Annotated in this window: 54 protein-coding genes, 1 tRNA gene and 1 riboswitch (2 of these 56 cut by a window edge); of the genes, 30 read left to right on the top strand and 25 right to left on the bottom strand. The window is 68.2% G+C overall.

Annotated features, from left to right (window positions below; translation table 11 throughout):
* Together DMP23_RS36140 and DMP23_RS36135 are read right to left on the bottom strand one after the other, a co-directional pair.
* Window positions 1-714: the 5' portion of an SAM-dependent methyltransferase gene (locus tag DMP23_RS36140; RefSeq protein ID WP_337823718.1), read on the bottom strand. It extends 81 nt beyond the left edge of the window; the window shows 714 of its 795 coding nt (coding positions 1-714); it begins with the start codon at window positions 712-714; its stop codon lies beyond the left edge, outside the window.
* A gap of 9 nt (window positions 715-723) precedes the next feature.
* Window positions 724-1,047: a hypothetical protein gene (locus tag DMP23_RS36135; protein ID WP_337823717.1), complete on the bottom strand. Its 324-nt coding sequence runs from the start codon at window positions 1,045-1,047 to the stop codon at window positions 724-726.
* A gap of 862 nt (window positions 1,048-1,909) precedes the next feature.
* On the opposite strand from DMP23_RS36135, the gene DMP23_RS36130 reads away from it, so the two are divergent.
* Both DMP23_RS36130 and DMP23_RS36125 read left to right on the top strand, forming a co-directional pair.
* On the top strand, window positions 1,910-2,212 hold the full coding sequence (locus DMP23_RS36130; RefSeq protein ID WP_337823716.1) for a type II toxin-antitoxin system TacA family antitoxin: 303 nt from the start codon (window positions 1,910-1,912) through the stop codon (window positions 2,210-2,212).
* The gene (locus DMP23_RS36125; RefSeq protein WP_337823715.1) at window positions 2,205-2,768 is read left to right on the top strand and encodes a GNAT family N-acetyltransferase; all 564 of its coding nucleotides are present in this window, start codon (window positions 2,205-2,207) and stop codon (window positions 2,766-2,768) included. Before DMP23_RS36130 ends, DMP23_RS36125 begins: the two co-directional genes overlap by 8 nt.
* Here the strand turns inward: DMP23_RS36125 and DMP23_RS36120 are convergent.
* From DMP23_RS36120 to DMP23_RS36105, 4 genes are all read right to left on the bottom strand, one after another.
* A complete protein-coding gene (locus tag DMP23_RS36120) occupies window positions 2,737-4,149 on the bottom strand; it encodes a hypothetical protein (RefSeq protein ID WP_337823714.1) in 1,413 nt (470 codons plus the stop codon). The genes DMP23_RS36125 and DMP23_RS36120 overlap by 32 nt on opposite strands.
* A 347-nt stretch (window positions 4,150-4,496) precedes the next feature.
* Window positions 4,497-4,583: transfer RNA gene (locus DMP23_RS36115), tRNA-Ser, on the bottom strand.
* Window positions 4,584-4,626: 43 nt separating this feature from the next.
* On the bottom strand, window positions 4,627-5,067 hold the full coding sequence (locus tag DMP23_RS36110) for a nucleoside deaminase (protein WP_337823713.1): 441 nt from the start codon (window positions 5,065-5,067) through the stop codon (window positions 4,627-4,629).
* A gap of 23 nt (window positions 5,068-5,090) precedes the next feature.
* On the bottom strand, window positions 5,091-5,573 hold the full coding sequence (locus tag DMP23_RS36105; protein WP_037354362.1) for a tRNA adenosine deaminase-associated protein: 483 nt from the start codon (window positions 5,571-5,573) through the stop codon (window positions 5,091-5,093).
* Window positions 5,574-5,649: 76 nt separating this feature from the next.
* On the opposite strand from DMP23_RS36105, the gene DMP23_RS36100 reads away from it, so the two are divergent.
* Both DMP23_RS36100 and DMP23_RS36095 read left to right on the top strand, forming a co-directional pair.
* On the top strand, window positions 5,650-6,879 hold the full coding sequence (locus DMP23_RS36100) for a M20 metallopeptidase family protein (protein ID WP_337823712.1): 1,230 nt from the start codon (window positions 5,650-5,652) through the stop codon (window positions 6,877-6,879).
* Window positions 6,880-7,155: 276 nt separating this feature from the next.
* Window positions 7,156-8,058, top strand: a complete 903-nt coding sequence (locus DMP23_RS36095; RefSeq protein ID WP_037808572.1) for a dihydrodipicolinate synthase family protein — start codon at window positions 7,156-7,158, stop codon at window positions 8,056-8,058.
* A gap of 4 nt (window positions 8,059-8,062) precedes the next feature.
* On the opposite strand, the gene DMP23_RS36090 is transcribed toward DMP23_RS36095, so the two are convergent.
* A complete protein-coding gene (locus tag DMP23_RS36090) occupies window positions 8,063-9,028 on the bottom strand; it encodes an RNA polymerase subunit sigma-70 (RefSeq protein WP_337823711.1) in 966 nt (321 codons plus the stop codon).
* A 210-nt stretch (window positions 9,029-9,238) separates the two neighbouring features.
* Here DMP23_RS36090 and lysA point away from each other — a divergent pair, with 210 nt between their 5' ends.
* A complete protein-coding gene (gene lysA / locus DMP23_RS36085) occupies window positions 9,239-10,573 on the top strand; it encodes a diaminopimelate decarboxylase (RefSeq protein WP_337823710.1) in 1,335 nt (444 codons plus the stop codon).
* Here the strand turns inward: lysA and DMP23_RS36080 are convergent.
* Window positions 10,570-12,096, bottom strand: a complete 1,527-nt coding sequence (locus DMP23_RS36080; protein ID WP_337823709.1) for an APC family permease — start codon at window positions 12,094-12,096, stop codon at window positions 10,570-10,572. The genes lysA and DMP23_RS36080 overlap by 4 nt on opposite strands.
* 180 nt (window positions 12,097-12,276) lie before the next feature.
* Between DMP23_RS36080 and DMP23_RS36075 the strand changes: the two genes are divergently transcribed.
* Window positions 12,277-12,774, top strand: a complete 498-nt coding sequence (locus DMP23_RS36075; protein WP_009084674.1) for an Lrp/AsnC family transcriptional regulator — start codon at window positions 12,277-12,279, stop codon at window positions 12,772-12,774.
* A 1,512-nt stretch (window positions 12,775-14,286) separates the two neighbouring features.
* Here the strand turns inward: DMP23_RS36075 and DMP23_RS36070 are convergent.
* Both DMP23_RS36070 and DMP23_RS36065 read right to left on the bottom strand, forming a co-directional pair.
* Window positions 14,287-16,116, bottom strand: coding sequence for a LamG-like jellyroll fold domain-containing protein (locus tag DMP23_RS36070; RefSeq protein WP_337823708.1), 1,830 nt, complete (start codon window positions 16,114-16,116; stop codon window positions 14,287-14,289).
* A gap of 124 nt (window positions 16,117-16,240) precedes the next feature.
* Window positions 16,241-16,771: a DUF6328 family protein gene (locus DMP23_RS36065; RefSeq protein ID WP_337824478.1), complete on the bottom strand. Its 531-nt coding sequence runs from the start codon at window positions 16,769-16,771 to the stop codon at window positions 16,241-16,243.
* A gap of 794 nt (window positions 16,772-17,565) precedes the next feature.
* Between DMP23_RS36065 and DMP23_RS36060 the strand changes: the two genes are divergently transcribed.
* Window positions 17,566-18,153 carry a superoxide dismutase gene (locus tag DMP23_RS36060; RefSeq protein WP_337823707.1) on the top strand — a complete coding sequence of 196 codons (588 nt, stop codon included), beginning with the start codon at window positions 17,566-17,568 and terminating at the stop codon, window positions 18,151-18,153.
* Between the two features lie 14 nt (window positions 18,154-18,167).
* On the opposite strand, the gene DMP23_RS36055 is transcribed toward DMP23_RS36060, so the two are convergent.
* A complete protein-coding gene (locus DMP23_RS36055) occupies window positions 18,168-18,569 on the bottom strand; it encodes a TIGR03667 family PPOX class F420-dependent oxidoreductase (RefSeq protein ID WP_337823706.1) in 402 nt (133 codons plus the stop codon).
* 180 nt (window positions 18,570-18,749) lie between these two features.
* Complete coding sequence (locus DMP23_RS36050; protein WP_337823705.1) at window positions 18,750-21,173, bottom strand: DUF2339 domain-containing protein; 2,424 nt, start codon at window positions 21,171-21,173, stop codon at window positions 18,750-18,752.
* A 95-nt stretch (window positions 21,174-21,268) separates the two neighbouring features.
* Between DMP23_RS36050 and dusB the strand changes: the two genes are divergently transcribed.
* Window positions 21,269-22,441, top strand: a complete 1,173-nt coding sequence (gene dusB / locus DMP23_RS36045) for a tRNA dihydrouridine synthase DusB (RefSeq protein WP_134662107.1) — start codon at window positions 21,269-21,271, stop codon at window positions 22,439-22,441.
* Between the two features lie 220 nt (window positions 22,442-22,661).
* Here dusB and DMP23_RS36040 read toward each other — a convergent pair whose 3' ends face one another.
* Entirely contained in the window at window positions 22,662-23,081 is a 420-nt protein-coding gene (locus DMP23_RS36040; RefSeq protein ID WP_134727607.1) for an Hsp20/alpha crystallin family protein, read from the bottom strand.
* Window positions 23,082-23,246: 165 nt separating this feature from the next.
* Between DMP23_RS36040 and DMP23_RS36035 the strand changes: the two genes are divergently transcribed.
* From DMP23_RS36035 to phoU, 5 genes are all read left to right on the top strand, one after another.
* Window positions 23,247-24,080 (top strand): alpha/beta fold hydrolase, encoded by an 834-nt coding sequence (locus DMP23_RS36035; protein WP_134662108.1) that lies wholly within the window; start codon window positions 23,247-23,249, stop codon window positions 24,078-24,080.
* A 148-nt stretch (window positions 24,081-24,228) separates the two neighbouring features.
* Complete coding sequence (idi, locus tag DMP23_RS36030) at window positions 24,229-24,792, top strand: isopentenyl-diphosphate Delta-isomerase (protein ID WP_337823704.1); 564 nt, start codon at window positions 24,229-24,231, stop codon at window positions 24,790-24,792.
* 115 nt (window positions 24,793-24,907) lie between these two features.
* Window positions 24,908-25,567, top strand: a complete 660-nt coding sequence (locus DMP23_RS36025; RefSeq protein WP_051172550.1) for a GGDEF domain-containing protein — start codon at window positions 24,908-24,910, stop codon at window positions 25,565-25,567.
* Window positions 25,568-29,122: 3,555 nt separating this feature from the next.
* Window positions 29,123-30,493, top strand: a complete 1,371-nt coding sequence (locus DMP23_RS36020) for an LCP family protein (protein WP_240691208.1) — start codon at window positions 29,123-29,125, stop codon at window positions 30,491-30,493.
* A gap of 84 nt (window positions 30,494-30,577) precedes the next feature.
* A complete protein-coding gene (phoU, locus tag DMP23_RS36015) occupies window positions 30,578-31,252 on the top strand; it encodes a phosphate signaling complex protein PhoU (RefSeq protein WP_337823703.1) in 675 nt (224 codons plus the stop codon).
* A 115-nt stretch (window positions 31,253-31,367) separates the two neighbouring features.
* Here phoU and pstB read toward each other — a convergent pair whose 3' ends face one another.
* The 6 genes from pstB to DMP23_RS35985 form a co-directional block, all read right to left on the bottom strand.
* On the bottom strand, window positions 31,368-32,144 hold the full coding sequence (gene pstB, locus DMP23_RS36010; protein WP_009084706.1) for a phosphate ABC transporter ATP-binding protein PstB: 777 nt from the start codon (window positions 32,142-32,144) through the stop codon (window positions 31,368-31,370).
* Window positions 32,145-32,147: 3 nt separating this feature from the next.
* On the bottom strand, window positions 32,148-33,062 hold the full coding sequence (gene pstA / locus DMP23_RS36005; protein WP_037808607.1) for a phosphate ABC transporter permease PstA: 915 nt from the start codon (window positions 33,060-33,062) through the stop codon (window positions 32,148-32,150).
* Between the two features lie 2 nt (window positions 33,063-33,064).
* Window positions 33,065-33,985, bottom strand: a complete 921-nt coding sequence (gene pstC / locus DMP23_RS36000) for a phosphate ABC transporter permease subunit PstC (protein WP_037808608.1) — start codon at window positions 33,983-33,985, stop codon at window positions 33,065-33,067.
* Between the two features lie 188 nt (window positions 33,986-34,173).
* A complete protein-coding gene (gene pstS / locus DMP23_RS35995; RefSeq protein ID WP_037808611.1) occupies window positions 34,174-35,304 on the bottom strand; it encodes a phosphate ABC transporter substrate-binding protein PstS in 1,131 nt (376 codons plus the stop codon).
* A gap of 239 nt (window positions 35,305-35,543) precedes the next feature.
* Entirely contained in the window at window positions 35,544-36,443 is a 900-nt protein-coding gene (gene mshD, locus DMP23_RS35990; RefSeq protein WP_337823702.1) for a mycothiol synthase, read from the bottom strand.
* 22 nt (window positions 36,444-36,465) lie between these two features.
* Window positions 36,466-37,197 (bottom strand): winged helix-turn-helix transcriptional regulator, encoded by a 732-nt coding sequence (locus DMP23_RS35985; RefSeq protein ID WP_037809366.1) that lies wholly within the window; start codon window positions 37,195-37,197, stop codon window positions 36,466-36,468.
* A gap of 174 nt (window positions 37,198-37,371) precedes the next feature.
* Between DMP23_RS35985 and DMP23_RS35980 the strand changes: the two genes are divergently transcribed.
* From DMP23_RS35980 to DMP23_RS35935, 10 genes are all read left to right on the top strand, one after another.
* Window positions 37,372-38,274 (top strand): LmeA family phospholipid-binding protein, encoded by a 903-nt coding sequence (locus DMP23_RS35980; protein WP_158691452.1) that lies wholly within the window; start codon window positions 37,372-37,374, stop codon window positions 38,272-38,274.
* Window positions 38,275-38,279: 5 nt separating this feature from the next.
* Window positions 38,280-38,714, top strand: coding sequence for a TlpA family protein disulfide reductase (locus DMP23_RS35975; RefSeq protein ID WP_337823701.1), 435 nt, complete (start codon window positions 38,280-38,282; stop codon window positions 38,712-38,714).
* A gap of 415 nt (window positions 38,715-39,129) precedes the next feature.
* Window positions 39,130-39,564, top strand: a complete 435-nt coding sequence (locus tag DMP23_RS35970; protein WP_037808616.1) for a DUF4395 domain-containing protein — start codon at window positions 39,130-39,132, stop codon at window positions 39,562-39,564.
* Between the two features lie 28 nt (window positions 39,565-39,592).
* Complete coding sequence (locus tag DMP23_RS35965; RefSeq protein ID WP_037808618.1) at window positions 39,593-40,429, top strand: sulfurtransferase; 837 nt, start codon at window positions 39,593-39,595, stop codon at window positions 40,427-40,429.
* Window positions 40,429-40,734 carry a DUF1416 domain-containing protein gene (locus tag DMP23_RS35960; protein WP_037808620.1) on the top strand — a complete coding sequence of 102 codons (306 nt, stop codon included), beginning with the start codon at window positions 40,429-40,431 and terminating at the stop codon, window positions 40,732-40,734. Before DMP23_RS35965 ends, DMP23_RS35960 begins: the two co-directional genes overlap by 1 nt.
* Before the next feature lie 100 nt (window positions 40,735-40,834).
* The gene (locus DMP23_RS35955) at window positions 40,835-42,169 is read left to right on the top strand and encodes an MFS transporter (RefSeq protein ID WP_337823700.1); all 1,335 of its coding nucleotides are present in this window, start codon (window positions 40,835-40,837) and stop codon (window positions 42,167-42,169) included.
* A 129-nt stretch (window positions 42,170-42,298) separates the two neighbouring features.
* Window positions 42,299-42,910 carry an FABP family protein gene (locus DMP23_RS35950; RefSeq protein WP_037808622.1) on the top strand — a complete coding sequence of 204 codons (612 nt, stop codon included), beginning with the start codon at window positions 42,299-42,301 and terminating at the stop codon, window positions 42,908-42,910.
* Between the two features lie 16 nt (window positions 42,911-42,926).
* A complete protein-coding gene (locus DMP23_RS35945; protein ID WP_337823699.1) occupies window positions 42,927-43,529 on the top strand; it encodes a 5-oxoprolinase subunit B family protein in 603 nt (200 codons plus the stop codon).
* A complete protein-coding gene (locus DMP23_RS35940) occupies window positions 43,529-44,380 on the top strand; it encodes a biotin-dependent carboxyltransferase family protein (RefSeq protein ID WP_337823698.1) in 852 nt (283 codons plus the stop codon). The genes DMP23_RS35945 and DMP23_RS35940 overlap by 1 nt, the downstream gene beginning before the upstream one ends.
* A 2-nt stretch (window positions 44,381-44,382) precedes the next feature.
* Complete coding sequence (locus DMP23_RS35935; protein WP_337823697.1) at window positions 44,383-44,784, top strand: hypothetical protein; 402 nt, start codon at window positions 44,383-44,385, stop codon at window positions 44,782-44,784.
* Window positions 44,785-44,827: 43 nt separating this feature from the next.
* Here the strand turns inward: DMP23_RS35935 and DMP23_RS35930 are convergent, their stop codons facing one another.
* Window positions 44,828-45,673: an aminodeoxychorismate lyase gene (locus DMP23_RS35930; protein WP_134727618.1), complete on the bottom strand. Its 846-nt coding sequence runs from the start codon at window positions 45,671-45,673 to the stop codon at window positions 44,828-44,830.
* A 31-nt stretch (window positions 45,674-45,704) separates the two neighbouring features.
* Between DMP23_RS35930 and ygfZ the strand changes: the two genes are divergently transcribed.
* Genes ygfZ through DMP23_RS35915 form a run of 3 tightly spaced genes read left to right on the top strand, consistent with a single transcriptional unit; the run spans window position 45,705 to window position 48,380 of the window.
* A complete protein-coding gene (ygfZ, locus tag DMP23_RS35925) occupies window positions 45,705-46,826 on the top strand; it encodes a CAF17-like 4Fe-4S cluster assembly/insertion protein YgfZ (protein WP_134727619.1) in 1,122 nt (373 codons plus the stop codon).
* 49 nt (window positions 46,827-46,875) lie between these two features.
* A complete protein-coding gene (locus DMP23_RS35920) occupies window positions 46,876-47,439 on the top strand; it encodes an RsiG family protein (RefSeq protein WP_337823696.1) in 564 nt (187 codons plus the stop codon).
* Window positions 47,436-48,380, top strand: coding sequence for an asparaginase (locus tag DMP23_RS35915; RefSeq protein ID WP_337823695.1), 945 nt, complete (start codon window positions 47,436-47,438; stop codon window positions 48,378-48,380). The genes DMP23_RS35920 and DMP23_RS35915 overlap by 4 nt, the downstream gene beginning before the upstream one ends.
* Here the strand turns inward: DMP23_RS35915 and DMP23_RS35910 are convergent.
* The gene (locus tag DMP23_RS35910) at window positions 48,361-49,257 is read right to left on the bottom strand and encodes a hypothetical protein (RefSeq protein WP_238603863.1); all 897 of its coding nucleotides are present in this window, start codon (window positions 49,255-49,257) and stop codon (window positions 48,361-48,363) included. The genes DMP23_RS35915 and DMP23_RS35910 overlap by 20 nt on opposite strands.
* A gap of 207 nt (window positions 49,258-49,464) precedes the next feature.
* Here DMP23_RS35910 and DMP23_RS35905 point away from each other — a divergent pair, with 207 nt between their 5' ends.
* The 3 genes from DMP23_RS35905 to DMP23_RS35895 all read left to right on the top strand — a co-directional run bounded on the left by DMP23_RS35905 (window position 49,465) and on the right by DMP23_RS35895 (window position 51,520).
* Window positions 49,465-49,647, top strand: a complete 183-nt coding sequence (locus DMP23_RS35905) for a DUF3073 domain-containing protein (protein ID WP_037716129.1) — start codon at window positions 49,465-49,467, stop codon at window positions 49,645-49,647.
* Between the two features lie 110 nt (window positions 49,648-49,757).
* On the top strand, window positions 49,758-50,618 hold the full coding sequence (locus DMP23_RS35900) for a 3-hydroxybutyryl-CoA dehydrogenase (protein ID WP_078870267.1): 861 nt from the start codon (window positions 49,758-49,760) through the stop codon (window positions 50,616-50,618).
* Window positions 50,619-50,686: 68 nt separating this feature from the next.
* Window positions 50,687-51,520, top strand: a complete 834-nt coding sequence (locus tag DMP23_RS35895) for an alpha/beta hydrolase (RefSeq protein ID WP_337823694.1) — start codon at window positions 50,687-50,689, stop codon at window positions 51,518-51,520.
* On the opposite strand, the gene DMP23_RS35890 is transcribed toward DMP23_RS35895, so the two are convergent.
* From DMP23_RS35890 to DMP23_RS35875, 4 genes are read right to left on the bottom strand one after another with little or no spacing between them, the layout of a single operon-like run.
* Window positions 51,513-52,298 carry an ECF transporter S component gene (locus DMP23_RS35890; protein ID WP_337823693.1) on the bottom strand — a complete coding sequence of 262 codons (786 nt, stop codon included), beginning with the start codon at window positions 52,296-52,298 and terminating at the stop codon, window positions 51,513-51,515. The two genes, DMP23_RS35895 and DMP23_RS35890, sit on opposite strands and share 8 nt — an antisense overlap.
* A complete protein-coding gene (locus tag DMP23_RS35885) occupies window positions 52,295-53,893 on the bottom strand; it encodes an ABC transporter ATP-binding protein (protein ID WP_337823692.1) in 1,599 nt (532 codons plus the stop codon). Before DMP23_RS35885 ends, DMP23_RS35890 begins: the two co-directional genes overlap by 4 nt.
* Window positions 53,890-54,969, bottom strand: a complete 1,080-nt coding sequence (locus DMP23_RS35880; RefSeq protein WP_106961381.1) for a CbiQ family ECF transporter T component — start codon at window positions 54,967-54,969, stop codon at window positions 53,890-53,892. The genes DMP23_RS35885 and DMP23_RS35880 overlap by 4 nt, the downstream gene beginning before the upstream one ends.
* Complete coding sequence (locus DMP23_RS35875; protein WP_337823691.1) at window positions 54,956-55,606, bottom strand: hypothetical protein; 651 nt, start codon at window positions 55,604-55,606, stop codon at window positions 54,956-54,958. Before DMP23_RS35875 ends, DMP23_RS35880 begins: the two co-directional genes overlap by 14 nt.
* Window positions 55,607-55,619: 13 nt before the next feature.
* A riboswitch (cobalamin riboswitch) is annotated at window positions 55,620-55,767 on the bottom strand.
* A gap of 28 nt (window positions 55,768-55,795) precedes the next feature.
* Here DMP23_RS35875 and DMP23_RS35870 point away from each other — a divergent pair.
* Window positions 55,796-56,376 carry the 5' portion of a Gfo/Idh/MocA family protein gene (locus DMP23_RS35870; protein ID WP_337823690.1) on the top strand. It continues 316 nt past the right edge of the window, so 581 of the gene's 897 nt are visible here — the first part of the coding sequence; it begins with the start codon at window positions 55,796-55,798; the stop codon falls past the right edge of the window.

Below are 56,376 nucleotides of genomic sequence, written 5' to 3'. Positions count from 1 at the left end.
AACGGTTTCCGGCCGCCAGCCGTGCTCGGCGAGCCAGTTCGGAGCGTCCCCCGCGAGACCGCCGCGCCAAAGCGCCGTCACCTCGCTGCCGAATTGACGCGCCCGTTCCAGCAGCCCGTCCTGATCACCGTCCGGCCGGTGTTCGAACGAAACCCGGCTGCCCGGCGCGGACAACTCGGTGACCGCCGTGAGCATCCGCTCCGCCTCGTCCCGGCTGAGGTAGACGAGGAGCCCCTCAGCGAGCCAAACGGTCGGCTGATCCGGGTCGAATCCGTTGTTTTTCAAGGCAGCGACCCAGTCGTCGCGCAGATCCACCGGAACCGTCGTGCGCTGGCACCGAGGCCGCGCGCCTTTTCCGGACAGCACGGTTTCCTTGAACGCGAGCACGTCCGGCAGATCGACCTCGAACACGCGCGCCCCGTCGGGCCAGTCGAGCCGGAACGCGCGAGCGTCGAGACCGGCCGCGAGAAGCACCGTCTGGGTCCCGCCGGAAACGAAGTCGTCAAAGAACCTGGTGCGGATCGCGACCTGGTGCGCGAACACCATCCCCAGCTCGTGGTGACGTTCCCGGCCCTCGAAGATCGCGCGGCCGGCGTGGAAGAACGCGCCCGCGTACGGATCGTCGAACAGCCGGTCCGGCCGCCCGCTCTCCAGCGCCCGAAGCCCAGCAACCCCAACCGCGGTCTTGCCGACCGGCGGAAGCTCCTCGCTCATGAGTCCACGCTACTTCGATATTGCCGCTTTGACGGCCGCGACCAGCTCCCGCACCTTCTTCCGGTCTGAGGAGCTGTAGTAGAACGTGCACAGATCGGCCTTGTCGCCGCCGGAAGCCGGGTTCTCGATCACCGCCGTCGACCCGCCGGTCACCTTGAACTTGAGACACCCCGGGCTGAACGCGCCGGGTTCGGTGTTGCTGACCCCGCTGATCCGGCTGACGGTGAAGCTGTGCCTCTTGTCCGCGCCGAACAGGCCGTCTTTGATCGCGGCCTTGATCGTCACCTGCTTGCCGCTGAACGTGAGCGAACGACGCCGGGCATAGATGTACAAAGCGCCACCTCCGGTGCGGGGACCAGCTACCGGAGGGTCAAACGAACGAACCCCGGCCGGAGTGCCCATAAAGGAAAGGCGACCGCCACGTCGGGGTCGGGGCGAAGCCCCTCCGGGGCGCAATGCCAGGAACTTGAGAGTCCTGGCAGGTGCGTTTCGAGTGTTTGCCAAGGTCGGCGGTGCGGCCGAGGCGGGATATGCGGGTCAGCGGTCAAGTATCGGTCAGATGGCCATCAATCAGGTATTTCGGTGTCGATGGCGTCGCTTGTGGACGGTCATCGGGCGAAATCAGCGCGACTTAAGTCTCAGGCATTGCCCTCCGGGCAGGGTCTAGGGGTTGTGCCCCAGAAACGAGGCGAGCGGTGGCGGTGGGATTTGAACCCACGGACGGGATTAACCGTCACACGATTTCGAGTTCCATTCCCGGTTGTTCAGGACAGTCCAGTCCGCTCGTTTGGCCTGTTCAGTGAGTTTCGCCGACCGGACGCGAACTGGCACGGACCCGCCTGGACTGAGACGAGGCGTCTTCTGCCGCAGTCGACGATCCACACCTGGTGCCGCCTGTGGGGGTGGTTGTGGAGGCGTCAGCAGTGGTTGAGCTCGACGCCTGGGAACACGACGCGCGGCCACGGATATGCCCAGGGGTTTCACCCGAACGGATGTTCGCAAAATGCAGCCAATCGAGCGAACAGGCGCGCAACCAAGCCTTAATGAACCACCGCTGAGCTGGTACGATAACCCACCGTAATTTCTCGATTACAGTCAGCGCACTGCATCAACATGTTACCTCAGCTGGGCGATGTAACTATCGACCGCCCACGCCGATGTATGTACTGTGTACTCACAACCACAGGAGGGCAGCATGACTCAGAGACCTGCCGCCGAACGTCCAACTCGCGATGAGCGGATCAACCTCCGCGCTACCACTCGCCAGGAGCAGCTGCTGCGCAGTGCCGCCGCGGCAACTGACAGGACCATGACGGAATTCATCTTGGACTCTGCTGTTACACAGGCGGAGCGAGTGATGTCCGATCGCCGCTGGTTCGTGCTCGACGAGGCCAGTTGGCAACGGTTCGAAGAGCTACTCGACATGCCCGTTCGCGATCTTCCGCGGTTGAGGAAGCTGTTTGCCGAGCCCTCGCCATTTGCCGACGAAGATGAGTAACGCAACCGGAAGAGCTGACGCTGCTCTTGCGAAGCCACAGCTCCCGCGCAAGCTCCAACGGACTGACGATGTTGCGGGCTTCCAGAGCGGTGCCGATGAGCTGGATACATGGTTGACAAAGTTTGCGTACACGAATCAAAAGTCCGACAGCGCGGTCACCTACGTGACCACAACGCAGGACGGCCGCGTTGTCGGCTACTACGCCATAACCGTTTCTGGGGTAAGCAAGCAGCATGTCCCAAATGTTGTTGCCGGCAACTCTCCACCAAAGGATATCCCTTGCATACTACTTGCCAGGCTGGCAGTCGACTGGGAGTACCAAGGCAAGGGAATCGGACGTCACCTTTTAAAGGACGCTATGGAGCGAGCTGTCGGACTTTCTGAGTCAGTAGGCATCAGGGCACTGCTCATTCACGCCCGGGACGAGGATGCTCGAAACTTCTACATGGCACAGGCCGAGTTCGTCGAGTCACCTTCCGATCCAATGCACCTGATGCTTTCAATGAAGGACATTTCTGCAAATCTCACTGCGCGACGTCACCTTTCAGGATCTTGAGCGCTTGAGCTATCCACTCTTGCGCATTAAACGATCCGGGCTCAAAGTCCTCGGATTCGCTAGCACTTTCGAGATCTTCTGGCTTCCATAACCAGAGGTCATCGTCAAAACCGGTCACATGAAGGCCTTCGACAACAACTAGGGCTTCTGCGCTCCTGCGCAGCCGCCAGAGCGCGGAAGCCTTATTTATTCTGAGCAGCTCAACGTTGACATTTTCAGGGTCAGCGAGGCATCGGCCAATAACATCAAGAGCCTCATCAGGAAGTACGGGAATAAGGGCAAATCCGAACATGCTGCGGGCTTCCGCAAGGGTCGGATACTTCCGAGTAATCTCCCGTAGCAGTTCGGAAGTTTGCTGCGCCCGACCGTTCTTTAGACTCTCCAGCACATGGGAAGACAATTGGTCAAAAGTCAGGTTCCCGAGCAGGTTCTCATGATCAAGCGGCGAAGATCCACGCGTTACAACAGCATCCACAACCGTTCCAACATGCGCCGGACGCTGGCGGAGAACCGATAATGGCACACCCGCTTCAATGGCAGTTGATTCTGGATTATTAGCATATCGGAGTTCCCAGTATAGGGACGTCCGCTGCCAATCGCTGTAGTGGGTGAGGGAAAACCTGTCGAGCAGCCATGCTACAGCCTCCTGGCCGCCGGGAAAGTTAAGGTCGTCTTCGCTAATCTTCGAGCGATCAGCTAGATCAGTATAGCGCCAAGAAACGATGTCTATGATCGGTGCTCGCTCAAGCCAGCCCGCGACTTTGTCGGCAAATAGTCCGATTCTCGCTTTTCGTATGCGTTCGAAAAGCGCGTCGCCCAACGATTCCGTTTCTGCAACATTGTCGACGACGTCGCCGGGATCGCTCTCAGCGATACACCGATCGAGCAAATCGGCCCAGGCGAGGGTCCTATCTGGAATAGAGTTCCTGCTCCCCGTAAGCGAAATTCCTGGCAACATTGCAGAGGCCAGTATCGCAGCGGAACGCTTGAACCTGTGTCGCAGACCAATTCTGACGATCGCATCAATTGATACCCCCGACTCTGCTATACGCGCGAGTGCCGAGGTGAGGAAAACGATCCTCTTGAATGGTCGGTCAAATCCCTGAAATGGGTCTGGCAATTCGTCAACTACAAGGCGGACGAGTGCGGAGAAGGTCCAACTGGCGTCTGGCTGCTCTTCGGCGTTGACAGCGGCCTGCACCCTGCTTCGCTGTACATCGAAAATTTGAGCCTTGATCCGCAGGTCTCTGTCTTCTTCCAGGCGAGCCGCGACGGTGCCACAGCGACATTGAGTGTCAACCGAGCCGCTCAGCGCATGCCCTGAGGCTGTACAAGCTTCGGCGTAGTGTCGCATAGCTCGGGCTACGAGGTCCTCGTCCAACTGTGTCCCCCCTGCGACGAGCACGGCCGGCTCCGCGCCGCGTCGTCCAAGTGCTGGTGCTGCTTGAAAAATCTGGACTAGGCGATCATCTCGCGCACAGCTCAGAACGTTACTTGCGTTATGCAAAATGTTGTACACACTGCGCCGACAAGGTGAGTCGTAGCGTCCGTGCAAGCGAAGTCGTCGATGCCGCGTGGTACGCCGACGACACAGAGGACGACGCGGAGGAGGGACCAGCCGGCACGCCAGTACCCGCCTAACAGGTACATATGAGACCAGAACTGAGACCACACAGCAGAACGCCGGGTGAACCCTCGCGGGCTACCCGGCGTTCTGCCTGGCTAGAGCGGTGGCGGTGGGATTTGAACCCACGGACGGGATTAACCGTCACACGATTTCGAGTCGTGCTCCTTCGGCCGCTCGGACACGCCACCGCCGAGAACAATACCGGACCCTCTTCGCGGCTTGCGGCGGGGTCTACTCGGCCCCCAGCCGGCGGTCCGCGAAGTACGCCTCGAGCAGGGCAGCGCAGTCGCTTTCGAGCACCCCGCCGTGGACTTCCGGCCGGTGGTTGAGGCGGCGGTCGCGCACGACGTCCCACAGCGACGACACCGCGCCCGTCTTGGGCTCCCAAGCCCCGAACACCAACCGCTCGACGCGGGCGAGCACGAGCGCGCCGGCGCACATCGTGCAGGGCTCCAGCGTGACCGCGAGCGTGCAGCCCTCCAGCCGCCAGCCGTCGCCGAACTCGCGGGCCGCCGCGCGCAGCGCGAGGATCTCCGCGTGCGCGGTGGGGTCAGCCAGCTCGACCCGCGCGTTGCGAGCCGCGGCCAGGGGGTGCCCGTCGGGGTCGAAGACGACCGCGCCGATGGGCACGTCGGCACCGGGGGCGCGGGCCGCGTCCAGCGCGGCCCGCACGGCCTCGGTGTCGTCCGGCCGTCTCAGAGCTGGTCCAGCAGTTTCGAGAACTCGGCCTCGAACCCGCACCGCTGGGCGATCATCTGGAGCTGTTCGTCCGGGTAGAGGTCGACCTCCCCGACGATCACCTCCAGTTCGCCGCCGGGCAGGCCGAGGTCGGCCAGGATCTCAAGGTCGCCCTCGGGCCAGACGGCGTCGTCGTCCTCGTCGGGCGGGTCGACGCGCAGGACGTCGAGGACGTCCGCCGCGATGTCGTAGTCGAGCGCCGCGGCGGCGTCCGACAGCAGCAGCGACGGACCCCTCGGGCTCGGCCGGACGATCACGAAGAACTCGTCGTCGACGGCCAGCAGGCCGAACGCCGCCCCGGTCGACCGGAGCTTGCCCAGCTCGGTGATCGCCGCATCCAGTTCTGTGAGCGCCGAGGAATCGAGCGCACTGCACCGCCACCGACCGTCTTCACGGACCACAGCTATCGCGAAGCCCGTGACCGGCTCTTGCACCGCCATGCGCACACCGTATTCCGCCTCGCTGGCGAACGCACGCACGGTGCGCCCGAAGCGTGCGAGGTGCCACTATCGAGCCATGACCGGACCCACCGACCTCCCCACCCTGCCCGGCAACCGGCACGCCGGGCTGCTCGACGCCGCGCGGCAGCTCCAGGACCGCACTGTCGAGCTTCGCCGCGCTGTGCACCGGCAGCCCGAACAGGGCTTGCAGCTGCCGCGCACCCAGGCGGCGATCCGCGCCGCGCTGGCCGACCTGCCGATCGAACTCACCGACGGCCGCTCCACGACGTCGCTCACCGGCGTCCTGCGCGGCGCCCGTCCCGGCCCGGCCGTGCTCCTGCGGGCGGACATGGACGCGCTGCCGCTCACCGAGGACACCGGCCTGGAGTTCTCGTCCGAGATCGACGGTTCGATGCACGCCTGCGGCCACGACACGCACGTCGCGATGCTCGCCTCCGCGGCACGGCTGCTGTCCGAGCGGGTCGACGACCTGGCCGGCTCGGTCGTGTTCATGTTCCAGCCCGGAGAGGAGGGCATGCACGGCGCGCGGCACATGATCCACGAGGGAGTGCTGGACGCGGCGGGCACGCGCGTCACGCGAGCCTTCGGCCTGCACACGATCGCCAACAGCCCGAGCGGCGTCCTGCAGGTGCGCGGCGGGCCGATGATGGCGTCGGCCGACACGTTCAGCGTCGAGGTCACCGGCCGCGGCGGCCACGGTTCCGCCCCGCACGACGCGATCGACCCCGTCCCCGCCGCGGCGGCGATGGTCAGCGCGATCCAGACGATGGTCACGCGCCGGATCAGCGTCTTCGACCCGGCGGTGGTCTCGGTGACCCGCATCCAGGCCGGGACGACGACGAACATCATCCCCGAGACGGCGGTGCTCGAGGGGACCATTCGCACCCTGTCGGAGTCGACGCGGTCCTTCATCCGCGAGGAACTGCCGAAGGTGTGCGAGGCGGTCGGAGCGGCCCACGGCTGCCGCGTGTCGGCCGGTGTGGACCCGGGCTACCCGACGACGGTCAACGACCCGGCAGTGGCAGCCGAGGTGTTGTCGCTGGGTGCGGAGGTGCTGGGCGAGGACAACGTCGAGGAGCTGACCACGCCGATCATGGGCGCGGAAGACTTCTCGTATGTCCTGCAACGGATTCCGGGCGCGTTCGCGTTCATCGGCGCCCGCGAGCCGGGAGCGGACCCGGCGACCACCGAGGACAACCACTCGAACCGGGTGAAGTTCCACGAACCGGCGATGGCCGCCGGGGTGGCCATGTACACGGCGTTCGCCTTGGACGCCCTGCGCTGAGGGTTTCGGCACGCCCCTATCGCTGGGGCGTGCCGACTCAGGCTGCTTGCGCGAGGAAGACGAACTCGCGTTCTGTTGAGGGCTTGCCGGAACGTGTACGTGATGCGAGATGAGGCGAGCGGCAGCCGCACGTCGGTGACCTCGACTCGCTTTGCCAGGCCAGGCCGCCCTTCAGCGCCGATCTAGGACGCATATCCCAAAGATCAGGACGATCGTCCTGGCTACTCGTGCTACCCTCCGACTGTCGAGACATCATATATCAGATCGGATCTGCTCGTGGCGTTCGAGAAACAGCGACAGCGGCTCGCCGGCGTGGTGGCGATCCCGGTGACTCCCTTCACCGCGGCCGGGGACGTGGACGCCGAGACGTACGAGCGGCTAGTCGAACGGCTCGTGCTGAGCGGCATCGAGGTCGTCACGCCGAACGGCAACACCGGCGAGTTCTACGCGCTCGAAGAGCAAGAAACGCGACAGTGTCTCGAAGTCACCACGAAGGCCGCGCGCGAGGCGAGCGTCCTCGCAGGCGTCGGCCATGACGTGCGTACAGCCGTGAAGGCCGCGAAGCACGCGCGCGCATCCGGAGCGGACATGGTGATGATCCACCAGCCCGTGCACCCGTACGTATCGCGCGCGGGCTGGATCGACTACCACCGCGCTATCGCGAACGAAGTGCCCGAACTCGGGGTTGTCCTGTACGTGCGCAACCCCGCCATCGAGGGTGCGGACCTGGCACAGCTCGCCGACGTCGCGCCGAACGTAATCGGCGTGAAGTACGCGGTGCCGGATCCGGTGCGCTTCCGCACTGTCGCGCGCGACGCGGGGTACGAGCGCTTCGTGTGGATCGCCGGTCTCGCCGAACTGTCCGCCCCCGGGTACTTCGCAGTCGGCGCGACCGGCTTCACCTCCGGCTTGGTGAACGTCGCGCCGCAGATCTCGCTCGACCTGTTCCGCCGTCTCCGCAACCACGACTTCGACGGCGCGATGGAAATCTGGGACCGCATCCGCCCATTCGAGGAGATGCGCGCCGCACACGGGAACGCCAACAACGTCAGCGTGGTCAAGGACGCCCTCTCGCAGCTCAGCCTGTGCCGCCCCGACGTACGGCCGCCGAGCAGGCTGCTGACCGCGGGCGAACGGGACCAGCTGTTCGGAATCCTGTCCGCGTGGGGGCTTTCGTAACGTCTCAGGCGAGCGCAGGCGGGAGGTCGAAAGCCGGGAAGACTTCCGAGCCGAAGGTGGTCACCTCCGCGACACGGCCGCCGTCGAGCCGCAGCGTCACCAGGCCGAAGGCCCGGAACTCGCCGACTGTGCGCGCGTACGTGGCGAGCGCGGGCAGACCGTTCGCGCGGGTCTCGACAACACGGAACTCGGCAGCGTCGCCACCACGCAATGCCGGTGCCCAGCCCGCGAGCACGGTGTCCCGCCCCGCGTACCAAGTCGGTTCCGACCCCATGTGCCCGCCAGCGCCGGGAGCGTGACTGCAACGCACGTCTTCGCGCAGCAGTTCAGCGAAGGCCGCTTCGTCGTGCTCTACGAGCGCCTTCACGTACTTCGCGACAACAGCGCGTTCCTCATCGCTCCCGGACGCAGACGCCCACTCCGTACGTCGTGTAGGCAGGTGCTCCTGCAACTCGGCCCGCGCGCGCAACACATTGCTGTTCACCGACGCAGGCGTTGTACCGAGCGCTGAAGCCGTCTCACGCGCGGACCAGCCGAGTACGTCGCGAAGCACCAACGCAGCACGCTGTCGCGGCGAAAGATGCTGAATGGCGGCGAGGAACGCCAACTCCACCGTCTCAAGCGCGACGACGACAGTGTCCGGCTGAAGCGCACTGTCGGGCGCAGGCTGCAGCCAGGGAACCGCGACGTCGGGACGCGGCGCGAGGTCGGAGTCGTGCGCAACCGGCAGATCGAGCATCGGCAGCTCGCGCGGGTGTGCTTCGAGGTGATCGAGGCACGCGTTGGTCGCGATCCGGTACAGCCACGCCCGCAGGCTCGCGCGGCCCGCGTACGTCGAACGGCCGCGCCACGCGCGCAGCAGAGTCTCCTGGACCAGGTCTTCCGCCTCGTCGAACGAGCCCAGCATCCGGTAGCAGTGCACCCGCAGCTCGTGCCGGTACGACTCGGTCTCGCTCGCGAAGTCCGTCATCTGTTCAACCATGTCCGATAAGACGGCGGATCCCCCGAAAACTCAGCAAAGCCCAGCTCAACCGGGGCGTGGCGGAAGTTACTCGCGCGTTAAGAACGCGTCAGCACGACCGCCCGGACCGTCAGGGGCCCGTTTCCGGGACGTTCCGGTCCGGGGTCGGCGCAGTGTGCTGGCGATGTTCGCCGCGATCGACATCGACCGGAGGTAACCGTGACGCTCAGCGAGCTGCTCCCGAGTCTCGGCTGCGAGGCCGCCGACCATCTGGAACCGGGACTCTGGCCGCAAGGCACGAAGCTCGGCGAAGGCGGTGAACTGCTCTTCGCCGGCGCGCCGGTCAGCCACCTGGCCGCGCGCTTCGGTACGCCCGCGTACCTCCTCGACGAGGAACAGGTGCGCGAAACAGCCCGCGCATACCGCCGTGCGCTGCCGGAGGCCGACGTCGCCTTCGCGAGCAAGGCGCTCTGTACGCGAGCAGTGTTGCGTTGGGTCGCTGAAGAAGGACTGTCGCTCGACACGTGCTCCGCTGGAGAGATCGCCGTCGCACGGGCTGTCGGTTTTCCCGCGGAGCGCATTCTGTTGCACGGCAACGCGAAGACACCGGAGGACCTGAAAGCCGCGCTGCAGTACGGCGTCGGTCGCATCGTCCTCGACTCTCTCGACGAAGTCGAACAGCTCGGCACGCTCGCGCATGGCGCACAACGCGTCCTTATCCGCGTCACGCCCGGCGTCAGCGGCGACACGCACGCCGCGATCACGACCGGCACCGAAGGACAGAAGTTCGGCTTCTCGCTACGCCCCGACGTACGCGACAACGTCGACCGCGCTGTCGCAGCAGTGCTTTCACAGCCAAGCCTGCAACTAACCGGACTGCACTGCCACATCGGCTCGCAAGTGTCCCGTGTGGACCGTTACGAGGAAGCCGCGCGGCGGATGGTCGAAGTGCTCGCCCGCATCCGCGACGTGTACGGAATCACGTTGCGCGACTTGGATCTCGGCGGCGGCCACGCCGTGCCGTACGCCGACCGCGAAGCGTCCTTCGACCTCGACGGGTACGCACGCCGCCTCCGCGTCGCGCTGAGCTACGAATGCTCGTCACACGACTTTCCCTTGCCACGCCTGACAATCGAGCCCGGCCGCGCGATCGTCGGACCGGCCGGAATCACCGTCTACCGCGTGTGCGCCGTGAAGCGCGGCGCGCGCACCTTCGTCGCTGTCGACGGCGGCATGAGCGACAACCCGCGCCCCGCGCTTTACGGCGCGCGCTACACCGCACGTCTCGTCGGCCGTCGCACGAAGGCCGCGCGTACGCCGATGACGGTGGTCGGACGACACTGCGAGTCCGGCGACGTACTGGCGGACATCTGTCTGCCCGACGACATCCACGTCGGCGATCTGTTGGCCGTGCCGTGCACCGGCGCGTACCACCACTCGCTGGCGTCGAACTACAACCTCGTCGGCCGCCCACCGCTCGTCGGCGTCCGCGACGGGCACGCGACGCTCCTCGTACGCCGCGAAACCGAAGAAGACCTGCTTCGCCGCTGCTAGCTTTCGATGGTCTGACCGCCGCGGGCAACGGCGCCGCGCGTCAGACGTCGACCGGCGAAGAAGTCACGGCAGGCGCGTTGCACGGCGAACATCAACGGAAAGCCCACAAGGATCGCCACGACACCGATCACCGCGACGCCGCCGATGCCGAACACAGTGGTCTCACCGGCGTCAGGCTTCGCGTACGCGATCGCCGCGAGCACCAGTACCGCCAGGAAGAACACGCCGCCGACGAAGGGCAGTAAGCCGCGAAGCAAGAAATTGCGCACGCTCGACCACAGCGTCCGGCGAAACACCCACACGCACGCGAGCGCCGTCACCGTGAACTCGATCGCGATCGTGAGCCCGACCGCGTCGACCGAATCCGCGAGGACGTTCCGGCTCCACAACGCCAGCAGCACGTACAAGGCGAGCGACACCAGCCCGAACGTCCAGGTGGTCACCGACGGCGTCTGGTACTTCGGATGCACGCGGCCGAACACCTTGGGCAGCGCGCCGTGGCTGGCCATCGACAGCGTGGTGCGCGCGGCGGGCATGATCGTCGCCTGGCTCGTGGCCGCGCCGCTGGTCAGCACCGACACGATCAGCAGCACCCCCATGACCTTGCCGAACCCGGACGTCCCGAACACCGCGCCGCCCAGCCCGGCGAGCACGTCCTCGGCGTTCGCCTCGTTGGCCAGCCCGATCCCGTGCTCGCCGACGCCCGCGAAGGCCAGCGCAGCGACGGTCACCAGCAGGTAGTTGAGCACCAGCAGCACGGTCGACAGGATCGCCGCCCGGCCCGGCGCGTGCCGCGGATCAGCCGATTCCTCGTTCACCGAAAGCGAACTCTCCCAGCCCCAGTAGATGAAGACCGCGAGCAGCACCGCCGACACCGCCGTCCCGACGCTCACTCCGCTCGGCCACAGCCAGTCCCACCGCGGCGTGGTCGCTTGCGGGCCCGCAGTGCCGCTGTAGACGCGCGTGAACGCTACGACGGAAAAGATCACCAGGACGGCGAGTTCGATGCCGAGGAGGATCCACTGCGCCCGCGCGGACACCTCGATGCCGCGGTAGCAGAGCCAGCAGAGCGCGAGCAGCCACGCACACCCGATCGCGGTCGTCGCCGCGCGGTTGTTCGCGAGGTCGTCTAGACCAAACAGCAGCAGCGTGTACCGGCCGGTCAGCGCGGATTGGCTGGACATCACCAGCAACTGCTCCACCAGGACGACCCAGCCGGTCATCCAGCCGACGCGACTGCCGAACGCGCGGGTGGCCCAGGTGAAGTTGGTGCCGCAATCGGGTTCGGCCGCATTCAGTTCCCGGAAGGCAAAAGCGACGAACAGCACCGGCACGAACGACAGGAGCACGAACGCGGCGGCTTTGAACCCCGTTCCGGCGAGCACGATGAACCCGAGCGTCGCGGCGATCGAGTAGGCCGGGGCGGTCGAAGACATCCCGATCACCGTCGAGGACACCATGCCCAGCGCGTTCGAACGGAGCCCCTTGGCCGGCACCACAGGCGCGGCGACGGCTTCGGTCATTGGAATATTCCTCCTCAAGATCGGCGGTTCGCGACCGTACCCGCTGTTTGCCGGAGCCAGAACGGGGCCCGCATGTCCGCCATCTGGAGAAGAAAACGGGAAAGGGTCTCCTGCTCTCCGGCTCCTGCCGATACGCTGCGCGTCTGACGAATCACATGCCGAAACACAGGGAGGGACGGCATGGGTGACGAAAACCGTACGAAAATCGAGGAACCGCGTGCTCCGAGAGCGCTAGACGGGACCGACCGGACGCTCATCACGCTGTTACAGGAAGACGGCAGGGCGTCCTTCACCGCACTGGCCAAGGCGGTGGGTCTTTCGGAGGGCGCGGTGCGGCAGCGAGTACAACGGCTGCTGCGAGAGGAAATGGTGCAGATAGTCGCCGTGACCTCACCAGAACACGTCGACCTGACCCGAAGGGCGATGGTCGGCATCACGGTGGACGGAGACGCCCGCGAAGTGGCCCAGCAACTGGCCAAGGTCGCCGACGTACACCAGGTGGCCCTCTGCTCAGGCCGCTTCGACCTGCTGGCAGAACTGCTCTGCCGCGACGACGACCACCTCCTGTCCGTACTCGGCGACGAGGTACGGCCCATCGCGGGCGTCGTCTCGACGGAGCTGTTCGTGTACCTGAAGCTCGCGAAACAGGACTATTCGTGGGGACGGCTCACCGCCTGATCCACGGTTTCGCGGCTGGGTGCTGGGCTGGGTTTCGCGGCTGGGTCTGCGGTCGGGTGTTGCGACTGGGCTCGCGGTCGGTGCTGGGCTGGGTCCGCGGTTGGGTTTCGGGCTGGGTTTCGCGGCTGGGCTCGCGGTCGGGTGCGGGGCTGGGTTTCGCGGTCGGGTCTCGCAGCTGAGCTCGTGTCGAGTGCGGAGCTGGGTCCGCGGCCGGGTTTCCCGGCTGGGTCCGCGGCCGGTTTCACGGTCGGGTTTCGCGGCTGGGTGCTGGCTGGGTTCATGGGCTGGCGTGCTCAGGCTGAGTTCTCGGTGGGGTTCTCGGTCTGAGGTGCCACTCACGCCTCCGGCGCGGCGGCGACTGGACTAGGCACCTGACTGGGCCCTTGAGCTGGGCTTTTGGCCTTGACTCGCGGGTTGGCGTACCCGGACCGGGTTCCTCGGGCGATGCCCTTGGGCTCCTTGGAGCCCTTGGGTCAGCGCGGTCGCCCCGGTACTCGAGCCACGCCTTTGCCCCGTCGGACCGGTTCAGGCTGACCCCTGGACTGGACCGGCTGCCCCTTGGACTGGACCACCTCGGTTCCGCGGCACGCTCTCCGTGTCCCGGCCCCGTTTGGCCGCTTCCGAGACTGACCAAGGCGGAACGTCCAGGCGTTGGGCACCGGCTCCGGAGTCCAGGTTCCAGCATCAGCGCTGGCCCCGGTTTCGGAATCCCGGCACGAACGCAGGCCCCGGCAACGAGCTCCACCCGAGCCATCCGCCCTGGCACCCGGCTACGGCCGAAACGCCAGTCCGGCACGGCTCCACTGCTGGCCCAGCAACGGCGCTGGCCAGCACGGGCTTCCCCCGTTCCAGCAACGACGCTGCCCAACGGGCGAAGCGGCCTGACCAGTTCCGGCAACGCAGCCGGTCCCGACAACAGTCCGGCTCGACCACCGGTTCCAGCACCCGCGCTGATCCCGGCAACGAACTCCAACCACGCCACCAGCACCTGGCAACGAGTTCCGAACCACCGATCAGCACGCCGAACCCACCAACGGGCACAAGCCACCGGCATCCGTGCCAACCAGGCAACTGAACTCCGACCCAGCACCGCCGCTGGTCCAGGAGCCCCAGCCCAGGCAACGGTCCAGCGCTGCCGCTGACCCGCCCACCGACGTTCCCTGCCCCAGTCCCCGGCAAGGGAACGCTCGCCCGCGGCAAGCCTCGTCCCACTCACCGGCACACCGCCGCCCTCGGCGAAATTCCCGGAACCAGCACCCACCCTGAACGAATTCCAACCGTTCCGATACTACTTCAAGATGACTATTACCCCGTTCCCCTATTAGACCGACTGGCCGAAGCCGTCAGTTTCGCCAATACCCCCGAACGGCCGCACCGGCAGAATGTGCCCACAGCGCAATCGAAATAACGCGTCAGAGATTCCCGATCGACACACCGCCAGCAAGCCGGTCGCGGATCCAATCCCCGGCCAGCACCCTCCGCAATTGCCGAGCAGCCAATCGGCACTGCTTATCAGCCCAGCAGAAATTCCCGCGGCGCCAGCGCCCGGTCGACCACGCGGGCCTCGCCGATCTCGCCGTAGAAGCTGCGCTCCACCTTGCCCCGGTACGACGACGCGCCGACCAGCCAACTGCCGCCCGGGTTGGCGAGGCCGATCGCCGGAGTCTTGGGGTTGCGCAGCAGCGGGCAGCCGTCGACGTAGAGCGTGCTGCGCCGTCCGTCGTTGACGACCGCGACGTGCCACCACTTCGCCAACGGCAGTTCGTGGCCCCAGTTGGTCGAAATCCCGTTCTGGTTCAACGGGAACACCGCCCACTGCAGTTCCGCACCGTCCGAGACGCTGAACGTCGCGGCCGATTCGTTGGGGTCGTCGCCGGACTTCCCGGCCGCGCCGCCGTTGCCGAGGCGCGCGAAGATGCCGCACCAGCCGTGGGTGCCGTCGCGGAAGTCTTCGGGCAGCCGGATGAACGCTTCGACGCTGTAGCCGCGTTGGAAGGTCAGGTTGTTCATAGGCGCGCTGTCGACGGTCTGGAGGTACGCACCGCGGCCAGGGTTGCGCGCGCCGTCGAAGCGAAGGCTCGCCCGCGACGGCTGGCGGGGCGAGAAATCCGCCGAGTAAGTCAACGCGTCAGGCCCGCTGCCCGGCACGGTCGCCCTGCGCAGATCGTTGCCGCGGCCGGTGAGGTCCTTGATCAGCGCGTTGTCCGGAACCGGAGCCCCCGCGCGGCCGCCCTCGAACCGCCAGTACGCGACGGTCCCCGGCACGAGCTGCGGTTTCACCGGACGGGCCGGCGGCACTGGAACGGGCGCGAAACCGGCGAACCGCTTGTCGAAATCGATGTCGATGCTGAAGTAGTCGACGTCGGTGCTGCGTTCGGCCTCGATGCGCTCGAGTTCGGTGAGGTCGCGCCGGCCGTCGAGCCACGGCGAGAAGGTGCGGACGTCGATCACACCGCGGGCGACGTCGAACTGGTACAGCCGGATCATGCCGCTGCCGCCGTAGTAGCGGTCCTGGTAGTTCGTGAGGTGCAGGTGCACGTCGTGGCCGGCGGCGTTGCGTTTCACCAGCCGGCTCGGCGGCCAGTAGTGACCGTTGAGGGTCAGGAAGATCTGGTCGCTTTCGTTGACGAACTCGTCCCAGACCTGCTTGCCGAAGTCCGACAGGAACGCCTTGCCCTGCTCGTCGGAGTTGACGAGTTCGTGGATCGTCAGGATCGCGGGCATCTTCGGATGCTGCGCGAGAACCTGCTTAGCCCACGCGAACCCGCCCGCAGACGGACGCCAGTCCATCGCGAGCACCAGCCATTCCCGGCCGGCGGCCCGGAACACGTGGTAGGTGTTGTAGCCGTCCTTCGAGGAACCGCGGAACGTCGGCGAATTCCGCTGCCGCTGCGGCCCGAACGCGTCGAGGTACGGCGTCCGGCCGCGCTGGTCGTCGGTGGAACCGTCGATGTCGTGGTTGCCCGCGAGCGTGCTGTACGGGAACCGGAACCGGTCGAGCACCTGGAACGACCGGCTGATGCCAGCGAACTCCTGGGCCTGCCCGTTCTGCGTCAGGTCGCCGAGGTGCGCGAGGAAGACAACGTTGTCGTCGTGCCCGTGACGCAGCAGGTACGACAACGAGGCGTCCACCGGCGTCGAGTCGCCCCGGTCCTCGTCGAACAAGTACTGGGTGTCCGGCATGACCGCGATCGTGAACCGCGGGCTGTCACCGTCCGGCCGCCGAGCGACACCGGGATCAGCCGCGGCGATCCCGTTCAGGCCAGGAAGCGCGGACACCGCCGCACCAGCGCCGAGGATTCCGGCACCGCGCAGGAAGTTCCGCCGTGAAGAGTCAGTCACGAGCAGGAAGCTACGGGCCGGTCCCGACCGCTACGGCAACAATTGCCGACGGCTCGATGAACAGCTTCGCCTCCCCGGCATTTCTGTCCTACGCAGGACAAACGGCAGTCTGCGCTGACGCCGCTCAGTGACCGTCGCGTCGCCTTTGGTCGCCGACCAGCATGCCCGGCACCGCAAACCAGAGCAGCCCGAACAGCAAGATCGCCATCCCGCCGACGAGCCCCATCGCAACCGGTCCGAAAGAGACCTTCGCGATCAGCGCGACAGTCACCGTGATCGCCGCAGCAAGACACCCGAACCCAACAAGCACGACCCGGTTGCCGACCCGCAGGATCTGCTCCCGCCGCCCAGTCCGGAACAGCATCCGGTGCCACGCCGCAGGCGCGATCAGCAACGCCGTCGCTGCGACGGTGAGCAGCACCGCGAGCAGATGCAGGGTCTTCTCGAACCCGCTGGCGTCGTGAAACCGGCCCGTGAAGACCACCGACAGCAGGAACCCGAACAGGATCTGCACGCCCGCCTGCGCGACCCGCAGCTCCTGCAGCAGCTCGCCGACGTTCCGCTGCAACATCTGGTTCCGCGTCTCGCCGGTGTGCTCGACGTCGTCACTGACGTCCGCCGATCCCTCGACATCCGCTGGCCTGGTGGCCTGCACCGGACCAGTCGCCTTCGCCAGTCGGCCGGGTTGCGCCGACTCGCTGGGCTTCGCCGATCCGGCGACCTGCGCCGATTCACCAGCCCGAGCTCGCCCGCTCGATTGCACCGGTCCGCCGCTGCCCGCCAGCCCTCCGCCGGTCGGTCCACTGCCAGCCAGTCCACCGTCGCCTGATCCGGCGGCGGTTGACCCGCCGCTGCCAGCCTGCCCGTTGGCGTCCGCCGGTCGACCGCTCTCCGACGCCCCACTGGTCTCGGCCGGTCCGCTGGCACCCGCCGACTCGTGATCGTCCGCACGACGGCCGTCAAACCCCATGGCGCTGTTCGGGTCGTCAGGCATGTCAGGCTCCACCGGTGCTCGCCAAAGCACCGCCGGGCAAGTCCGACGCTGCCACGGTGCCAAGTACCCACCGCGTCAATGCCCGAAAACTCACCACGCCAGCCGGGCGACCTTCACGTCCACCGCAACGACCTCCCAACTCCACCGGCTCGCTAGCCGCTCTCGTACACGGAGCGAGCCTCGAACCGCCCCAGCGCGCTTCAGAGCCTCACCGCGACGAGCATCAGCACCAGGATTGACCTCACCGTGGTGCATCCAGACAGCACTCCGCACCCGGCCTGACCTGCACCTCGTCTGGTCCGGACAGTGTACGAATCCGGCTGATCCCGACGCTGTCCCACCCGGCAACCCCACGCACCTCACGCCCGCAGAAAGCCGTCCCGAGATCCGGGCGACCTCCACACGTTCGAGTGGAGAACATGGCACGGCACACGCCGACTGGTTAGAGAAGTTTCATGCGTTTCCTCCCTAAATTCCTTTCTGCGGCCCTCGCCGCCGGTCTCTCCGTCACGAGCCTCTCGGCCACCTCCGCCGCAGCCACTCCAGCTACGGACTCTCCTCTGCACTTCACTGCTGCCCACGGCACATTCGCGGCGTACGTACCGGGCAGCCATGCCGTCACCTACCGTCCGGAGCTCGTGCCCGTCGGTGCCAAGGCGCACGTCTCCGCCCTGTCCGCCGATCGCGTCGGCACCACCACCGTGCTGGTGATCAGCGGCCTCCTGCCGCAGCACGAATACGGTGCACACGCGCACGTCAACTCCTGCGGCGCCACCGGTGACGCCGCGGGCGGGCACTTCCAGCACGTGCCGGACCCGGTGAAGCCTTCGGTGGATCCGGCCTACGCCAACCCGCGCAACGAGATCTGGCTCGACTTCACCACCAACCGCTCAGGCGTCGGTCATGCAACCTCCGTTGTCGACTGGACATTCGACGGACGACGGGCGAAGTCCGTGGTGATCCACGAAACCCACACCCACACCAACCCCGGGCACGCCGGCACCGCGGGTGGACGGCTGGCCTGCCTGGACGTCGGCTTCTGAAACAGGAGCTGCTCTCAGAACCCCCAGGACTTCTCCGGAACGATCCGGATCCGCACGGAGTAGTCGGCGTCGAAGGCAGCTGGATCGGCGAATCCGATGCCGGCGTAATGCCGCTGGTACTTCGCCAGGTAGCCAGGTGCTTCGGAGGCTTTGGCCTCGTCGACCTCCGCACGTCCGTTGACGACGATGATGCTCCCGCCGTGTTCGTCGCTGTTCAGGTGGAAACTCACCTCCGGATTGGCGGCGAGATGCCGGAGTTTGGCCGTGCCGGGCCGACTGAAGACCACGATGTCCTCGCCGTCGAGCACGAACCAGACCGGCCGCGGCGCGGGGCGTCCGCTGGGAGTCACCGTGGTGAGCCAGGCGACGGATTCGCCTGCGCGTTCAATGAGTTTCGGGTCGTGGGTGTAGGTCATGGTCGGATACCTCCTCGGTAGGTTTCCCAGGTAACCACGAGCCACCGACAGTTCTGCCCCGCCGGCCTTCGCGAGCCGTCTCAAGCCGCTTCCCGACACGGCTCAGTTTGTTGCCGCACAAGGAAAACCCCCGATCCGAGGTCAATCTCGTTTCCCCGGATCGGGGGACTTCTCGCAAGTTCAGCGCGACGCGACAACCCGCGCGTACCGGGCACCCGCCACAAGCAGGATCACACCGGCACCGAGGAACGCGCCCACGCGAGCCAACCCGTCCAGAGTGGCAAGGTCGAACAACACGAGCTTCGCGACGGCAGCGGCCACCAGCACCAGTCCGGTGATCCGCAACGCGACCACCTTGATCCCGCGCAGGAGAAGGACGAACGCCACCACCGTCCAGGAAACCGTGACGAGCGTGTGGCCGACCAGGAATCCGCCACGACCAGGGGCTACGAGCATGGACGCGGTGAGCACCAGCCCAGCAGCGCCGTAGAGCGCGCACAATCCGGCAGGCAGCCAAGGCGCAAGACTGGCCGACTTCACCACGTTGAGCTGAATTGCCGCCCACGGCAACGCAATCGAGGCAGCGAGCAGAAGGACAGCCGAGACCAGCGCGGTCAGGAGAAGATCTCGCGGATGCCAATTCGGGAGGATCAGCAGCGCCGGTGTCACGTCCGACCCGAGCGCGAACAGCCCGCCGATCACCGCGAAGACGAGAGAACCGCCTAGCGCGAAACGGTTTCGAGTGAACTTCGCCGCGAACGCGAGCACAACTGCCTCGCCAAGCAGGACAGCTCCGCCATCGAACTGCGTGACGGTCGCCTGCATCGCGGCGACAAGACCAGCGATCCCTGCGACAGTACCGGAATTCCCTCGAACGATGATCCAGGTCGCGATGAGCACGACCGCCGTTCCGCCCGCGAGAAGCACAGATTCCGGCCGGTGCAGCATCAGCGCGGCGACCAGGATCGGCAGCGGGGAAACAGCCAGGACGGACAGCGAGTAAGGCTCATTGTCGTTGCGCCGCAACGAGACCAGCCCTGCCGCCGCGCTGACCACGCCAGCGGCGATAACTGCCCACACCGGCAACGTGCGCAGTCCGGTACCGATCAACGCCGTTGTCAAGGGAGGAATGGCCGCAGTAAACGAAAGGGGCCACCATGACCGTCGAAGCTGGACAGGGACGGTCGCGATCTGGATCATGAGAAGGAACGTCACGAGTTCATCGGTGAAGCCCCGGGTGATCAGGGGCGCACACACTCCGCATCCTCCCACCACGGCAATCGCCAAGAGAGAGGAATCCCATTTGACCGCAAGCACAAGTCCGCCCACCGCGATCGCCAAGCCGACCGCGAGTCCGGCGGGAACCGGCAGGAAATCGTACAAGGAGGTGGCAGCGACAGTGTCGAGGTAGAGCGTCGCGATCCCAGTGGCGACAAGGGCGAATGCTCCCGTGCGCGCCGCCGGCTTGCGGTGCAGCCAAGCACCCGCGCCGACCAGGATCCCACCGAACGCAGCGCCGACCGCCACCCGCGGCAGCGGAGCGAGCCAGCCGCGCTGGATGGCCAAGATCAGCAGCAGAACGACCCCGAGCAACGTCACGGCACCGCCGACCCACGCCAGAAGGCGCGAACCCGCGCCTTCGCGGCCGAGTCGCTCACGAAGCGTCGGAGGCGGGATGTAGGGCGGCTGTCCGTATGGCAGCTGGCCATACGGCGGCTGTTGGGCGGTTGCCTGCGGGTGTCCTTGGGCGGACTGGTCGGCGGCGGGCTGTCCGTGGCCCGGGTGGGCGGCGAACTGTTCGGCTCCGGCATCGCCAGCGGCGGGTTGCCCGGTCCCGGGGTGCGGCGTCGACGGGTGGGTCGCGCCGGACATCGGCTGGGCGGAATACGGGGCTGCGTAAGGGTTGTACGGATAGTAGCCCGGGCGCGGGTAGTACGGCACCCCGTGCGCGGCCGAGTAGGCCGGGTACGCGTACGGGCCCTGCGCAGCTTGGTAGCCCGGGGCGGGCGAGTGGCCAGGAGCAGCCGGATAGCTGTGGCCAGGCGCAGGAGGTTGGCCCGGTCCGGCGGGGTGTCCCGACACGGCAGCATCGCCAGGTACGGCAAACGGGCTCGGCTCGGCATGGCGACCTGACGCGGACGGCTCGCCCGGCGCGGCGGTCTGGTCCGGCGCGGCGGCAGCCTGATCCGGCGCAGTAGCGGTTTGGCCCGGCCCGGCGGCTGCCTGATCCGGCGCAGTGGCGGCCTGGTCCGGTGCGGCGGGAGAGACTGCCTTGTCGACATGGCCCGGCGCGGCCGCCTGGTAGGAGCCGATGGCTGGCATGGCCGGAGAGTCGGAGCTGACGGGCTGAGTGTCGCCAGGCGGGTAGTCCGCCGGTGACGCCTCCGCAGTCCGCGCTGTCGGCTCGGCGTGGCCGCCCGGTTGGCCCGGCGTCGGCTGGGAGTCCGAGGGCGCGTCCAGAGCGGGCGCCTCGTCGGGCTGGTCGGTGGCCGGCTCGGGCTGGGGGCGCACCGCGCGGAGTTCCGCGCCTACGTGGGTCAGGCGGCGGCCGAGGTCGTCCAGTTCGCCGGCCAGGCGGTGGAGCGTTGCAGCTTCCGTGGTCATACCGGACAGCCTGGGCGAAACGGCACGATGATCGGATCCGTAGCACTACTCAAAGGCTGGACACGAGATGGTCTCGCGGCCACCGACCTGCCCGGATGCGTGTGCCGTACGTCACGGGCGACAATGGAAGAGTGACTGCCACGTTGAGCGCGCCCACGTTGAAGATCGGCCCCTACCAGGTCGATCCTCCCGTCGTGCTCGCTCCGATGGCGGGGATCACCAACGTGGCGTTCCGGCAGCTCTGCCAGGAGTACGGCGCTGGCATCTACGTGTGCGAGATGATCACCGCCCGCGCGGTCGTCGAGCGGCACCCCGGCACGATGCACATGATGACCTTCGGCGAGAACGAAAAGCCGAGGTCCATGCAGCTGTACGGGGTCGACCCGAAGACGATGGCCGAGGCGGTCCGGATCATCGTCGGCGAGGGGCTCGCGGACCACGTGGATTCGAACTTCGGCTGTCCGGTCGCGAAGGTGACGAGGAAGGGCGGCGGCGCGGCGTTGCCGTTCAAGCGGCGGCTGTTCGCGGACATCGTGCGCGAGTCGGCGAAGGCGGCGGCTGAGGGCGGCGTTCCGTTCACCGTGAAGTTCCGCGTCGGCATCGACGATGACCACCAGACCTTCCTCGACGCCGGGCGCATCGCCGAAGCCGAGGGTGCGGCTGCCGTCAGCTTGCACGCGCGCACGGCCGCGCAGCGCTACTCCGGTCAGGCCGACTGGTCGAAGATCGCGGCGCTGAAAGAGGCGGTCACCAGCATCCCGGTGCTGGGCAACGGCGACATCTTCAGCGCGGACGACGCACTCCGCATGGTCGCCGAGACCGGCTGCGACGGGGTGGTCGTCGGGCGCGGCTGCCTCGGCCGGCCGTGGCTGTTCGGCGAGCTGGAAGCCGCCTTCCAAGGTCGGGAGATTCCGGAGGGGCCGAACCTCGGCGAAGTCGCGCGCGTCCTGCGGCGGCACACGGAGCTGCTGATCGAGCACGACGGCCCGGACAAGGCCATGCGCGACATCCGCAAGCACATGGCCTGGTACCTCATGGGCTTCCCGGTCGGCTCCGAACTCCGCCGCGGCTTCGCGATGGTGACGAGCCTGAACCAGCTCGACGACCTGATCGCGCAGCTGGACCACGACGCCCCGTTCCCGAGCGCCGCGACCGGACCGCGCGGGCGGCAGGGCTCGCCGGGCAAGGTGACGCTCCCGCACGGCTGGCTCGACGACCCGGACGACGATTGCGTCCCCGAGGCCGAAGACATGCACTCCGGCGGCTGATCACGGCCGGGCCAGGGCGACGCCGAGCTTCATCGACATCTACCCGACGAGCGCTTGGAGCTCGATCACGGGTGTGCGCGCTCGGCGCGGAGTATTTCGTGCACGCAAACGGCAGCCAGCTGAGTCGAAAACTCACAGCTGACCTGCGCAGATAGCAACTGTCCCCAGGTTATCCACAACCCACTGTGGACAACCTGGGGACAACTTGGGTACAGCCGACTCAGGCGTCGATCTCCTGCGGCGCACCGCCGACAGTGATCTTGCGCGGCTGAGCCTTCTCGGCGACCGGAATGCGCAGCGTCAGCACGCCATCGACGTAGTCCGCGGCGATCCGCGTGGTGTCGAGCGTGTCGCCGAGGAACAGCTGGCGCGAGAACTTGCCGCGCGGCCGCTCGGACACCTGGACCTGTGCGTCCTCGACCGCGACCGGCGTGCGCTCGGCGCGGACGGTGAGCACGTTGCGCTCGACGCTCACGTCGATGGAATCGCGGGCGATCCCCGGGAGGTCGAACTGGATGACGTACTCGTCGCCGGCGCGGTAGGCGTCCATCGGAACGGAGCGCGGCGCGGTGCCCTGACCACCGAAGAACTGCTGGGTCAGACGGTCGAACTGGGCGAACGGGTCGGTGCGGATCAGCATTGTCGAATCCCCTTTCGGACAACTGCGGCCAGCTGCTGGGGCGCTGACCAAGCCTTGCAAAGTTGCCAACGTGCGACTCAACTTATTTGTTCCCGTGTAGATCACATCACAGAGCTGTCGCGAGACCGGCCAAAACTGTCGGTGCCGGTCCGTAGAGTGCGTCTCGTGATCGACCAGCTGACCATCCCGACCGACGCGGGATCCTTCGACGCCATCGCCGCCGGCCCTGAAGACGGCCGCCCCGTACTGCTGCTGCACGGCTTTCCCCAGGCCGCCGTGGAGTGGGAGCACCAGGTGGCGACACTCGGCGTGCTCGGCTACCGCGCGATCGCGCCGGATCAGCGCGGGTATTCGCCGGACGTGCGGCCCGAGCGCCCGGAGGAATACGGCATCACGACGCTGGTGTCCGATGTCGTCGCCATGGCCGACACGCTCGGCTGGAGCAAGTTCGACCTGGTCGGCCACGACTGGGGCGGCGCGGTCGCTTGGTGGACGGCCGACGAGCACCCAGAGCGCCTGCGCAGCGTCACCGTGGTGTCCACTCCGCACCCAGGCGCGCTCGCCGAGGCGATGCGGACGGACGAGGATCAGCACCTGCGGTCGGCCTACATGACGGAATGGCGCCAGACGCCCGCGACCGAGCGCCGCATGCTGGCCGACAACGCCAAGGCGCTGCGCGACATCTTCGACCGGCGCATCCCGCCGAGCAAGATCGACGAGTACGTGCAGCGGCTGTCCGAGCCAGGCGCGCTCACCGCGGCGCTGAACTGGTATCGAGCGGGCCGTCCAGGCGGGAAGATCGGCAAGGTCTCGGTGCCGGCGATGTACGTGTGGTCCACAGAGGACGTCGCCTTCGGTTCCACTGCCGCGCTCGACACAGCGAATTGGTGCACCGGGCCGTACCGGTTCGAGATGCTGGAGGAGGTGTCGCACTGGGTAGCGGAGGAAGCGCCGGAGGCATTGACCTCGCTGATCGTCGAGCATCTCGGCAGCCGGTGACACCGGGTTTCGCCTGCGTCGTCGTTCGGTTGGGTGTCCGATGGACGGGAGATTCGAGCGGTCCGTGAAGGCCTGACACTCGAATCGGGCGAAACGGCCACCCGGCTCGCGGTATCGGCCGGTTCGTGCGTGGTGTTCAGTATCCGGAGTGGACACCAGCACTGAAGCCGAAACCGAACGCGTCGTCTTCGTGACCGAGGACGGCGTGCCGACCGGGGAGACCGGGCCGAAGCTCGCCAGTCACCATGCGGAGACGCGGCTGCACCTCGCGTTCTCCTGCTACGTCCTGCGCCGTTCGGACAACGCCCTGCTGATCACTCAGCGAGCGCTGCACAAGAAGGTGTGGCCTGGTGTGTGGACCAACAGCGTGTGCGGTCACCCGGCTCCCGCCGAAGCGCTGGAGAGCGCCGTACGCCGGCGGGCTTCGTACGAGCTCGGACTCTCTGAGCTCGACGACCTTGAGTGCGTGCTGCCCACGTACCGCTACCGCACGCCGCCCTTCCAGGGGATCGTGGAGAACGAGTTCTGTCCGGTGTTCGCCGCCCGGACGGACGTCGATCCGCAGCCGAATCCGGAAGAAGTGGGCGGTTGGCGATGGATTTCCTGGGCCGATTACACACAGTGGATCACGGATCCGACGACTGACGCGAGTTACTGGGCACGTGATCAATTCACGCAGCTCAAGGACAAAAAGCCCTTCTCCGCGCTCTGAGCGAAGAAACTGCGCTGCGTGACATCAGCGGAAGTCCGTCGTCCACTTGAGCGAAATTCACCTTCGAACGTACCGATGACTCAAGCCACCGCTCCTTTACGACGAAAACGATGGAGTGGCGGAGGTCAGAGTGTCGGCGGACGACGAGCTCGGAACGGGGGAGACCGCGCCCGACTTGCTCACGTTGCACGAGTCCATCGCGGACCTGTTCGCGACGCGCGGCGACTGGCGGCGGGCCTACCGGCACCTGCGCTCCGCGCTCGACATCGCGCGGGCGGGCAGCCTGCGCGACCCGCTCACCTCGAGCTACAACCGCCGGTACCTCGACCAGCGGCTGCCTGAACTGCCCGCGGCGGTGGCCGTCGCACTGGTCGACCTCGATCGGTTCAAGTCCGTGAACGATACGTACGGTCACCTTCTCGGCGACCGCGTCCTCTGCCGCGTCGCCGATCTCCTGCAAGAGGGACTGCCCGCCGATGCGTTCTGCGCACGGTACGGCGGCGAGGAATTCGCTCTCGTCCTGCCGGGAATCGATCACCGGGGCGCCGTCCGGGTCGCCGACGCCGCACGCCGTCGGGTCGCCCGTCACCCCTGGTCAGAACTCCGGCCAGGCCTGCGGGTTACGATCAGCGTCGGCCTCGCACACGGCACCGAATCCGGGCCGCGTCAGCTCCATCGAGCCGACAATCTCCTTTACGCCGCGAAGCGGGCAGGACGCAACAAGGTCGCTTTCCACGACCGCGAGACCGCGCAGGTAATTACGCACTCTGAGTAACGCACGTCTGCGATTACTCCATTCACTGAACCCGATCTTCACCTGTTCGTCCGCTTCAGTGCGCCTTAGGGCGACGCATGGTGAAGAAATTCGCGGGAGGGTGTCGTCACGAACGGCGGGTATCCGTACGATAACGAAAAGCTCCCCCGGTACGACGAGTCCTGGGAGACCCGGCGAAGCCGCCGGGTGTTCAAAGGTAAGCCGCCCCAGCCTGGCGCCTGACGTGCGAGAGGAGACCGAGTGCCCGACGAGCGCAACACCCCCGGCACCGGTCGCCATTCCGACACCACGGCTCGCCCTCGCGGCGGACGTCGCCGTTCCATGGACACTCACGGCGGCATCAGCGTGTCCGACGTGGTCGCGCGGCACACTGGCGAACGACCCGCCTTCACCGAGGACCCCGGAACCCGGCATGCGGAACCGGTGAGCCGGCTCGCGGAACCGGGCACCCGCCGCGCAGAACCCGGCCGTCGCCGCGCGGATGCTGAGCGCCCGGAGCCAGGGCGTCGGCGAGCGGAGCCGGAAGCCGGTTTTCCGGGGACGAACGGCCGCGCTGGGTTGGCCGCCGAGCCGGGTCGACGGCGGGCGAATGGGCACGCCAACGAGATCGGCAGCAGGCATGCTGAGCCGGGAGACGGCTCGGATCTGGGCAGGCTCGCGAATGGGCAGGTCAACGGGGTTGGCGGGCGGCACGGCGAACCTGCGGAAGGCGACGCTGGGTCAGCCGGTGGACTAGCGAACGGGCATGTCAACGGGGGCGGCAACCGCCACGGTGAGGCGGCCGGTGGAGAAACCGGCTCGATCGGCAGAAGGGCCAAGCGGCACAGCGAGCCCGCGGACGACGCGCCAGTTGACGGACGCGCGAACGGGCACGTCAACGGAATCGGTGGGCGGCACGGTGAGCCTGCCGACGACGCCGCATCAGCTGGCGGGTGGGCCAACGGGGTCGGGAATCGGCATAGCGAACCAGCGGATGGCGACATCCCATCAACTGGCGGGCGGAGGAATGGGCACGCCAACGGAGCAGGCAGTCGGCACGGCGAACCTGCGGATGGCGACATCCCATCAACTGGCGGGCGGGCGAACGGGCACGCCAACGGAGCAGGGCCTGCGGACGGGGACATCGCGCCAACTGGCGGACGGGCGAACGGACACGCCAGCGAAGTCGGCAGCAGGCACGGCGACCCTGTCGGGAACGACGTTGATTCGGTCGGCAGGCGCGCGAACGGGCGCGGCAACCGACGTGGCGGAGCCGCAGAAGACGTTGCCGGATCGGCTGGCGGAAATGGGCGGGTCAATGGTCTCGGTGGTGTCGGCAATCGGCACAGCCGCGAGGTAGCTGACGGTCCCGAGCGCACCGGAGTTGGCGGACCGGCGGATGACGTACCCGCGCTGGGGAGCCCGAACGGAAGTGGTGACCGGCGCAGTGGCGACGCTGGGCTTTCTGGCGGACGTCGGGGCGGTTCGGACGTCGACAGCGGTGCCGGGCCTGCGCGAGTGGGTGGGCGGGCGCTTTTTGGCGGAGTGGTGCCGGACGGCGTCGGCGACCCGGATGGTTCTGGCAGGCGGCGGGAGCAGGTCGAGTCGGGGGAAGGGCTTGGCGAAAGTGGCTACCCGGTGCCTGGTGGTCGGCGGGCTCGGCCAGGCGACGGTCGCGGGGAGACCCGGCATGCCGCGCCGGATTCTGAGCTTGGTGACTCTCGGCCTGGTCGTCGCGGTGGACTGCAGGCCGAGGACGTAGCTGGCCGTCGCGGAGGGCCCGGCGGGGCGAGGGCGACGGGGGCTGGTGGGCCTGGAGCTCCGTCGGTGGAATCGCACGATGGGGCGGGCGAACCGCGGGGGCGTCGTGCGGTCGAGTCTGGGCAGGGGCCGGTAGGCGGGCAGCCTGGGAGTGCCGAGGTTGCCTCTCCGGAGCTGGAGGCGCGACCGCGGCGTCGGCGGGCGGATGGGCTTCCGCCTCGGCCTCGGCAAGGGGGCGGCGTTCCGGTTTCGCCGGAGCCGCCTGGGCCTCGGCGTCCGCACGGTGCGGAGAGCGCGCCTGGACGGGCTGAAGCGGACTCGCCTGGGCTGGAATTGGACCGGCCAGATTCCGCGGGGCCTGCAGCGCAGCGGAGGTCCGCCGAGCAAGGGCGGCGGATAGCTGACTCGGCGGCGCTTCCGATCGAACCCGACGGGCAGCGAGCGCCGGGGCAGGACTCTGGCGGGCATCGGGTACCTGGGCCGGAATCGGGCGGGCCGCGAAGGCCTGGTCCGCCGAGGCGACGGGCGGCTGGGCCGGAAGTTGCCGGACTGCCGATGGCTGGGCCTGAGGCGGCGCTGCCGATCGAACCTGACGGGCCGCGCGCGGCTGGGCAGGACTCCGGTGGACACCGAGTGCCGGGGCCGAACACACCTCGTCGACGGGCGGCGGGTCCTGGACCAGCCGGGCGGCGACCCGGCCTCGACGGCGTGCCTGGCGGGGCGGAACCCGAGGACGAACTTGAGCGGACGCAGCTGAGTCCGGCGCTTGAGCCGGATCGGGTGCGGGGCCAGCAGGCTGATCCTGGGCGCAACGGACAGGCTCCGCGGCGTGGGCGAGGTGGCGCGCCCGACGGGCCGGGGTTGGTTGCGGCTCAGGGGCTTGAGCAGACCCAGCTCAGCCCTGCGCTGGACGGTGACGACGCCGGTCCCGGACGTTCGCGTCGGCCGGAACGTCCGCGGCGCGGGCCTGCGCCGGATGGCGGCCGGAGCGCGGCTCAGGGGGCTGAGCGGACTCAGCTCGGCCCGGTGCCGGATGGTGGTCGGAACGCAGCGCAGGGCCTTGAGCGGACTCAGCTCAGCCCCGCGCTGGACGGCGGCCGCGGTGCAATGCTGGACGGCCGCCGGAACGCGGCTCAGCGGCCTGAACAGACCCCGATCGGCCCCGGGCCGGATGGTGGCCGGAACGCGGCACAAGGTCTTGAGCGGACTCCGCTCAGCCCCGCACTGGACGGCGGCCGCGTCGCAGCGCTAGAGGGCGGCCGGAACGCAGCACAGGGTCCGGAACGAACTCAACTCAACCCCGCGCTGGACGGTGGCCGCAGCACAGCCCAAGGCCCGGAACGGACCCAGCTCAACCCGGCCCGCGACGGTCGCGGCGCAGGAGCACAAGGCCCTCAGCAAGAGGGCATCCGAAACAAGGCCCAAGACCCCGAACGAACCCAACTCAGCCCCGCCCTCGACGGTGATCTGGACAGCGAACGTCCGCAGCGCGGCCGTCCCCGTCGCCGACCCGTGCCGAATGGTCGGCCGCAGGGTGGTCCGGAGGTCGAGCGGACCCAGCTCAGCCCAGCCGTAGACGGAAAGCAGCCGCTCGCAGCGGATCGGACGCAGTTCACCCCGGTAAAGGGGATCGGGCTCGGCACCGTAGCGGCCGAGGACGCCGAGCAGACGCAGCTCAGTCCGGCGGCCAAACCCGCCGTTGATCCGGAGCGTACTCAGCTGAGTCAGGCCGTCGAGGGGCCGAATGGCAAGCGGCCTCGGCGGACCCCGGCTCGGCCTGCCGCGGCGGTTCGGGCGGAGATGGATCCGCTCACCATGACCGACGAGATGGAGGCGATCGACGAGGCGACTCAGTACCGTCGCAAGATCGATCACAGTCTCGCTCGGTTCTCCGCCGCGCATGATGACGCCGCCGCTGAGGAAGCGAAGCGTCGGGAGCGGCGGGAGCGGCTCACTACCCGGTCGATGGCTTTGTTCGAGCAGACTCGGACTGCGTTGCAGCGGGTGGTATTGCTCGACAAGGAAGAGGAAGAAGAGCAGCCTGCCGAAAAGCCGGAGCAGACTCGGCTTCAGGAGAAGAAGCAGCGGCATACCGCGCGCAACGTTCGGATCGGGCGTATTGCGTTGATCGTGGTTGTCGCGCTCATCTTCATCGGCACGGGCGTCGCGTGGGGTGCGGTTACCTGGTTTGACGCTAAATTCGCTCAGGTGTCCGCGCTGGACGAAAACTCCTCAGACATCCAGAACGCCGACGCGCAGGCCAACGACGAGAACTTCCTCATGGTCGGCTCCGATTCCCGCGACGGCGCATCGTCTGAGGAGAATGTCGGGGACGCGTCCAATATCCCGGGCGCGCGGTCGGACACGGTGATGGTGGCGCACGTTCCCGCGGACCGGAAGCGGGTCGTGGTCGTTTCGTTCCCGCGAGACCTGGAAATCGACCGGCCGGATTGCAACCGGTGGGATCCGGCGAAATCGCAGACTACCGACGAGGTCGTGCGCGAGCAGAAGATCGCCAAGCTCAATACTGCCTACGCGGTCGGCGGCCCGCAATGCATGACGAAGGTGATCCAGAAAATCACCGGGCTGCGGATCAACCACTTCGTCGGCATCGATTTCAACGGGTTCAAGGAAATGGTCGACGCGGTGCACGGGGTGACCGTGCACAACGAGAAGCCGATCGTCGACACCACGCTCGGCAAGGTGCTGCTCGAAACCGGCGACGTGACCATTACCGGCGACCAGGCACTGAGTTACGTGCGCGCCCGGCACGTCGTCGGCGACCCGACCTCCGACTACGGCCGGATCAAGCGGCAGCAGGCGTTCATCGGGGCACTGCTGAAGAAAGTCATGTCTTCGGATGTCGTGCTGGATCCCGGGAAACTGTCCGGATTCATCACCGCGTTCGCGCACGCCACGTTCGGCGACAACCTCGGCGTGCAGCAGATGATGACGCTCGCGCAATCGATGCGCGGGCTCGATCCGGCCAACATCAACTTCCTGACCGTGCCCACCGTCGGCCTGCCGAACAAGCGCGGCAACGAAGTTCTGGTCCAGGAAAAGACCAAGAGCCTCTTCGACGCGTTGCGCGACAACACTCCGCTGCCGGGCAACCAGCCCGCCGGGACCGCGGCCAGCGCGCCGCCCGCGAACGCCGGTTCCGGCAAAACCGCCAACACCGGCTGAGCACTCCGGATTCGTTAGACGGGGTTCATACGCGGTTCACCCAGCGATGCGGTATTCGGACAGTCCACGTCGTAGGGTGTGGTCATGCGTGAGGCCTACCATGTCGAACTCGATCAGCTCGCCGTAAACCTGGCCGCGATGTCGGTCCAGGTTGCCGACGCCATGGAGCGGGCCACCAAAGCACTGCTGGAGGTCGACCTCGGCCTCGCCGAGCAGGTGATCAGCGACGACGCGAAGGTCGACGACGCGCGCGCCGAATGCGAGGAGCAGGCGTACGCGCTGCTGGCGCTGCAGGCCCCGGTCGCGACCGATCTGCGCACCGTGCTCGCCGCCATCCACGCGGCGGAAAGCCTGGAGCGCATGGGAGATCTCGCGCTGCACGTCGCCAAGGCCGCCCGCCGCCGCCACCCGGACCCGGTGCTGCCGGAGGCGGTCAAGCCCTACTTCGCCGAGATGGGCCGGGCCGCGGTGAAGCTCGCCCGCCAGGTCGAGGCGATCATCAAGACCAAGGACGTGTCCGCGGCCAAGGACCTCGAGGCTGAGGACGACCAGGTCGACGACCTGCACCGGCACCTGTTCACCGTGCTGATGGACCGCGAATGGCCGCACGGCGTCGCCTCCGCGGTCGACGTCACGCTGCTCGGCCGCTTCTACGAGCGCTACGCCGACCACGCGGTGTCCGTCGCCAAGCGGATGATTTTCGTGGTCACCGGCCGGATGCCCGGCTACGGCACCGACGACGAAGACCTGACTATCTGAGCCACCACAGCGAAACCGCCGCCCGGCCGTACAAGCGGGGCGGCGGTTTTTTTAGTGCGCGGAAAACAAAACGGCCGCCCTGGCCGGAAAACCAGGGCGGCCGTCCACAGTGGAATCAGCCGAAGCGGCCCGAGATGTAGTCCTCGGTGGCCTTCTCGTCCGGGTTGGAGAAGATCTTCTCCGTGTCGTTCAGCTCGATCAGCCGGCCGGGCTGGCCGACGCCGGCCAGGTTGAAGAACGCGGTCTGGTCCGAAACCCGCGCCGCCTGCTGCATGTTGTGCGTCACGATGACGATCGTGTAGTCCTTCTTCAGCTCGCCGATCAGGTCCTCGATCGCGAGCGTCGAGATCGGGTCCAGCGCCGAACAAGGCTCGTCCATCAGCAGCACGTCCGGCTGCACCGCGATCGCCCGCGCGATGCAGAGCCGCTGCTGCTGACCGCCGGAAAGGCCGCCGCCCGGCTTGTTCAGCCGGTCCTTGACCTCGTTCCACAGGTTCGCGCCGCGCAGCGCGCGCTCGGCGACCTCGTCGAGCTGCTTGCGGCTCTTCACCCCGCCGAGGCGGAGCCCGGCCACCACATTGTCCTTAATGGACATCGTGGGGAACGGGTTCGGCCGCTGGAACACCATGCCGATGGTGCGGCGCACCTGCACCGGGTCCACTGCCGACGCGTAGATGTCCTCCCCGTCCAGCAGCACCTGGCCGTCGACGCGCGCGCCGGGAATGACCTCGTGCATCCGGTTCAGCGTGCGCAGCACGGTCGACTTGCCGCAACCCGACGGTCCGATGAACGCGGTCACGTTCCGCGGCGGGACGTTCAGCGTGACGCTGTCCACCGCGTGGAACTTGCCGTAGTAGATGTCCAGGTCTTTGACGTCGATTCGCTTGGCCATGACTCACTTCTTCTTCGGGGCGACGATGCGGGAAAGGACCGTGGCGAGCAGGTTGATCACGGCGATGATGAGCACCAGGGTGAGCGCGGCTCCCCAGATCCGGTCGAAGCCGACGCTGCCGGGGTCCATCGAGTTGGTGGCGCGTTCGTTGTTCATCACCAACGGAAGCGACGCCTGCTCCCCGCTGAAGATGTTCCAGTTGACGTAGGACGTGTACCCGACGAGCACCAGCAGCGGCGCGGTTTCGCCCATCACGCGGGCGAGCGCCATCATGATGCCGCCGAGAATGCCCGACAGCGCGGTCGGAAGCACGATCTTCATGATCGTCTTCCACTTCGGAACGCCCAGCGCGTAAGAGGCCTCGCGCAGGTCGTCCGGCACGATCCGCAGCATTTCCTCCGCGGAGCGCACGACCACCGGAATCATCAGCAGCACCAAGGCGAGCGACACCGCGAACCCGCTGCGCGGCAGGCCGAGCGTGGTGACCCACAGCGCGTAAATGAACAGCGCGGCCACAATGGACGGAACACCGGAGAGGATGTCCACCATGAACGTGGTGGCCTTGGCCAGCTTGCCGCGGCCGTACTCGACGAGGTAAATCGCGACCAGCAGGCCGATCGGCACCGAGATGACCGCGCACACCAGACCCTGCAGCAGGGTGCCGATGATCGCGTGCAGCACGCCGCCGCCGACCTCGTCGCCGAGCACCGAACCGAAGTCCTGGCCCCACCAGTTGGTGTACGGGATCCGCTTGATCCCGTTGGCGATCACCGTGTACAGCACCCACACCAGCGGGATCACGGCAATCAGGAACGACAGCCACACCAGCACGGTGGCCACGCCGTTCTTGACCTTGCGGACCGCGCTCACCTGCTGGAAAGCCGGTGTCGTCGCGGGTCGTTCGAGGGTGGTCGACACGGTCACTCCCCCTTCTTGCCGACGATCGAGCGGGCGGCGAAGTTGACCAGGAACGTCAGCACGAACAGCACCAGGCCGGCCGCGATGTAGGCGCCGGCCGAGGTCGGGTTGTTGAACTCGCTGTAGTTCTGGGCGATCTTCGACGCGAACGTCGCGCCGCCGTCGAAGAGGCTCCAGTCGAAGTTGCGTCCCTGCGGGATCAGCAGAATCACCGCCAGCGCAATGGTTTCACCGAGCGCGCGGCCGAGACCGAGCATCGACGCGCCGACGAAACCGGCCTTGCCGAACGGCAGCACCGTGGTGCGGATGACCTCCCAGCGCGTGGCCCCGAGCGCGAGCGCGCCCTCGACCTGCGCGGTCGGCGTGCGCTCGAAAACCTCGCGGGTCAGCGACGTGATGATCGGCAGGATCATCACCGCCAGCACGATTCCGGCGGTGAAAATGGTGCCGCGCACGTTCGGCGCGATGTTGCCCGGCGCGAAAATCGGAATCCACGAGAAGGTGCTGTTGACCCACTCGGAAAACGGTTCGATCGCGGGCGCGAACACGAGAATGCCCCACAGGCCGAAAATGATCGACGGCACCGCGGCGAGCAGATCCACGACGTAGGCGAACGGCCGGGCCAGCTTCGCGGGCGCGTACTGGGTGAGGAACAGCGCGATGCCCAGCGAGATCGGCATCGCGATGATCAGCGCCACCAGCGAGGTCGCCACGGTGACCTCGGCGAGGTCGGCGATGCCGAACGCCATGTTCGCCGGGTCGTTCGTCGACCACCCGTGGTTGAACAGGAAGTTGACCTTGTCCGCCTTCAGCGCCGGAATCGCCTGGACGACCAGGAAAATCCCGATCAAGGCGATCAGGGCGACGACGAAGATCCCGGCCCCGGTGGTCAGGTTCTGGAAGATGCGGTCACCGGCTCGCACCTTCGTCGGCTTCTTCCGCGCGGGCGGCGCTTCCGGCGCCGGCGCGGGTGGCTTGTCCGAAATCGGATCCTCCGGGAACGCTCGGGCGGACGACGAACGCCCACCGGGGTCGCCGGTGGGCGTTCGCGTCGAGGATTGGTCGCTCATCGACAGTCTCTAGTCAGCCTTCGTACCAGCTAGGTAGTCGCTCAGGAAATTTCCTTGACGGCCTTCAGCACCTTGTCCTGGAGGCTCTGCGGGATCGGCACGTAGCCCTTCGCCGACAGCGGCTGCTGGCCCTCGGTGGCGGCCACCGTCAGGAACGCCTTGACGGCCTTCGCGACGTCCGGGTTCGAGTACTTGGAGCACACGATCTCGTACGTGGTCAGCAGCAGCGGGTAGGCGCCCGGCACGTTGCTGGAGTAGATGCCGTTGAGGTCCATCGCCAGGTCGTTGGTGCCCGGGTGGTAGAACTTCGCGGCGTCCAGCGACTTGGCCACGTTCTGCGCGTTCAGCTCGACGCCGCCGGAGCCGCTGTCGATCTTGGCCGGGGTGACGCCGTCCTTGGCGAACGCGCTCTCCACGTAGGTGATCGAGCCGTCGGCGCCCTTGACGGTGCTCGCGACACCGTTCGAGCCCTGCGCACCGTTGCCGACGCCGCCGTTGAACTTCTTGCCCGCACCCTGGGTCCAGACGTCCTTGGCAGCCGCGCCGAGGTACTTCTGGAAGTTGTCGGTGGTGCCCGACTCCTCCGAGCGGGAGACGACCTGGATCGGCTTGTCCGGCAGGTTCAGGCTCTCGTTGCCCTTGACCGCCTTGATGGCCGGGTCGTTCCAGTTCTTGATGCCGCCGTTGAAGATCTTGGCGATGACCTGCGGGGTCAGCGTCAGGTTGTCCACGCCGGACAGGTGGTAGCCGACCGCGATCGGGCCGACGACCAGCGGGATGTTCAGCGCGGGCGAACCGCAGCGCTTGGTGGCGGCCTCGAGGTCGGCGTCCTTGATCGGCGAGTCCGAACCGCCGAAGTCGACCTGGTTGGCGTTGAACTGCTTGACGCCCGCGCCGGAGCCGGTGCCGTTGTAGTTCACCTTCTGGCCGTTGCACTTCTTGTTGTAGGCCTGGTTGAACACCTCGATGGCGTTCTTCTGGGCCGTCGAGCCCTCAGCGGAAAGCGGGCTCTTGCCCCCGCAGTCGACCTGGGCGGTTCCGGTGGCGGCGGGAGCGGCGGAGTTCGAGCCCGAGCCGCTGCTCGACGCCGAAGGGTCGGAGCCACAAGCGGCGAGGACGAGCGCGGCGCTCGCCACGATGCCGACGGCACCCAGGGGCCGCATGATCTTCACTGCATTTCCTCCACTCGGAGATGTGCCTTTTTGAATCCGGTCGGGATTGGCGGCGAGTGAGCCGCACCGGAACCGGACACTAGGCAGCCTCGGTGGACGGCCGTCCTTGGTTGCATGAACGGGAGGTGAACAAGTCACCGTTTGTGAGCAGGACTACTACCCCGAACGGGTGCCGTGGCCTGCTCGTGACCTGCCAGTACGCAGAAAGTAACACGGGTCACCGGTCGGGTCGACCGTGATCACTCACCGTACTGAACGTCGGTCTCGAAACGCTGGAACCCCAGCTTGTTGTACACAGCCAAAGCCGCGGCGTTGTCGCCCTCGACGTAGAGGATCACCCTCGGTAGTCCCCGAGAGCGCAGGTAGCGGAGTCCGGCCAAGGTCAGCGCCTTGCCGAGCCCACTACCCTGAGTAGCAGGATCGACGCCGACCACGTAGACCTCCCCGACCGGGTCTCCGTCGAACCGGCCGGGAACCGGGTCGTGCACCTTCGTCCAGTGGAAGCCGGCGATCTCGCCGTTCTCGTTCTCCGCGAGGAAGAAGCCCGCCGGGTCGAACCAGGCCTGGAGTTCCTCGGCGCGCACCTCGGCGGCGGTCAGCGCGCCCTGTTCCGGATGCCAGTCGAACGCGCGCGCGTTGAGCGCGACCATCGCGTCCTCGTCCTGCCCGGGAACGAAGGTGCGCAGCCGGAAACCGTTGCGCAGCACCGGTTCCGGCCAGTCCGCGTCGGCAACGTCGACGTGCAGAATCAGCAACTCGCGCTGCCTGCCGAGGCCGAGTTTCGCCGCGATCGCCGCCGCACCGGGGTGATCGCCGTGCGCCCACACGCGCAAACCCTTGTCGGCGCGCTCGACTACCGCCTGCGCGAGCGCGGTGCCGACGCCACGACGCCGGAAATCCGGGTGCACGAAAAGCTCCGCGACCTGATGGCCGTGGGAATCGCCTTCGGTGTCAAGGTGGACGTATCCCGCGGGCTCGCCGTCGAAGCGGGCGAGGAGATGCAGCCCGCCTTCGAATTCGCGCGGCAACGGTCCGGCCGGGTCGACCTCGGGACGTCCGTCAGTCGCTTTGACCGCGAGCAGCACTTCGCGCACCGCGTCGTCGGGATCGGTCGTCCAGTCGCCAAGGTCGATAGCCACAAACCGACCTTACCGGCGAATGTCAGCGGGAGGTCAGCTCCGAAGCGTCGGCCGGAACGGCGACAACCGGCTTCGCACCCTTCGCCGGCCGCTCGAACTTGTAGCCGACGTTTCGCACGGTGCCGATCATCTGCTCGTGCTCGGGACCGAGCTTCGCGCGAAGCCGCCGTACGTGGACATCGACCGTGCGCGTGCCGCCGAAGAAGTCGTAACCCCACACTTCCTGCAGCAGCTGCGCGCGAGTGAACACGCGACCGGCGTGCTGGGCGAGGTACTTAAGGAGCTCGAACTCCTTGTACGTCAGCTCAAGCGTGCGACGGCGCAGCTTCGCCGTGTACGTCGCTTCGTCAATGACAAGGTCGCCTACGCGCAGTTCGGCGTCTGCCTGCAGACCGATGCCGTCGCGAGTGGTGGCCAGCCGCAGTCGTGCATCGACCTCTGCGGGACCAGCGGTGGGCAGCAGGATGTCGTCCGTACGCCATTCGGCGTTGACCGCGACCAGACCGCCTTCGCCGACCACCGCGATGACCGGCGTGCCCGATTCGTCCTCCGCGCCCTTCAACAGACGGCACAGGCTCTTCGCGGACGCGAGGTCGCTGCGCGCGTCGAGAAGGATGACGTCCCGGTGACCCGCGTCGAGAAGGGCCGTCACTTCCGGCTCGCGTACGCGTACGGTGTGCGGCAGCAGGTCCAGCGCAGGTAGTACGGAGGTAGCGTCGAGTTCCCCCGTCAGCACCAGCAGGTCCAAGCTCATGATCCGCACCGCCTTCAGATTCGTCGCCTCGAACGTGGCGTCGGTCGGTGCTAAGTGAGAATAGCGGGTGAACACCCCGGCACCTAGCTCGTGCTGGATCGATCACACCTGGTCTAACGGCCGGAGCGTGACCCGCACCACGACGAAATCCACCCGAACAGGAGAACCGAGGCGATGGCGAGCAGGCCCGTGACCCGGGACGACCGACCGGCCCCTAACCCCGGCGGCGGCCGCCGCGGCAGGCGCGTGCGGCGGTGGCTCATCGTGCTGGGAGTGCTGGTGCTCCTGCTGGTCGGTGCGGATTTCGGAGCGGCGGCCTTCGCCGAGCACACGATCTCGCAGAAGGCCCGCGCACAGCTCGGGCTGAGCGACGATCCGTCGGTCACCATCCACGGCTTCCCGTTCACCGTGCAGGCGCTCTCCGGTGACTACAGTCACATCACCGTTTCCGCGGACGGCGTGCCGGTCGGCAGCGAACTGCGCGACCTGCGCGTGAGCGCCGAACTCGAGGACGTCATCGCGCCGCTGTCGGACCTCACGTCCGGCAACACCAAGGCGGTGAAGATCGGCAAGCTCACCGGCGCGGTGACGATCAAGGCGTCCGACCTCGCCCGGGTCTCGCCGCTGAACAAGATCCAGAACCTGAAGATCGAGCAGTCGACCCAGGCGTACGTGAAGTACGGCGACACCGAGCAGGGCAAGCAGCCGGACCCGACGCCGACCAACGCCGACGGCGAACCGGCCGACGGCACCAGCGCGGGCGTGCGGATCTCCGGCGACGTGCAGGTGGCCGGGCAGAAGGTGGAGATCTTCTGCTTCGCGCTGATCCAGCTCAAGGAGAAGACGATCTCGATCGTGCCTTACCGGTTGCAGTTCGGGAATGACCAGAGCACCACGATCGTTCCGGAAGCTGTGCAGAAAGCTCTGCTGCCGAACTTCCGGGCCAGCATTTCGACGACCCGGCTGCCGCTGTCGGTCACCCCGACCGCGGTCCGCGTGGACAGCGGTTCGGTGACCATCAAGGGCGAAGCGCACGACGTGAACTTCGCCGACCTGTCCACCAACCACGGAGGCTGATCCCGGTGACCGGAGTGTGGGTGCTGCTGGCGACGCTGGTCGTCGCGACGGCCGCTGGCCTGGTCCTGCGCGCCCGCAACGGCCGGATCCGCGCGGCCAAACCGGCGGCGCAGACCCGGACGCTCCCCGCTCCGGTCACCGAGGCCCTTGATCCGCAATCCGCCGTCACCCTGGTGCAGATCTCCACCACGTTCTGCACCCCGTGCCGGCACACGCGGGCGATTCTCTCGTCGCTCGCGGAGAAGACCGACGGCCTGCACCACGTCGACCTGGACGTCACCGAACGTCCCGAGGTCGCGCAGGCATTGTCGGTGCTCAGCACGCCGACCACGCTCGCGCTGGACCCGGAAGGCCGGGAACTGCTGCGCGTGGGCGGCGTGCCCAAGGGCCCGGAGCTGCTGGAAGCGCTCCGCCCGCACCTCGCCGCCGCTACGCGCTGACCTCCGCCTGGCTGCTGCGCCGCGCTCCCGCATCGCTGAACCGCCCCCAAAGTGGCGTTCGGTGCGTCCCACGCACCCAATGCGGCATCCGGTGCAGCTGACGCACCCAATGCCACATTGGGGAAGCGTCCGCCCCCGCGGTCCGCGGCGGTTGATTCTCAGGATCCGGACCTCGTCCCAAGGAATGAACATGGTTCCGGGAGCGAGCGAGCCTGGGTACCCTCCCCCTGTGGACGAGCTGCCCATCACCCTCCTGACGCAGCGCCGCGCGGTCGATTTCTGCCGCGTGCGCAGCAGCTTGTGTCTGCCGTTTTCCGGTCGGCGCTGAAGCACGTCTCGCGCCGTCTCGCAGCTCTGCCCGTCTTCGCCGCGTGCGCTCGCACGCCCTTCCCCTCGCACTGAGCAGGAGGAACCCATGTCCGCCGGACCGGCCGTAGACCCGCGAGGTCCCAGGTTCGCCGCGATCGTGACCACGGTGGTGCTCGCCGTCGTGCTGATCACGCAGTGGTGGCCGTTGCTCGCACTGCAGACCGTGGTCTTCGCGATCGGTGCGTTCGTCGGGCTCAAGCCCGCGCCGTACTCGGTGCTGTACCGGCTCGCGATCGCGCCGCGGCTCGGGCCGCCGACCGAACGCGAGGACGCCGCCCCGCTGCGGTTCGCGCAGGCGGTCGGGTTCGTGTTCGCGCTCGTCGGCACGATCGGCTTCGCGGCCGGAGTGACGCCGCTCGGCGTCGTCGCGACCGCGTTCGCGCTCTTCGCCGCGTTCCTCAACGCGGCGTTCAACTACTGCCTCGGGTGCCAGATGTACCTGCTGATCAAGCGTTTCAGCCCCGCGCGGGCGTCCTCGTAAACCCAACCAAGAAAGAGAGCCAGCTTCCATGAGCCGAGAAGACGTCCTGGTCACCACCCAGTGGGCCGAGGAAAACCTGGACACCCCGGGCGTGGTGTTCGCCGAGGTCGACGAGGACACGACCGCCTACGACAACGGGCACATCCGCGGCGCGGTGAAGCTCGACTGGCGCAACGACCTCCAGGACGGCGTCCGCCGCGACTTCGTCAACAAGGAGGGCTTCGAGAAGCTCCTGTCGGAGAAGGGCATCTCGAACGACGACCGCGTGATCCTCTACGGCGGCAACAACAACTGGTTCGCCGCCTACGCGTACTGGTACTTCAAGCTCTACGGCCACGAGAACGTGCAGCTGCTCGACGGCGGCCGCAAGAAGTGGGAGCTCGACGGCCGCGAGCTGAACTCCGACGAGGTCAAGCGCGAGGCCACCAACTACAAGGCCAAGGACCAGGACCTGTCGCTGCGCGCGTTCCGCGACGAGGTCGTCCAGTCGATCGGCTCGAAGAACTACATCGACGTGCGCTCGCCGGACGAGTTCTCCGGCAAGCTGCTCGCCCCGGCGCACCTGCCGCAGGAGCAGTCGCAGGTGCCGGGCCACATCCCGGGCGCGCTGAACGTGCCGTGGGCGAAGGTCGCCAACGAGGACGGCACCTTCAAGTCCGAGCAGGAGATCAAGGACCTCTACGCCGAGGCGGGCTACGACGAGGGCAAGCCGACCATCGCGTACTGCCGCATCGGCGAGCGTTCGTCGATCGCCTGGTTCGCCCTGCACGAGCTGCTCGGCCAGGAAGACGTGAAGAACTACGACGGTTCGTGGACGGAATACGGTTCGCTGGTCGGCGTTCCGGTCGAGTTGGGAGCTAAGTGATGGCAGACGGCTGCAGCGCACCGGCACAGGTCGCGACCCCGGCGGACTTCGACACCAACGGCCAGGTTGTCCTGGCGGGCAAGGTCACCGGCACCGAGGGACCGGTCGGCGGCGCGTTCGTCCGGCTGCTCGACGGCGGCGGCGACTTCGCCGGCGAGGTCGTGTCCTCGGCGGACGGCGACTTCCGGTTTTACGCGGCCGAGGGTTCCTGGACGGTGCGCGCACTGCACCGCACGGGCAACGGCGAGGCCAACGTCACCGCGGAAGGCCCTGGCCTGCACCAGCTGGCCATTTCGGTTGCCTGACAACGCTTTTCCGCAGGAGGGCCCCTCGGTTTCCGAGGGGCCCTTCCTCGTGTCCGGGACGCTTGACCTCAAGTCGGCTTGAGGACCCAAGCTCGCGAGTGTGTCCGAAACGAAAACCATTACGCGGAGCCCGCTGCTGGCCACCGCCGTGTTCCTCGGCAGCTTCATGGCGTTGCTCGACGCGAGCGTCGTGAGTGTCGCGCTGCCGACCATCCAACGCGAGCTGCACGCTGAATTCACTGACCTGCAATGGATTGTGGACGGGTACACCGTCGCGCTCGCCGCGTTGATGCTCACCGGCGGCACGCTCGGCGACCGGTACGGCCGCAAGCGGATCTACCTCGGCGGGCTCGCCGTGTTCACGCTCGCCTCGCTGGGCTGCGGCCTCGCCCCGACGCTCACGCTTCTCGTCGCCGCGCGCGTCGTGCAAGGCGCGGCGGCCGCGGCGGTCATCCCGGGCGGCATCGCGCTCCTGGCGCACGCGTATCCAGAGCCGCGCGAACGAGCCCGGATGCTGGGGGCGTGGGGCGGTGTGGCCGGATGCGCGCTGGTCATCGGCCCGCTTATCGGCGGACCGATCACCGACGCGCTCGGCTGGCCCACGATCTTCCTGATCAACCTGCCGATCGGGATCGTCGCAGTGCTCGCCGGTCGCCGGGGTCTCGACGAATCGTCCGATCCGGCGCACGGCGCGCTGGATCTGCTCGGACAACTGCTCGGCGCGTTGTGGATCGGGGCGTTCACCTACGCCGTGATCGCGTCCGACGCGGTGGTCGCGATGGTCGGCGCACTGGGCCTGGTCGCGTTCATCGTCGTGGAACTGCGCGCCCCGCATCCGATGCTGCCGATCCGGCTGTTCGGCAAGTTCCGGTTCTCCGCCTCGATCTTCACCTCGTTCGTCCTCGGTTTTGCCTGCTACCCGCTGCCGGTGCTGCTCGCCGTGTACCTGCAGCAGGCGTGGGGCAGCACCGCCTCGACCACCGGGCTGCAGATGCTGCCGTACGTCGTCGCCAACGCCGTTCTCGCGTTCTTCTCCGGACGGCTCGCCGGCCGGTTCACCGCGGAACGCGTGCTGCCGATCGGTCTCGCCATCACCGCGACGGGAAGTTTCGCCTTCCTGCTGGTAGCCCCGACGAGCCCGTATTGGCTGCTCAGCGTGCCGCTGACGCTGTCCGGCGTCGGGCTCGGCCTGAGCATCACCCCGACCAACGTCGTCGGCCTCGCCGGGCTTCCGGTGCAACGCACGGGCACCGCGGCCGGCACGGTGAACGCCGCGCGACAGGTCGGGATGGCGCTCGGCGTGGCCGCGCTCGGGGCGCTTCTCGATCACGGGAGCACGCTCACGACCGGGCTGCGGACCGCGATGGCGGTGGCTGGCTCGGCACTGCTGGCGGTGACCGTCCTCACCGCCGCGACCCTGCGCAGCGCTAGATGAGCCGGGGCGGACTATTGTCCTCGCTGTGGAGACCTTGTTTACGACCCTGTTGATCATCGCGGGCATCGCCACCGTGTGGTTCGCGGTCTACGTCGTCTACCGGCTGTACGCCGACCAGCGCTGATCAGCATGACGAGTGGCGACGAAGCCATCGCAGCAGCCGAGGAGCGGGCCGCCAGCACGCGCGACCGCAACCTGCCGTTGTGGGACGACCTGCCGATCCCGAACGACACGGCGAACCTGCGCGAGGGCCCGAACCTGAACGACGCGTGCCTCGCTCTGCTGCCGCTCGTCGGCGTCTGGCGCGGCGAGGGCGAGATCGACTACCCGACGATCGACGGGCCGATCAAGTTCGCCCAGCAGCTGACCGTCTCCCACGACGGCCGCCCGTTCCTGTTCCACGAGGCGCGCTCGTGGCTGCTGAACGAGGACGGCAGCGTGCTGCGGCCCGCCGCCCGCGAAACCGGGTTCTGGCGGCCGCAGGAGGACGACACCATCGAGCTGCTGCTCACGCACAGCTCCGGCATCGTCGAGCTGTACTACGGCAAACCGCGCAGCCAGACGTCCTGGGAGCTCGGCACCGACGCGGTCATCCGCACCGCGACGGCCAAGGAGGTCACCGGTGCGCAGCGGCTGTACGGCCTGGTGAACGGCGACCTCGGGTACGTCGAGGAGCGCGCGATGGTCGGCCAGGAAATGCAGCCGCACGCCTCCGCGCTGCTGCGCCGCGTGGTGGGCTGAGGCTCCGGGAGACGCCGTGCGCTGGCGGCGGTACGGCGAACACGCCGCCCTGCTCGACTGCGCCTCGCTCGAGGAGATGAGCGCGGCCCGGGCGACCCTCATCGAAGCCGCGCTCGACGGCGTCGAGGAGATCGTGCCCGGGGCGCGCACCCTGCTCGTGGTCGCGTCCACGAGTGCGCTGGAAGCCGCACGTTCCTTGCTGGCTTCGGCCGATCTGGACCATCCGCCTGCCGGGGACGGCCGCGAAGTCGTTTTGGACGTGCAGTACTCCGGCGAGGACCTCTCCCTGGTCGCCGAGGACGCGGGCCTCAGCGTGGAAGAGGCCATCGCTCTCCACACCAGCGCGGTCTACACGGTCGCGTTCACGGGTTTCGCGCCCGGTTTCGGTTATCTCGCCGGGCTTCCCGCTGAACTCCAGCAGCCGCGGCTCAGCTCGCCACGCACCCGCGTCCCCGCCGGTTCAGTGGCTATAGCCGACGAGTACACCGGCGTCTATCCGCGGGAATCCCCTGGTGGCTGGCGGCTGATCGGGCACACCGAGGCGACGCTTTTCGATCCCTCCGCCGAGCAACCTGCGCTGTTCACGCCCGGTCTCCGGGTGCGGTTCCGGAGCGTGTGATGCGCGCGCTGGAGATCGTCTCGCCCGGTTCGCTGGCTTTGGTGCAAGACCTCGGCCGTCCCGGTTACGCACATCTGGGCGTCCCACCGTCGGGTGCTCTTGACGTCGCCGCGCTACGGCTCGGCAACCGGCTGGTCGGTAATCCCGAGGACGCCGCCGGGATCGAATCCCTGCTGGGCGGGCTCACCGTCCGGGCGACGGCTTCGTGCACCGCCGCGGTGACCGGACCGCCGGTCGAGGTGTCCGTGGACGGACGGGAAACCGGCTCGCACACGCCGATTCCGTTGCGGCCAGGCCAAGAACTGACGATCGGCCGACCTGCGACTGGCCTGCGCTGCTACCTGACGGTGTCCGGCGGCATCGCGGTGGCACCGGTGTTGGGAAGCCGGTCGACTGATGTCCTATCTGGACTCGGCCCGTCGCCGATGGAAGCTGGCACTACGGTCCCGCTCGGCCCTGTCACCGGTGTCCCGTCCGGTGCCGACGTGGTCGCCGCCTCGCCCGCGCCGCCCCACTTGGCGGTGCGAGTTTTGCTTGGCCCGCGCGACGACTGGTTCGCCGACGCGGCGAGCGCACTCAACGCACAGTGGACGGTTACCGAGGAATCCAACCGAGTGGGGGTCCGCCTGGACGGGCCGCCGCTACGTCGAGTGTCCACTTCGGAGTTGCCGAGCGAGGGCGTGCTGACCGGCGCGATTCAGGTCCCGCCGAACGGATTGCCGCTAGTCTTCCTCTCCGATCACCCGACCACGGGCGGTTATCCGGTGATCGCGGTCGTGAGACGGGAGTCACTCGGAGCACTCGCGCAAGCACGCCCCGGAACCTTGGTGCGGTTCCAAGCGTCCTTGTGAGCGTGGAACGGGTAACGATCACCGGCGGCGCGGGTTTCCTGGAGCTGAACACCGGAGGACGGGCGGAGCTGCCGCAGTCGCTGCGCATCGCGCTCGCGACCGGTCAGGTGCGCCTCCCGCTGGCGGAAACCCTCCGCGAACTGCTGGCGTTGCTTGTCGACGGCCAGTACCGGGTCAGCGGCCCGCAACGCTTCGAGGCGGTGGATCTGATCCCGGCGAGCGACTGGCCGGCCGACGACGATGCCCGGGTCACGTACTACCGCACGGCAATCCGCGCGGGACACCGACCGGTGGCGGTGGTTTTGTCCGGTACGCGGCCATTGCTGGTGGACGGACACCACAAGATCAGCGCATATCGGGCGGAGGGGGTCACGCCGTCGGTGGTGCTGATCAGCGGGTCGTGAATGGCTGTGCCGGTTAGCACCGGCACAGCCGCTCACCAGGCTCTCAGTACTCGCTCTCGTAAGCCGCCACCAGCTCCCCGTGCAACCCCGTCGAATCCGGCAAAACCGTCCCGTTCAGTGTGTGCACCCGGGTCACCTTCCGCACCGACGACGTGAGGAACACGCCGTCCCCCCGCAGCAAGTCCTCCACCGACAGCGGCTCCACCTTCACCGACCAGCCCGCCTTCTCCGCGCCGCGGAACAACGCGTACTGCGTCGTTCCTGGCAGGATGCCAACAGTGGACGGCGGGGTGTAGAGCGTCCGCTCCTTCGCCAGGACGACCGTCGACGTCGGGCCTTCGAGCACCGAATCGTCGGTAGCGGTGAAGATCACATCTTGGGCTCCGCGACGGGTCGCTTCGCGCAGGGCGGCCATGTTCATCGCATAGGAAACCGTTTTCGCGCCGAGCAAAAGCCACGGGGCGCGTTCGGCGAGTTCGGGGCCGAAACCGCGTTCCAGGGTCACCACCGAAACGCCTTCGGTGCGCGCCCGCAGGACCTTCTCCTCGACCTCCAGGCCCATCGCGAACGCCGTCGGCTTGCCTTCCGGATCGCCGTCGACACCCCGCGTGTACACGAGTTTCAGTGCGATCTCCGGGCCGCCCTGCCACGCGTCGACGACTGCCTGCGCGGCTCGGGCGAAGCCTTCGAGGTCCGGGGCAGGCAGGTCCAGCATCGCCGCGGAACGGGCGAGCCGGTCGAGGTGCGGACGCATTTCCCGCGGCTTTTTCACTGCCACGAGGATCGTTTCGAACACCCCGTCTCCGCGCAGCAGGCCGAGGTCGTCCACCCGGAGGTGAGCGGCTTCGGGGTCGGCCAGTGAACCGTCGAGGAAGGCGAGAACGCGCATCCCCTCAAGGTACTCACTTACCCTTAGGGCTATGCCGTACAGCTCGCCGCTGCTCGAAATCCCCCGCGCGGTCGCCGCGCCCGAGGGCCACCCGGAAGCCGGAGTTCCGTGGCACTGGGGCGATCCGTTCGCCGAGCAGCGCACCGCCGCCCGAGGAGTGGTCGTCATCGACCGCTCGCACCGAGAAATCCTCGCCGTCACCGGCGAGGAACGCTTGTCCTGGCTGCATTTGGTGATCTCGCAACACGTCACCGAACTCGCCGCGAACACCGGTACCGAAGCGCTCGTCCTCGACAGCCAGGGCCACGTCGACACCCATTTCGTGCTCGCGCACGCCGGCGAGACGGTGTACCTCGACAGCGACCCCGGCCCGCTCGTCACGAGCGCGTTGCCCAAGGGCGGCAAGCAAACCCTGCGCGAGTACCTCGAAGCGATGAAGTTCTGGTCCAAGGTCGAGATTCGCGACGTGACCGAAGAACTCGCCGTTCTTTCCGTGCTCGGCCCGGAGACCGACAGCGTGCTCGGCGTCGAGCTCGGCACCGAGCCGTATTCGGTGGCCGCGTTGCCCGAAGGCGGTTTCGCCCGCCGGATGCCGTGGCCGACGCGAGCGGGCGCGGATCTCGTGGTGCCGCGCGCTCAGCTCACTCAATGGTGGCAACGGCTCACCGACGCGGGCGCGCGTCCGGCCGGCTCCTGGACGTTCGACGCGCTGCGCGTGGAATCGCGGCATCCGCGACTCGGCGTCGACACCGACGAGCGGACGATCCCGCACGAGGTCGGCTGGATCGGCTCGGCCGCGCACGTCGCGAAGGGCTGCTACCGCGGCCAGGAAACCGTCTCGAAGGTGCACAACGTCGGCCGCCCGCCGCGGTATCTCGCGCTGCTGCACCTCGACGGTTCGCCGGAGATCACGCCGGAGACCGGCGACCCGGTGAAGCTCGGCGAGCGCGTCGTCGGCCGGATCGGCACGGTCGCGCAGCACCACGAACTCGGGCCGATCGCGCTGGCGCTGGTCAAACGCTCGGTGCCGGGCGGGGCGGAGCTGCTGGCAGGCGACGAGGACCGAGTGGTCCAGGCCACTGTCGATCCGGACTCGGTGCCGGGCGAGCACGCGGCGCCCGGACGGGAAGCAGCGCAGAGACTGCGGGGCTGAAGTGAACTCGACGGTAGCGTCGTCGCCGAATGTGGAGCAGGATGTGCCCGTGATCGAAGTGCGTCCCGGCGGGCGGCGACGGATCGACCGCGTCCTCGGCCCGGGATATCTCACCGGATTAGGCGACTTGCCGCTCCCGGTGCTGCGCGAGCGGCGCGACGAGGCCGCGCAGGAAGAGACAGACCTGTCCTACCTGCGCCGGCTCCTGCACGCCCGCATCGACATCGTGCGCGCCGAACAGGAGCGCCGCGCGTCCGGCGGGGAAAGCATCGTCGACCGGCTCGCGTCCATCCTCGCCGACAACGCGCTCGGCCCGGCCGCCGGTTCCGGCAGGCACCAGCAGCTCGAACCGTCCCGCGCGGGCGAGCACCGCAGGCACGCGGAGGCGCTGATCGGCGACACCGGGCTCACCGACGTCGGCTCGCTGTCGGACGACAAGCTCGCCGCCGCGCTGGACACGTACGCGGCCGAGGAAGCCTCCGTGTCCTCCTTCCGCCGCCAGGTCCAGGGCGTGATGGACACGCTCAACGCCGAGATCGCCGGGCGCTACAGCAGCGGAGCGGCCACTGTGGACCAGTTGCTCGACAGCGAACTGGGGCGCGTCGAGGAATGACCGGCCAGCCGATTCTCGTCGAGGTCGTCCGGAACGGTTTCGTCGAGAGCGTTCACCACGGATGTCTCGTCGTCACCGCGCCCGACGGCTCCGTCCGGTTCTCCGCGGGCGACGTGACCAGCCCGTTCTTCCCCCGGTCGGCGAACAAGCCGCTGCAGGGCGTCGGGATGCTCCGCGCTGGGCTCGGCTACGACGGCGCGGACCTGGCGCTGGGCTGCGCCTCGCATTCCGGCGAAACCGGACATGTCGAGCGCGTCGCCGCGATGCTGTCCGGTGCCGGGCTCGACCCGGCGGCGCTGGCCTGCCCGGCCGAGCTGCCGATCGGCGAGGACGCCCGGCGCGCGGCCGACGAGCCGCGGAAGATCACCATGAACTGCTCCGGCAAGCACGCCGCGATGCTCGCCACCTGCGTCGCGAACGGCTGGCCGACCGAGGGCTACCAGCTGCCGGACCATCCGTTGCAGGTCCAGCTCGCGAAGACGGTCGAGGAGCTGACCGGCGAAGCCATCGCCGCGGTCGGCGTCGACGGCTGCAGCGCGCCGCTGTTCGCGTTCTCGCCGACCGGCCTCGCGCGGTCGTTCGGCCGGCTCGCGCAGGCCGAACCGGGTACCGACGAACGCCGAGTCGCGGACGCGATGCGTGCGCACCCGTGGCTGGTCGCGGGCACCGGCCGGGAGGACACCCGGCTGATGCAGGGCGTGCCTGGGCTGCTGTCGAAGAGCGGCGCGGAAGGTGTCCTGGCGTTCACGCTGGGCGACGGAACCGCGTGCGCGATCAAGATCGCGGACGGCAACAAGCGGGCGTTGGCGCCGCTGGCCATGGCCGTGCTCGCGCGCTTGGGCATCGAAACCCCGGAAGAGCTGTCCGACCTGGCTCACCCGCCGGTGCTCGGCGGCGGCACACTTCAGGGCGAGCTGCGGGTCAGTTGGAGTGCTCCTTAGCCGCGAGGTCGCCCCAGAACTCGCGCAGCTGCGAAAACAGCTCGGCCAGCTCCTCGACGTTCCCAGTGCGCAGCGCGTCGAGGATGTCGTGGACCTCCTCCGCGGTGGAGTCGGCGTCGAGCAGCGAGTCGGCGAACAGTTGCACGAGACCGCCGTAGTCCAGTTCGACGACCGAGTCCGGGTCGAAGCTCTCCAGCCACTGCCGGGTCTGCGACAGCACCCGGCCGGGGCCGGAGTCGCCGAAGGTCGTCTCGATCAGCTCGCCCGCCTCGGACGCCCGGCGGAGCGCGGCGGACATCGGGGTGCGCCAGGACGCCTCCCGCACCGGGTCGTCCGGGCCGCTGCCGAGCACGAGCTTGCGTTCGTCCGGATCGACCAGCGAGAACCAGGGCAGCGGGACGGTCCAGGTGGTGGTGAGGGTGTGGGCGGCCGTGGCCGTGAGGTCGGTCATCGCCGCCTTGGTCTGCGCGCGGGCCTTGTCCGCGGTGACGCCGCCCGCGTCGAGGACCGCGATCCGCAACGCCGGCTCGGCGTCGGCGAGGAAGGTGCTCAACGCCGCGGCGGAGCGGGCGCGCAGTTCGAGCGGGCACGCGAACGGGCCTTCGGCGGTGTGTCCGGCGGGGACGTCGGCCGGGTCGAGCACGAGCACGTCGGTGACGAGGCTCGGCGCGGGCCGTCCGTCGCGCAGCTGCGCGGGCAGCAGCCGCACCGGCGCGGCCGCCTGTGACTTGAGCCACATCCGCTGTTCGCGTTCGCCGATCCCGATCCGGCTGAGCCCGCCCGCGGAAACGGCCTCGACCAGCTGTTGCGCGGGAGGATCGCCCAGCGCGCGCAGAGGTTCGTACACCCGCAGATAGGCCACGAAGGGTCGGAGCACCCGAGCATCGTGGCACGCCGACCAGCACCGATCGGCATCGACGTGCCGGTAACCGGCGTCCGGCGGACACTGTCGCGACGAGCACACCGTGCCACGTCGCATCCAACCCCCGGGACACGGTACGGTGTCAGCAGGAAAGAACTGTCGAGACGATGCGGGGCCGCCGATTCCCCCGGCCGCCCCGCCCCTGTGCGAGGGGGTCGAGCCATGGGGCGCGGCCGGGCTAAGGCCAAGCAGACGAAGGTGGCGCGCGAGCTCAAATACAGCTCCCACGAAACCGACTTCGATGCTTTGCAGCGCGAGCTGTCGAGTAGTTCCTCGGACAACCACGAGGACGACAAGCGGTACGAGGACCCGTACGACGACGGGTACGACGAGTACCGCCGTTGACGCAGGCACACGACACGCGAGGGCGGAATCGGACCAAGGTCCGAGACGCCCTCGTGCGTTGTGTGCTGCCCGTTTTCTCGGCACGCCGATGAGGTGAAGGAGTGGGACGGGTGAGCGACATCGCACGAGTAGGTGTGGTCGGGGCCGGGCTCATGGGCTCCGGCATCGCCGAGGTGCACGCCAGGTCCGGGTTGGACGTGCTGGTCACCGAGGTGAACCAGCCCGCCCTCGACGCGGGCAAGGCGCGCATCGAGAAGTCGCTGCAGCGCGGCGTCCGCAACGGCAAGCTGGCCGCCGAGGACGCCGAGGCGGCGCTCGGGCGGCTGCGCTTCACCACGGACATCGCCGAGTTCGCCGACCGCGATCTCGTCGTCGAGGCCATCCTGGAACAGGAGCAGGCCAAGGTCGACGTGTTCCGGGCGCTGGACAAGATCGTCGAGCGCGAGGACGCGGTGTTCGCGTCCAACACGTCGTCGATCCCGATCATGAAGCTCGGCATGGCCACCGGCCGTCCGCAGCAGGTCGTCGGCATCCACTTCTTCAACCCGGTGCCGGTGCTGCCGCTGGTCGAACTGGTCCCGTCGCTGCTGACCAGCGAGGAGACCGCTCGCCGGGCCGAGGAGCACGCCACCGGCGCGCTGGGCAAGACGGTGATCCGGTCGCAGGACCGGGCCGGGTTCATCGTGAACTCGCTGCTCGTGCCGTATCTGCTGTCGGCGATCCGGATGATCGAATCGGGCTTCGCCTCGGCCGAGGACATCGACCGCGGCATGGAGCTGGGCACGGCGCACCCGATGGGTCCGTTGCGGCTGTCCGACCTGATCGGCCTCGACACCATCAAGGCCATCGCGGACTCGATGTACGCGGAGTTCAAGGAGCCGCTGTACTCGTCGCCGCCGCTGTTGCTGCGCATGGTCGACGCCGGGCTGCTCGGCAAGAAGACCGGCCGCGGGTTCTACTCGTACTCCTGACTTTAGTTGCGGGCCTGATCACCTTTTCCCCGCTGTGCGCGGCGGGGCGGATCGCTTGACTGTGCGGCATGACTTCGACGTTCGTCTTCGCCGTCGGCGCCAACGGCGTGTCCGCCGCCCCGCCGGAACTCGTGCTGCGCGGGTATCGCGGGGTGGGGGTGCCGCAGCCCGAACAGCAGTTCCGGCTGTCGTACCAGGCACCGCAGGATCTCGGCGCGTTCGCCACGGAACCGTCGGCGCTGGCCGGCGTGACCGTGGCCGACCAGGTCGCGACCACTGTGGACGTCGTCCGCCGGGCCGCGAAGCTGGGTCCGGTCGTGCTGGTCGGATCGAGCATCGGCGGCGCGCTGGTCACGCTCGTCGCCGAAGAGGTTCCGGAGCTGGTGTCGGCGCTGGTCTACGACGCCGCGTTCTGCTGCGTCGAACTGCCGACGCCGGAGGAGTACCTGGCCACACCTGAAGCCGCGTCGTCGCAGGTCGGGGCGATGATCGGGTTCATCGCGGCCGACCCGGCGGTGATCGGCGCGATGCGCTTCAACTGGCGTTCTTCCTCGGCGGAGGCGCTGACGGCGGCGAAGGCAGCGCTCTGCGCGGACGCCACCGACGGCGAGTTCTACGCCCTGCTCAACGCGATGGCTCCGGACGACATCATCGGCCGCGGCGCCACCGACTCGCGCGGCACGCCGGAGCGGTGGGGGCGCGTTCCGCGGTTTTACGTCCGACACCTCCAAGACCACCTGGTGCCGCTCGCCCTCCAGGACCGGATGATCACCGAGGCCGACGCGCGCACTCCCGGCAATCAGTTCGAGGTCCACGACATCGACACCTCGCACTTCCCCAACGCAGCCGGGATGGCTCAGCTCGTCGAGGTCCTGGACAAGGTCGGCCAGTCGCTCAGCTGAACGCCGCTCGTCGTGCGGCCCGGCGCAGCACGGTCAGGATCGCCGGACCCAGCACGAGGATCGCGACCAGGTTCGTGAGCGCGCGGCCGGTGTCCCAGCCCAACGTGGACGTCAGCACGGTGAACACCAGGAACCGGTGCAGGTTCTCGCCGAGCGGTCCGCCCGGGACGAAGTCCAGCGCGGTGTGGCTCGCCAGGAACGGCCAGGTGAACAGGCTCATCGCGAGGCCGTAGAAGTACGCGGCGACCACTCCGTAGAGCGCCAGCAGCGCGATTTCCCACCGGCCCTTCACTCGGCGCGGCAGGAGCCCGGCACCCAGCCCGACCAGCGACGACGCCAGCATCTGGAACGGCAGCCACGGCCCGACGCCGCCGGTGAGCAGCGCGGACGCGAACAGCGACGTCGAGCCGAGGACGAATCCGAAGCCCGGCCCGAAGACCCGCCCGGCCAGCACGAGCAGGAAGAACACCAGCTCGATCCCGCCGGTGCCCGCGCCGAGCGGACGCAGCGCGGCGTTCACCGCGGACAGCACGCCGAGCAGCGCGAGCGCCTTCGCGTCGAGTCCGCCGCTGGACAGTTCCGCCAGCACGATCAGGATCAACACCGGCAGCGTCACGAGGAAGACGAACGGCGCGTCGGTCACGTGCGCGGAGGTGCCGACGGTGCTGCGGGTCAGCAGCGGCCAGCAGAACATCGCCAGTCCGACCACGACGGCCGCCGTCAGCACCAGCGCCGTGCGGTGCCGGATGCGGACGGCTGGGCCCAGGAAATCGGTCACGCCAGCGCCTTCGCCACCGCGTCCACAGTCAGCCACGGCTCCGGCGCGAGGATCTTCGCCACCTGTGGAGCGAACGCGGGCGAGGCCACGACGACGTCCGCGGTCGGGCCGTCGGCGACCACTTCGCCCTCGGCTAGGACAACGACGCGGTGCGCGGCGGAGGCGACGAACTCGACGTCGTGGGTGGCCAGCAGCACCGCGTGTCCCTCGGCGGCCAGGTCGGCGAGGATGGTCGCGAAGTGGCGTTTCGCCGGGTAGTCCAGGCCGCGGGTCGGCTCGTCCAGCAGCACGACCGGCGGGGCGGCGGCGAGCTGAACGGCCAGGACCAGGGCGAGTCGCTGGCCTTCGGAGAGGTCGCGCGGGTTGGTGTCGTCTTCGATGCCCGGAACGAGACGGTCGAGGAGCTTCCGGGCGGTGCCTGCGGTGACCTCCGATTCGACGTCGGCTTGGCGGCATTCCGCTCCGACCGAATCGAGATACAGCAGGTCAGACGGGGTTTGCGGGACCAGCCCGACGCGCGTGCGGGCGGCCCGCGAGCGGAGGGTCTTCGGGTCCGCGCCGAGGACGTCGACCGTGCCGTCGGAGCGGGGTCCGCTGCCCTGCAACGCCCACAGCAGCGAGGACTTGCCGGAGCCGTTCCGGCCCATCAGTGCGACGACCTCGCCGCGGTCCAGCCGCAGGTCAACGCCTCGTACCGCGTTCACGTTGCCGTACCGAACCCGCACGCCCCGCGCGGTGAGGACCGCTTCGCCAGAGCTTTGTGCCGCCGCAGCAGGGCGACGCTCGGCCAAACGTTCCCTCAGCGGGCGGGCGAGCCGACGCGCGTCGCGGACCGACAGCGGCAGCGGCGACCAGCCCGCGAGTCGCCCCAGTTCGACGATCGGCGGCGCGACATCGGTCTCGGCGAACACCTCCGCGGGCTGACCGGAGACGACGGCGCCGTCGCCGGGCAGGTAGAGCAGGCGGTCGGCGTACTGCGCGACGCGTTCCATCCGGTGCTCGGCGACGACGACCGTCGTGCCCAGGTCGTGCACCAGACGCGTGATCGCGGCCAGGACTTCCTCGGCCGCGGTCGGATCGAGCGCTGACGTCGGTTCGTCCAGCACCAGCACGCTCGGGTGTGCCGTGAGCACCGCGCCGATCGCGACGCGTTGCTGCTGCCCGCCGGAGAGTGTCCGAAGTGGACGGTCGCGGAGTTCGGCGATGCCCAGCAGATCAAGGGTTTCCTCGACGCGTTTGCGCATCACGTCCGGCGCGACGGCGAGCTGCTCCATCGCGTAGGCGAGTTCTTCCTCGACGGTGTCGGTGACGAAACCGGCCAGCGGATCCTGCCCGACCACGCCGACGACCGACGCCAGTTCGCGCGGCGGATGCGTCGCGGTGTCGAGCCCGCCGACCTTGACCCGACCGGCCAGCGTGCCGCCGGTGAAATGCGGGACCAAGCCGTTGATCGCGCCGAGCAAGGTCGACTTGCCGACCCCGGTACGGCCGGCGACGAGGCAGAGTTCGCCCTCCTCGATCGTGAGGTCGACGTCCCGGAGCACCGGCCGGTCCGCCCCGTCGTACGTGACGCTGACGTGCGAAAACTCGATCATCGGGCGACCTCCGACACCAGCGCCGGACGCGGCGCGAACCAAGCGGGCAGCACACTGATCAGCACCGCGACGGCCGGCAGCAGCGGCAGCTCCGGCCAGGTCAGCGGGCTGGCCGGGGTGGTGAGCGAAACCGGGTCGGCGAGCAGCACGAGCACCGCGGTCGCGACGCCGCACAGCGCGACCAGCGTTTCCGGCAGCCGCCACGGATCGGGCCGGTAGGTCGTGCGGCGGATCTGCCGTCCGCCGAGGACGAATCCGGCAGCGGCCAGCACCAGACCGGCGATGAGCATCGGCACGCCAAGCCACGACGCGGACCCGTCGAGCACGCCGTAAACCCCGACCGCGACACCCACCAAACCGGCCAGCACGCAGGTCGCGATCAGCATCCGGACGCGCGGGGAGAGATAGCCGCGCCGTCCGTAGCCGCGCGAATCCATGGCCGCCGCGAGTTGCAGCGACCGGTCCATGGCGTCGGCGAGCACCGGCACGAAAATCCCCTTCACGAACCGGAAGCCGCGCGTCTTCCCGGAGCGCAGCCGCCGCGCGCGACGCACCCGCTGCACGCTCTCGACCAGCTGCGGGGCCACCGACAGCGCGACGGTCACCGCCGTTCCCACCTCATACAGCGCCCCGGGTACCGCTTTGAGCAGGCGTTTCGGGTTCGCCAGCGCGTTCGCGGCACCGACGCAGAGCACGATCGTCGCCAGCCGGAGCCCGTCGTAAAGCCCGCCGAGCAGTTCCTCGGCCGAGGTGGGGCCGAGGAGCTGAATGCCGGCCGCGACGCTCGGCAACGGGATGGTCGGCAGCGTGAACAGGATGTGGCCGCCGTCCTCGCCGCCGATCAGGATCCGGAACAGCACGCGCGATGCCAGGATCACCGCGGCGATCCAGGCGTACATCCGAAACGCCAGCGCCCACGGCGCGTCGCCGCGGCGGAGCACCACGACGAACCCGGCCACCGCGATCACCAAAGCGAGCAGAACCGGGTTCGTGGTCCGGCTCGCGGCGACGGCGAGCGCGAGCGCCCACACCCACCACGCGCCGGGATGGAGCGCTCGCGGACTACTGCCCAGCACGCCTGCGACGCACCGCGACGACCGTCCCGGCCACCACGAGCAGCACGACGACCACGATGCCGATCACCAGTCCCCACGAGAACCCGCTGTCCGAAGTGGACGCCGGAGCCTGCGCGGGCGCGTTGGCCTTGCGCACCGGTTCGGTGCGCGGCGGCGGATACTCGGTGTAGGACTTGCCGATCGCGAACGACCAGCCCTCGAACGCTCCGGCAGGCGGCTTCCAGCTCTGCGCGCCGACCTGCGCCGACTGCCATTTGCCGCCGTTGGCAGCGGTCCAGAAGCTCCACGACGCCTTCTCCGGCGGCATGCCGGTGCAGGTCTGATCCGCGGGCTTGCTCTCGATCTTGCACATCACGGCCAGGCCGTATTTGCCCGCGCCGGTGAGTTCGAAGCCGGCGTTTTGCAGTGCGGTGACGCCGTTTTCCTGCTTGCCCGGCGCGCACCGGATGAGGGTTTCCCCGCCAAGCCCCTGGAAATCGACGATCACCGTGACGCCGTTGTCGTCCTGGCAGTAGCCGTCGGTGCCCTTGCCGGGTGTGGTGGCCGAGGCGGAAGAAGCACCGCCGAGACCGGTAGCGACGAGAAGAGCGCAGCCGGCGAGGACTCGCCCCCAGTGCCGCGCGTGCACGAACCGCATGTCAGATGTACCTCGCATCGATCGGACCACGACGGGCGATCCGGCTCGCGGCCCTCGCGGGGCCGCTCACGGTTGCGGGCCAGCGCCGGATTCTCACCGGCTTCCCCCGTTCGTGGCGAAGAACTTGTCGACGTTAACGCACCGCAGGCCGCGCCGGAAGCGACCGCGGACACACCTACACTTCCGGGCGTGGGACAGGACCAGCTGCGCGTCGGCCTCGTAGGAACCGGACCGTGGGCCACCACGGTGCACGCCCCCGGGCTCGCGGACCATCCGGGGACCGTGCTCAGTGCTGTGTGGAGCCGAAGGCCGGAGGCCGCCACCGCGCTGGCGCAGGCCTACGACGCCGTGCCCACCAGCGATCTGGACGAGCTGTTCGAGCAGGTCGACGCGCTCGCGTTCGCCGTGCCGCCGACCGTGCAGGCCGAACTGGCGACCCGGGCCGCGGAGGCGGGCAAGCACCTGATCCTGGAGAAACCGATCGCCCCCGACCTGGCCACGGCGCAGCGTCTCGCGGATGCCGTGACGTCCGCTGGCGTCGCTTCGCTGGTGATGCTGACGCTGCGGTTCGCCCAGCAAACGCGCGATTGGCTGGACGGCGTCACCGCCGCCGGCGGCTGGCGAGGCGGCAGCGTGCGCTGGCTGTCGGGCGCACTGCTCAGCGGCAAATACGCGACCTCGGCCTGGCGACAGGATCCGGCCGGCGGCGCGCTCGCCGACATCGGCCCGCACGCGTTCGACCTGCTCGACGCCGCCCTCGGCCCGATCAC

Source organism: Amycolatopsis sp. A1MSW2902 (assembly GCF_017312175.1).
GTDB classification, from domain to species: Bacteria; Actinomycetota; Actinomycetes; order Mycobacteriales; family Pseudonocardiaceae; genus Amycolatopsis; species Amycolatopsis nivea.
This window is presented reverse-complemented; position numbering and strand designations above follow the sequence as displayed.

What these genes read in the sequence shown, in the direction of transcription:
- DMP23_RS35985 (WP_037809366.1), bottom strand. Translation starts at nt 37,197, where the DNA reads ATGAGCTTGGACCTGCTGGTGCTGACGGGGGAACTCGACGCTACCTCC.
- DMP23_RS35895 (WP_337823694.1), top strand. Translation starts at nt 50,687, where the DNA reads ATGACTTCGACGTTCGTCTTCGCCGTCGGCGCCAACGGCGTGTCCGCC.
- phoU (WP_337823703.1), top strand. Translation starts at nt 30,578, where the DNA reads ATGCGTGAGGCCTACCATGTCGAACTCGATCAGCTCGCCGTAAACCTG.
- DMP23_RS36040 (WP_134727607.1), bottom strand. Translation starts at nt 23,081, where the DNA reads ATGCTGATCCGCACCGACCCGTTCGCCCAGTTCGACCGTCTGACCCAG.
- DMP23_RS35950 (WP_037808622.1), top strand. Translation starts at nt 42,299, where the DNA reads ATGACGAGTGGCGACGAAGCCATCGCAGCAGCCGAGGAGCGGGCCGCC.
- DMP23_RS35940 (WP_337823698.1), top strand. Translation starts at nt 43,529, where the DNA reads ATGCGCGCGCTGGAGATCGTCTCGCCCGGTTCGCTGGCTTTGGTGCAA.
- pstB (WP_009084706.1), bottom strand. Translation starts at nt 32,144, where the DNA reads ATGGCCAAGCGAATCGACGTCAAAGACCTGGACATCTACTACGGCAAG.
- DMP23_RS36020 (WP_240691208.1), top strand. Translation starts at nt 29,123, where the DNA reads ATGACCGACGAGATGGAGGCGATCGACGAGGCGACTCAGTACCGTCGC.
- DMP23_RS35905 (WP_037716129.1), top strand. Translation starts at nt 49,465, where the DNA reads ATGGGGCGCGGCCGGGCTAAGGCCAAGCAGACGAAGGTGGCGCGCGAG.
- DMP23_RS36130 (WP_337823716.1), top strand. Translation starts at nt 1,910, where the DNA reads ATGACTCAGAGACCTGCCGCCGAACGTCCAACTCGCGATGAGCGGATC.
- DMP23_RS35970 (WP_037808616.1), top strand. Translation starts at nt 39,130, where the DNA reads ATGTCCGCCGGACCGGCCGTAGACCCGCGAGGTCCCAGGTTCGCCGCG.
- DMP23_RS35965 (WP_037808618.1), top strand. Translation starts at nt 39,593, where the DNA reads ATGAGCCGAGAAGACGTCCTGGTCACCACCCAGTGGGCCGAGGAAAAC.
- DMP23_RS36075 (WP_009084674.1), top strand. Translation starts at nt 12,277, where the DNA reads ATGGGTGACGAAAACCGTACGAAAATCGAGGAACCGCGTGCTCCGAGA.
- DMP23_RS35885 (WP_337823692.1), bottom strand. Translation starts at nt 53,893, where the DNA reads ATGATCGAGTTTTCGCACGTCAGCGTCACGTACGACGGGGCGGACCGG.
- DMP23_RS36050 (WP_337823705.1), bottom strand. Translation starts at nt 21,173, where the DNA reads ATGACCACGGAAGCTGCAACGCTCCACCGCCTGGCCGGCGAACTGGAC.
- ygfZ (WP_134727619.1), top strand. Translation starts at nt 45,705, where the DNA reads ATGCCGTACAGCTCGCCGCTGCTCGAAATCCCCCGCGCGGTCGCCGCG.
- DMP23_RS35980 (WP_158691452.1), top strand. Translation starts at nt 37,372, where the DNA reads ATGGCGAGCAGGCCCGTGACCCGGGACGACCGACCGGCCCCTAACCCC.
- DMP23_RS36055 (WP_337823706.1), bottom strand. Translation starts at nt 18,569, where the DNA reads ATGACCTACACCCACGACCCGAAACTCATTGAACGCGCAGGCGAATCC.
- DMP23_RS35960 (WP_037808620.1), top strand. Translation starts at nt 40,429, where the DNA reads ATGGCAGACGGCTGCAGCGCACCGGCACAGGTCGCGACCCCGGCGGAC.
- DMP23_RS36105 (WP_037354362.1), bottom strand. Translation starts at nt 5,573, where the DNA reads ATGGCGGTGCAAGAGCCGGTCACGGGCTTCGCGATAGCTGTGGTCCGT.
- dusB (WP_134662107.1), top strand. Translation starts at nt 21,269, where the DNA reads ATGCGTGTGCCGTACGTCACGGGCGACAATGGAAGAGTGACTGCCACG.
- DMP23_RS36060 (WP_337823707.1), top strand. Translation starts at nt 17,566, where the DNA reads ATGCGTTTCCTCCCTAAATTCCTTTCTGCGGCCCTCGCCGCCGGTCTC.
- DMP23_RS36090 (WP_337823711.1), bottom strand. Translation starts at nt 9,028, where the DNA reads ATGACGGACTTCGCGAGCGAGACCGAGTCGTACCGGCACGAGCTGCGG.
- DMP23_RS36100 (WP_337823712.1), top strand. Translation starts at nt 5,650, where the DNA reads ATGACCGGACCCACCGACCTCCCCACCCTGCCCGGCAACCGGCACGCC.
- DMP23_RS35875 (WP_337823691.1), bottom strand. Translation starts at nt 55,606, where the DNA reads ATGCGGTTCGTGCACGCGCGGCACTGGGGGCGAGTCCTCGCCGGCTGC.
- DMP23_RS36080 (WP_337823709.1), bottom strand. Translation starts at nt 12,096, where the DNA reads ATGACCGAAGCCGTCGCCGCGCCTGTGGTGCCGGCCAAGGGGCTCCGT.
- DMP23_RS36125 (WP_337823715.1), top strand. Translation starts at nt 2,205, where the DNA reads ATGAGTAACGCAACCGGAAGAGCTGACGCTGCTCTTGCGAAGCCACAG.
- DMP23_RS35930 (WP_134727618.1), bottom strand. Translation starts at nt 45,673, where the DNA reads ATGCGCGTTCTCGCCTTCCTCGACGGTTCACTGGCCGACCCCGAAGCC.
- DMP23_RS35915 (WP_337823695.1), top strand. Translation starts at nt 47,436, where the DNA reads ATGACCGGCCAGCCGATTCTCGTCGAGGTCGTCCGGAACGGTTTCGTC.